This is a genomic window from Pseudomonas sp. R9.37 (assembly GCF_963878885.1).
GTDB lineage: Bacteria > Pseudomonadota > Gammaproteobacteria > Pseudomonadales > Pseudomonadaceae > Aquipseudomonas.
Map to the genome: position 1 here is coordinate 171,433 of NZ_CAWNZA010000003.1, position 57,671 is coordinate 229,103.

The 57,671-nt window shown below is 60.9% G+C and carries 38 protein-coding genes (2 of these 38 only partly in view); 18 read left to right on the forward strand and 20 right to left on the reverse strand.

Going from position 1 to position 57,671, the window contains the following annotated elements:
* Nucleotides 1–11,573: the 3' portion of a non-ribosomal peptide synthetase gene (locus AACU78_RS02850; RefSeq protein ID WP_106579723.1), read on the forward strand. 280 nt of this gene lie to the left of the window's left edge; 11,573 of the gene's 11,853 nt are visible here — the last part of the coding sequence; its start codon lies beyond the left edge, outside the window; the stop codon is at nt 11,571–11,573.
* A gap of 269 nt (nt 11,574–11,842) precedes the next feature.
* Here the strand turns inward: AACU78_RS02850 and AACU78_RS02855 are convergent, their stop codons facing one another.
* Together AACU78_RS02855 and AACU78_RS02860 are read right to left on the reverse strand one after the other, a co-directional pair.
* The gene (locus tag AACU78_RS02855; protein WP_106579724.1) at nt 11,843–14,284 is read right to left on the reverse strand and encodes a TonB-dependent siderophore receptor; all 2,442 of its coding nucleotides are present in this window, start codon (nt 14,282–14,284) and stop codon (nt 11,843–11,845) included.
* A gap of 109 nt (nt 14,285–14,393) precedes the next feature.
* The gene (locus AACU78_RS02860; RefSeq protein ID WP_106579725.1) at nt 14,394–16,046 is read right to left on the reverse strand and encodes a cyclic peptide export ABC transporter; all 1,653 of its coding nucleotides are present in this window, start codon (nt 16,044–16,046) and stop codon (nt 14,394–14,396) included.
* Between the two features lie 199 nt (nt 16,047–16,245).
* Between AACU78_RS02860 and AACU78_RS02865 the strand changes: the two genes are divergently transcribed.
* Nucleotides 16,246–17,073, forward strand: coding sequence for a N(5)-hydroxyornithine transformylase PvdF (locus tag AACU78_RS02865; RefSeq protein ID WP_106579726.1), 828 nt, complete (start codon nt 16,246–16,248; stop codon nt 17,071–17,073).
* A gap of 1,423 nt (nt 17,074–18,496) precedes the next feature.
* Here the strand turns inward: AACU78_RS02865 and pvdO are convergent.
* The 3 genes from pvdO to pvdM are packed head-to-tail and all read right to left on the reverse strand — an operon-like array spanning nt 18,497 to nt 22,047.
* Entirely contained in the window at nt 18,497–19,369 is an 873-nt protein-coding gene (gene pvdO, locus AACU78_RS02870) for a dihydropyoverdine dehydrogenase (protein WP_106579727.1), read from the reverse strand.
* A 29-nt stretch (nt 19,370–19,398) separates the two neighbouring features.
* Complete coding sequence (gene pvdN, locus AACU78_RS02875) at nt 19,399–20,679, reverse strand: pyoverdine-tailoring periplasmic protein PvdN (RefSeq protein WP_106579728.1); 1,281 nt, start codon at nt 20,677–20,679, stop codon at nt 19,399–19,401.
* 18 nt (nt 20,680–20,697) lie between these two features.
* The gene (gene pvdM, locus AACU78_RS02880) at nt 20,698–22,047 is read right to left on the reverse strand and encodes a pyoverdine-tailoring dipeptidase-like protein PvdM (protein WP_106579729.1); all 1,350 of its coding nucleotides are present in this window, start codon (nt 22,045–22,047) and stop codon (nt 20,698–20,700) included.
* 142 nt (nt 22,048–22,189) lie between these two features.
* Between pvdM and pvdP the strand changes: the two genes are divergently transcribed.
* Nucleotides 22,190–23,809: a pyoverdine maturation tyrosinase PvdP gene (pvdP, locus tag AACU78_RS02885; RefSeq protein WP_106579730.1), complete on the forward strand. Its 1,620-nt coding sequence runs from the start codon at nt 22,190–22,192 to the stop codon at nt 23,807–23,809.
* Here the strand turns inward: pvdP and AACU78_RS02890 are convergent.
* Nucleotides 23,802–24,749: a DUF1853 family protein gene (locus tag AACU78_RS02890; protein WP_106579731.1), complete on the reverse strand. Its 948-nt coding sequence runs from the start codon at nt 24,747–24,749 to the stop codon at nt 23,802–23,804. The genes pvdP and AACU78_RS02890 overlap by 8 nt on opposite strands.
* Before the next feature lie 144 nt (nt 24,750–24,893).
* Between AACU78_RS02890 and AACU78_RS02895 the strand changes: the two genes are divergently transcribed.
* The 6 genes from AACU78_RS02895 to pepN are packed head-to-tail and all read left to right on the forward strand — an operon-like array spanning nt 24,894 to nt 31,394.
* Complete coding sequence (locus AACU78_RS02895) at nt 24,894–25,784, forward strand: NAD(+) kinase (protein ID WP_010210870.1); 891 nt, start codon at nt 24,894–24,896, stop codon at nt 25,782–25,784.
* Nucleotides 25,781–26,755, forward strand: a complete 975-nt coding sequence (locus AACU78_RS02900; protein ID WP_177410125.1) for a metallophosphoesterase — start codon at nt 25,781–25,783, stop codon at nt 26,753–26,755. Before AACU78_RS02895 ends, AACU78_RS02900 begins: the two co-directional genes overlap by 4 nt.
* Nucleotides 26,752–27,621: a rhomboid family intramembrane serine protease gene (locus AACU78_RS02905; RefSeq protein WP_106579733.1), complete on the forward strand. Its 870-nt coding sequence runs from the start codon at nt 26,752–26,754 to the stop codon at nt 27,619–27,621. The genes AACU78_RS02900 and AACU78_RS02905 overlap by 4 nt, the downstream gene beginning before the upstream one ends.
* Before the next feature lie 14 nt (nt 27,622–27,635).
* Nucleotides 27,636–27,896 carry a YeaC family protein gene (locus AACU78_RS02910; protein ID WP_017138108.1) on the forward strand — a complete coding sequence of 87 codons (261 nt, stop codon included), beginning with the start codon at nt 27,636–27,638 and terminating at the stop codon, nt 27,894–27,896.
* The gene (locus AACU78_RS02915) at nt 27,893–28,723 is read left to right on the forward strand and encodes a DUF2797 domain-containing protein (protein WP_106579734.1); all 831 of its coding nucleotides are present in this window, start codon (nt 27,893–27,895) and stop codon (nt 28,721–28,723) included. Before AACU78_RS02910 ends, AACU78_RS02915 begins: the two co-directional genes overlap by 4 nt.
* Nucleotides 28,724–28,736: 13 nt before the next feature.
* Entirely contained in the window at nt 28,737–31,394 is a 2,658-nt protein-coding gene (gene pepN, locus AACU78_RS02920) for an aminopeptidase N (protein WP_106579735.1), read from the forward strand.
* Between the two features lie 46 nt (nt 31,395–31,440).
* Here the strand turns inward: pepN and AACU78_RS02925 are convergent, their stop codons facing one another.
* Complete coding sequence (locus tag AACU78_RS02925) at nt 31,441–32,487, reverse strand: aldo/keto reductase (RefSeq protein ID WP_106579736.1); 1,047 nt, start codon at nt 32,485–32,487, stop codon at nt 31,441–31,443.
* Nucleotides 32,488–32,646: 159 nt separating this feature from the next.
* Here AACU78_RS02925 and AACU78_RS02930 point away from each other — a divergent pair, with 159 nt between their 5' ends.
* From AACU78_RS02930 to zapE, 3 genes are read left to right on the forward strand one after another with little or no spacing between them, the layout of a single operon-like run.
* The gene (locus tag AACU78_RS02930) at nt 32,647–33,363 is read left to right on the forward strand and encodes a helix-turn-helix transcriptional regulator (RefSeq protein WP_106579737.1); all 717 of its coding nucleotides are present in this window, start codon (nt 32,647–32,649) and stop codon (nt 33,361–33,363) included.
* 51 nt (nt 33,364–33,414) lie between these two features.
* A complete protein-coding gene (locus tag AACU78_RS02935) occupies nt 33,415–33,750 on the forward strand; it encodes a nuclear transport factor 2 family protein (protein ID WP_106579738.1) in 336 nt (111 codons plus the stop codon).
* Between the two features lie 15 nt (nt 33,751–33,765).
* Nucleotides 33,766–34,872, forward strand: a complete 1,107-nt coding sequence (gene zapE / locus AACU78_RS02940; RefSeq protein ID WP_106579739.1) for a cell division protein ZapE — start codon at nt 33,766–33,768, stop codon at nt 34,870–34,872.
* A 172-nt stretch (nt 34,873–35,044) separates the two neighbouring features.
* Here zapE and AACU78_RS02945 read toward each other — a convergent pair whose 3' ends face one another.
* The 4 genes from AACU78_RS02945 to AACU78_RS02960 form a co-directional block, all read right to left on the reverse strand.
* The gene (locus AACU78_RS02945; RefSeq protein WP_106579740.1) at nt 35,045–35,266 is read right to left on the reverse strand and encodes a hypothetical protein; all 222 of its coding nucleotides are present in this window, start codon (nt 35,264–35,266) and stop codon (nt 35,045–35,047) included.
* 143 nt (nt 35,267–35,409) lie between these two features.
* Nucleotides 35,410–37,647 (reverse strand): TonB-dependent siderophore receptor, encoded by a 2,238-nt coding sequence (locus AACU78_RS02950; RefSeq protein ID WP_106579741.1) that lies wholly within the window; start codon nt 37,645–37,647, stop codon nt 35,410–35,412.
* A gap of 127 nt (nt 37,648–37,774) precedes the next feature.
* A complete protein-coding gene (locus tag AACU78_RS02955; RefSeq protein WP_106579742.1) occupies nt 37,775–39,517 on the reverse strand; it encodes a phosphoethanolamine transferase CptA in 1,743 nt (580 codons plus the stop codon).
* Nucleotides 39,518–39,668: 151 nt separating this feature from the next.
* Nucleotides 39,669–39,845: a DUF6026 family protein gene (locus tag AACU78_RS02960; protein WP_164487944.1), complete on the reverse strand. Its 177-nt coding sequence runs from the start codon at nt 39,843–39,845 to the stop codon at nt 39,669–39,671.
* A gap of 269 nt (nt 39,846–40,114) precedes the next feature.
* Between AACU78_RS02960 and gnd the strand changes: the two genes are divergently transcribed.
* From gnd to AACU78_RS02975, 3 genes are read left to right on the forward strand one after another with little or no spacing between them, the layout of a single operon-like run.
* Nucleotides 40,115–41,098 carry a phosphogluconate dehydrogenase (NAD(+)-dependent, decarboxylating) gene (gnd, locus tag AACU78_RS02965; protein ID WP_106579743.1) on the forward strand — a complete coding sequence of 328 codons (984 nt, stop codon included), beginning with the start codon at nt 40,115–40,117 and terminating at the stop codon, nt 41,096–41,098.
* Nucleotides 41,095–42,618: a glucose-6-phosphate dehydrogenase gene (zwf, locus tag AACU78_RS02970; protein ID WP_106579744.1), complete on the forward strand. Its 1,524-nt coding sequence runs from the start codon at nt 41,095–41,097 to the stop codon at nt 42,616–42,618. The genes gnd and zwf overlap by 4 nt, the downstream gene beginning before the upstream one ends.
* Nucleotides 42,615–43,439, forward strand: a complete 825-nt coding sequence (locus tag AACU78_RS02975) for an HAD family hydrolase (protein WP_106579745.1) — start codon at nt 42,615–42,617, stop codon at nt 43,437–43,439. The genes zwf and AACU78_RS02975 overlap by 4 nt, the downstream gene beginning before the upstream one ends.
* 84 nt (nt 43,440–43,523) lie before the next feature.
* Here the strand turns inward: AACU78_RS02975 and AACU78_RS02980 are convergent, their stop codons facing one another.
* Nucleotides 43,524–43,784, reverse strand: a complete 261-nt coding sequence (locus tag AACU78_RS02980; protein WP_106579746.1) for a hypothetical protein — start codon at nt 43,782–43,784, stop codon at nt 43,524–43,526.
* 343 nt (nt 43,785–44,127) lie between these two features.
* Between AACU78_RS02980 and AACU78_RS02985 the strand changes: the two genes are divergently transcribed.
* Entirely contained in the window at nt 44,128–45,453 is a 1,326-nt protein-coding gene (locus tag AACU78_RS02985; protein ID WP_106579747.1) for a sigma-54 dependent transcriptional regulator, read from the forward strand.
* Nucleotides 45,454–45,514: 61 nt separating this feature from the next.
* Here AACU78_RS02985 and AACU78_RS02990 read toward each other — a convergent pair whose 3' ends face one another.
* From AACU78_RS02990 to AACU78_RS03020, 7 genes are all read right to left on the reverse strand, one after another.
* Complete coding sequence (locus AACU78_RS02990; RefSeq protein WP_106579748.1) at nt 45,515–46,825, reverse strand: transporter; 1,311 nt, start codon at nt 46,823–46,825, stop codon at nt 45,515–45,517.
* Between the two features lie 49 nt (nt 46,826–46,874).
* Nucleotides 46,875–47,624 (reverse strand): hypothetical protein, encoded by a 750-nt coding sequence (locus AACU78_RS02995; RefSeq protein WP_106579749.1) that lies wholly within the window; start codon nt 47,622–47,624, stop codon nt 46,875–46,877.
* A 37-nt stretch (nt 47,625–47,661) separates the two neighbouring features.
* Complete coding sequence (locus tag AACU78_RS03000) at nt 47,662–48,339, reverse strand: C39 family peptidase (protein WP_106579750.1); 678 nt, start codon at nt 48,337–48,339, stop codon at nt 47,662–47,664.
* A 62-nt stretch (nt 48,340–48,401) separates the two neighbouring features.
* Nucleotides 48,402–49,097, reverse strand: coding sequence for a heme utilization protein (locus tag AACU78_RS03005; RefSeq protein ID WP_106579751.1), 696 nt, complete (start codon nt 49,095–49,097; stop codon nt 48,402–48,404).
* 66 nt (nt 49,098–49,163) lie between these two features.
* Nucleotides 49,164–49,727 (reverse strand): adhesin, encoded by a 564-nt coding sequence (locus tag AACU78_RS03010; RefSeq protein ID WP_106579752.1) that lies wholly within the window; start codon nt 49,725–49,727, stop codon nt 49,164–49,166.
* Entirely contained in the window at nt 49,724–50,176 is a 453-nt protein-coding gene (locus tag AACU78_RS03015) for a hypothetical protein (protein ID WP_106579753.1), read from the reverse strand. Before AACU78_RS03015 ends, AACU78_RS03010 begins: the two co-directional genes overlap by 4 nt.
* Nucleotides 50,177–50,491: 315 nt before the next feature.
* Nucleotides 50,492–51,487 carry a FecR family protein gene (locus AACU78_RS03020; protein WP_106579754.1) on the reverse strand — a complete coding sequence of 332 codons (996 nt, stop codon included), beginning with the start codon at nt 51,485–51,487 and terminating at the stop codon, nt 50,492–50,494.
* Nucleotides 51,488–51,641: 154 nt separating this feature from the next.
* Between AACU78_RS03020 and AACU78_RS03025 the strand changes: the two genes are divergently transcribed.
* The gene (locus tag AACU78_RS03025; RefSeq protein ID WP_106579755.1) at nt 51,642–51,911 is read left to right on the forward strand and encodes a PepSY domain-containing protein; all 270 of its coding nucleotides are present in this window, start codon (nt 51,642–51,644) and stop codon (nt 51,909–51,911) included.
* Between the two features lie 19 nt (nt 51,912–51,930).
* Here AACU78_RS03025 and AACU78_RS03030 read toward each other — a convergent pair whose 3' ends face one another.
* Nucleotides 51,931–57,087 carry a dermonecrotic toxin domain-containing protein gene (locus AACU78_RS03030; RefSeq protein ID WP_106579756.1) on the reverse strand — a complete coding sequence of 1,719 codons (5,157 nt, stop codon included), beginning with the start codon at nt 57,085–57,087 and terminating at the stop codon, nt 51,931–51,933.
* A gap of 169 nt (nt 57,088–57,256) precedes the next feature.
* Between AACU78_RS03030 and AACU78_RS03035 the strand changes: the two genes are divergently transcribed.
* Nucleotides 57,257–57,671, forward strand: the 5' end (the start) of a protein-coding gene (locus tag AACU78_RS03035) for an Ldh family oxidoreductase (protein ID WP_106579757.1). It continues 623 nt past the right edge of the window; only the first 415 of its 1,038 coding nucleotides appear in the window; the start codon lies at nt 57,257–57,259; its stop codon lies beyond the right edge, outside the window.

Here is a 57,671-nt window from a genome sequence, read left to right on the forward strand (position 1 = left end):
ACCGTTTGGTGGCGCGCCACGAAAGCCTGCGTACCCGCTTGGTGCAGGACGGTGAGCAGTTGTTGCAGGCCGTGATGCCTGAGGCTCGCGTTGAAATCGTGCAGGTGCGTACAGACGAACAGCACGTGATGGCGCAGGTGGAAGCTGAGGTCGCGCGTCCTTTCGATCTGCTCCAGGCACCGTTGTTGCGCGTGACGCTGCTGCAACTGGCCGACGATGAGCATGTGCTGGTGATGGTGCAGCACCACATCATTTCCGATGGCTGGTCGATGCAGGTCATGGTCGATGAGCTCGTGCAGCTCTATGCCGCCTGCAGCCAGGGCCTAACCCTGAAATTGCCGGACCTGCCGATCCAGTATGCTGACTACGCCCTGTGGCAGCGCGGCTGGATGGAAGCGGGGGAGAAAGCCCGTCAATTGGCTTACTGGCAGGCACTGCTGGGCGGCGAGCAACCCGTGCTGGAATTGCCCCTCGACCACCCGCGACCGGCGCAACAAAGCCATCGCGGCGCCAGCTTGCAGGTAGATTTGCCACCGGCATTGGTCAGCGGTATCAAGCGCCTTGCGCAGCAAGAGGGCGCGACCCCGTTCATGTTGTTGCTGGCTGCGTTCCAGACCTTGCTCTATCGCTACAGCGGGCAGTCGGATATCCGCGTCGGCGTGCCGATTGCCAACCGCAACCGTGTCGAGACCGAGCGGCTGATCGGCTTTTTCGTCAACACCCAGGTGCTCAAAGCCGACCTTGACGGGCAGATGAGTTTCGTCGAACTGCTGCAACAGACCAAGCGTCGCTCGCTGGAAGCCCAGGCGCATCAGGACCTGCCTTTCGAACAACTGGTGGTGGCGTTGCAGCCCGAGCGCAGCCTGAGCCACAACCCATTGTTCCAGGTGATGTTCAACCACCAGACCGACGCCCAGGGCGGTCGCGAGGGCCGGCAATTATCCGGTCTGCGCGTCTCGGAATTGGACTGGGACAGCCAGACCACGCACTTCGATCTGAGCCTGGACACCCACGAATCCGCAGAAGGCATTTGGGCGGCACTGACCTACGCCACCGACCTGTTCAACGCTGCAACGATAGAGCGTCTGGCTCAGCACTGGCAGAACCTGCTGAGCGCGGTGGTGAGTGCACCTCACAGCCGCCTCAGTGATGTCGTGATGCTCGGCGCGGCCGAACACGCGGTGGTCCTTGAGGATTGGAACGCGCCGGCTACCGGTATCGAACTGCACGCGGTGCATCAGTTGTTTGAGGCTCAGGCCCAGCAGAATCCTGAGCGTCAGGCGTTGGCGCTGGATGAGCAGGCCATCAGCTATGGCCAATTGAACCGTCAGGCCAACCGCCTGGCCCACTACTTGATCGCCCAGGGCGTCGGGCCGGACGTGCTGGTGGGCATTGCTGTGGAGCGCTCGTTTGCCATGGTGGTGAGCCTGCTGGCGGTGCTCAAGGCAGGCGGCGCCTACGTGCCTCTCGACCCTCAATACCCGCGTGAGCGCCTGGCACAGATGCTCGAAGACAGCGGCGTACGCCTGGTGTTGACCCAGTCGTCACTGCGTGAACGCCTGCCGTTGCCTGAGCAGCTGTTGGCCCTGGACATCGATTTGGCTGATCCGCAACTGGCGCAGTGCGCCGAGTACAACCCGGGGCTCGACTTCGAGTCGCGCAGCCTGGCGTACGTTATTTACACCTCGGGCTCTACCGGTAAACCCAAAGGCGTGGCCATCGACCATGGCGCCTTGAGTGAGTTCGCGCGCATGGCCGCCGACTACTCGTGCCTGACCCCGGATGACCGGGTATTGCAGTTCGCGACCCTGAACTTCGACGGTTTCGTCGAGCAGTTGTACCCGGCGCTGACCCTCGGAGCCACCGTGGTTTTGCGTGGCCCGCAGCTGTGGGACGGCGCCGAGCTGTACCGGCAGATTATCGCTCAGGGCATCACCCTGGCCGACTTGCCCACGGCCTACTGGAAACTGTTCTTGCAGGATTGCCTGGTGGCCGGCTCGCGCGCTTACGGCGCGTTGCGCCAGGTGCATATCGGCGGCGAAGCCATGCCGTTGGACGGCCCGGCGCTGTGGCGTCACGCGGGGCTTGGGCATGTACGCCTGCTCAATACTTACGGGCCTACCGAGGCGACCGTAGTGTCCAGTGTGTTGGACTGCAGCGACGCCACCACCGTGATCGGTGCCAGCGCCAGCCCTATCGGCCACGCGCTGGCGGGGCGTGGTCTGTATGTGCTCGATCGCGATTTGAACCTGCTGCCGGCCGGTGCCGTGGGTGAGCTGTATATCGCCAGTGAAAGCGGCCTGGCGCGTGCTTATCTGCAGCAACCTGCGCTGACCGCAGAACGTTTTGTGGCCGACCCATTCGGCCGCTCGGGCCAGCGTCTGTACCGCACCGGTGACCTGGCACGCTGTCGCGCCGATGGGGTGATCGAGTACGTGGGGCGGGTTGACCATCAAGTAAAAATCCGTGGTTTCCGTATCGAGCTGGGTGAGATCGAGGCGTTGCTGCTGGCCCAGGCAGGCGTGCGCGAAACGCTGTTGCTGGCGGCTGACAATCAGCTGCTGGCCTATGTGGTGCCGACGCAACCGCTGGCCGAGCAAGAACAGTTGGCTGCCGGTGAGCAACTCAAGGCCAGCCTGCGCGAGCAATTGCCGGATTACATGGTGCCGGCGCACCTGATCTTCCTCGCGCGCATGCCGTTGAACCCCAATGGCAAGCTGGACCGCCAGGCCTTGCCCAAACCCGATGCCACGTCGGCGCAAGCCGATTGGCAAGCGCCGGTTACCGCCCTGCAACAGCAGGTTGCGGCGATCTGGGCCGACATCCTCGGCACCGAGCGGGTCGGGCTGACTCAGCACTTCTTCGAGCTGGGCGGGCATTCGTTACTGGCGATGCAGGTGGTCTCGCGCCTTCGGCAGGCGCTGAACCTGGAAGTGCCGCTCAAGGCTCTGTTCGAGCAGCCGCGCCTGGACGGTTTTGTCGCCGCTATTGAAGCCCATTCCCCGAACGCGCCAAAGGCGCCGGCGTTGGTGCCGGTGGGGCGTGATCAGCCGCTGCCTTTATCGTATGCCCAGGAGCGTCAGTGGTTCCTCTGGCAGCTGGAGCCGCAAAGCGCTGCGTATCACGTGCCCAGCGCTTTGCGCTTGAAAGGGCAGTTGGACACGGCGGCGCTGCAGCGCAGTTTCGACACGTTGCTGGCACGGCATGAAAGCCTGCGCACGCATGTGCGCCAGACCCACGACGGCGCAGTGCAGGTGATTGACCCGCTGGCGTCGGTGCAGATCGTGTGCGGCGACGTCGAGGAAGCTCAACTCAAGGCGCGCGTAGAAGCTGAAATCGCCCAGCCGTTCGACCTGCAGCAGGGGCCGTTGCTGCGCGTGACGCTGCTGCGTCTGGCTGCTGACGAACATGTGCTGGTGCTGGTTCAGCATCACATCGTGTCCGATGGTTGGTCGATGCAGCGGGTGGTGGAGGAACTGGTACAACTTTACGCCGCATACAGCCAAGGGCAGGGCGTGCAATTGCCGGCGTTGCCGATTCAGTACGCTGACTACGCCGTGTGGCAACGCAACTGGATGGACGCGGGGGAGAAAGCGCGCCAACTGGCGTACTGGCGCGAGGTACTGGGCGGTGAGCAGAGTGTGCTGGAGTTGCCCTTCGACCACCCACGCCCGGCCGTGCAGAGCCATCGTGGCGCACGCCTGCCTATCGAGCTGGCGCCGACACTGGCCCATGACCTCAAGGCATTGGCCCAGCAGCAAGGTGTGACGCTGTTCATGCTGTTGCTGGCGTCGTTCCAGACCTTGCTGCACCGCTACAGTGGCCAGGAAGAAATCCGCGTCGGCGTGCCGATTGCCAACCGCAATCGCAGCGAGACCGAGCGCCTGATTGGCTTCTTTGTTAACACGCAAGTGCTCAAGGCCGACCTGCATGGCCAGATGAGCGTCGAGCAGTTATTGCAGCACACGCGCCAGCGCGCGCTGGATGCCCAGGCGCATCAGGACCTGCCGTTCGAGCAACTGGTCGAAGCCTTGCAACCGGAGCGCAGCCTGAGCCACAACCCGTTGTTCCAGGTGATGTTCAACCACCAGACCGATGTTGGCCAGGCCCAGGTCCAGCACCAACTGCCGCAGTTGCGGGTAGAAGGACTGGACTGGGAGAGCAAGACCGCGCACTTCGATCTGGACCTGGATATTCAGGAATCCAACGAGGGTATCTGGGCCACACTGGGGTATGCCCAGGATTTGTTTGAGGCCGGCACCGTGCAACGTATGGCTCGCCATTGGCAGAACCTGTTGCAGGGCATGGTCGCCAACCCGCAGCAAAGCCTCAGCCAATTGCCGCTGTTGGACAGTGCCGAGCAGCGACAGATTCTGCACCTGTGGAACTGCGCCGATTCGGGCTTCTCGGCCAAACGCCTGGTACACGAATTGGTCGCCGACCGTGCGCGGGAAAACCCGAATGCCGTGGCCGTGAAATTCGATTTGCAGACCCTGACGTATGGTGAACTCGATGGCCAGGCCAATCGCCTGGCGCATGCGTTGATCGCCCGAGGTGTGGGGCCGGAAGTGCGCGTGGCCATCGCCATGCCGCGCAGTGCCGAGATCATGGTGGCGTTTCTGGCGGTGATGAAATCCGGTGGCGTCTACGTACCGTTGGACGTGGAATACCCGCGCGATCGCCTGTTGTACATGATGCAAGACAGCCGCGCCAAACTGTTGCTGACGCATTCGGCGGTGCAGCAGCGATTGCCGATTCCCGAAGGCCTGGAAGCACTTGCCGTTGATCAGACCGAAGCCTGGGCCGACGCTGACGACAGCGCTCCACAGGTTGTACTGGACGGCGACAATCTGGCCTACGTGATTTATACCTCCGGTTCCACCGGCATGCCGAAGGGCGTGGCGGTGTCCCACGGTCCGTTGGTGGCGCATATCATTGCGACCGGCGAGCGCTACGAAACCAGCCCGGCGGATTGCGAACTGCACTTCATGTCGTTTGCCTTCGATGGCTCCCACGAAGGCTGGATGCACCCGCTGATCAACGGCGCCAGCGTACTGATTCGCGACGACAGCCTGTGGCTGCCGGAATACACCTACGCCCAAATGCATCGCCACAACGTGACGATGGCCGTGTTCCCGCCCGTTTATCTGCAGCAACTGGCCGAGCACGCCGAGCGCGACGGCAACCCACCCGCAGTGCGCGTCTATTGCTTTGGCGGTGACGCGGTGGCGCAGGCCAGCTATGACCTGGCCTGGCGTGCACTGAAACCCACCTACTTGTTCAATGGCTACGGCCCGACCGAAACCGTGGTGACGCCGCTGCTGTGGAAGGCCCGCAGGGGTGACCCTTGCGGCGCCGTCTACGCACCGATTGGTACGTTGTTGGGCAACCGCAGCGGTTATGTATTGGACGCGCAGCTCAACCTGCAACCCATCGGCGTCGCGGGTGAGCTGTACCTCGGCGGCGAAGGCGTCGCCCGAGGTTACCTGGAGCGCCCGGCACTGACCGCCGAGCGTTTCGTACCGGACCCGTTCGGCAAACCCGGCAGCCGTGTGTACCGCAGCGGCGACTTGACCCGTGGTCGCCCGGATGGCGTGGTGGACTACCTGGGCCGTGTCGACCATCAGGTGAAGATCCGTGGTTTCCGTATCGAATTGGGTGAAATTGAAGCCCGTCTGCGCGAGCAGGACAGTGTCGGTGAAACCGTGGTGGTGGCTCAGGAGGGCCCATCCGGCAAGCAATTGGTTGCCTATGTGGTGTCGTCGGACCCGGCGCTGATCGACGACGCCGTGGCGCAATCGAATGGCCGCGAAGCGCTGCGCCGCGCCTTGAAAGCCCGCCTGCCGGATTACATGGTGCCCACGCACCTGATGTTCCTGCCACGCATGCCGCTGACCCCCAATGGCAAGCTGGACCGCAAAGGCTTGCCGTTGCCGGACGTGAGCCAGATGCAGCAAGTGTATGTCGCGCCACAGAGTGACCTGGAGCAGAAAATCGCTGCGATCTGGTCCGACGTGCTGCGCCTGCCGCGCGTGGGCTTGCATGACAACTTCTTCGAACTGGGCGGCGACTCGATCATTTCGATCCAGGTGGTCAGCCGCGCCCGCCAAGCGGGTGTGCGCTTCACGCCCAAGGACCTGTTCCAGCACCAGACGGTGCAGAGCCTGGCGGCCGTCGCCCGGGAGGGTGAGGGCGCAGTGGTGCTGGATCAGTCGGCGCTGACCGGCGAGTTATTGTTGCTGCCGATCCAGCACGCGTTTTTTGCCGATGACATCCCGCAGCGCGAGCACTGGAACCAGTCGGTGGTGCTGCAGCCGCACCAACGGTTGGAGGTGCCTTTGCTGTTGGCAGCACTTGAGGCGTTGATCGTGCATCACGACGCCCTGCGCACCAGGTTTGTCCAAGGTGCAGACGGCTGGCATGCGGTGTATCGAACTGCACAGCAGCATCAGGCCGAACAGGTGCTGTGGCAGACCACGCTGAACACCGCTGAGGAGCTTGAGGCCCTGGGCGAAGAAGCCCAGCGCAGCCTAGACCTGAGCCAAGGCCCGTTGCTGCGCGCAGTGCTGGTGGGCATGGCCGACGGCTCGCAACGCTTATTGTTGGTGATCCATCACTTGGTGGTGGACGGTGTGTCCTGGCGCATCCTGTTGGAAGACCTGCAAACCGCTTACCGCCAACTGATCGAAGGCGTCAGCGTGGTGCTGCCGGGCAAGACCAGTTCCACCCGCGCGTGGGCCGAGCGTTTGCAAGCGTACGCCGGCACTGCGGCGCTGGCCGAGGAGTTGGCGTGGTGGCAGTCGCAGTTGCAGGGCAGCCGCACTGGTTTGCCGGGCGCTGACCCGCAGGCCAGTGTCAGTAACCGGCATGCCCTGAGCGTGACGACGCACTTGGATCAAGGGTTTACCCGGCGCTTGTTGCAAGACGCTCCAAGTGCCTACCGGACCCAGATCAATGACGTGCTGCTGACCGCGTTGGCGCGCGTTATTGTGCGCTGGACCGGTGATGCGTCGATGCTGATCCGCCTGGAAGGCCACGGCCGTGAGGACCTGTTCGACGAGATCGACCTGACTCGCACCGTCGGGTGGTTTACCAGCCTTTATCCATTGCAATTGGCACCGACCGACTCCCTGGCGGGTTCGCTCAAGCAGATCAAGGAACAGCTGCGCGCGGTACCGGACAAAGGCCTGGGCTTTGGCGCCTTGCGTTACCTGGGCAGTGCCGAGGCGCAACAGGCATTGGCGGGTTTGCCGCGCCCGCGTATCACGTTCAATTACCTGGGACAGTTCGACGCCAGCTTCGAGAGCGGCGAACAGGAGGGCCTGTTCGCACCTTCCGGTGACGCCAGTGGCGCCGAACAAAGCCTTGATGCGCCGCTGGGCAACTGGTTGGAAATCAATGGCCAGGTGTACGGCGGCGAGCTGAAGTTGAACTGGAGTTTCAGCCAGGCCATGTTCGCCCAAGCAACCGTGCAACAGCTGGCTGATGAGTACGCGTTGGAACTCAAAGCCTTGATCGAACACTGCTGTGCTGCGGCCAATCAGGGCGTGACGCCGTCGGACTTCCCGCTGGCGCGCCTGTCGCAAGTTCAACTGGATGCGTTGCCGCTTGCCGTATCTGAGGTTGAAGACCTGTACCCATTGTCGCCGATGCAGCAAGGTATGTTGTTCCAGTCGTTGTATGGCGAAGGGTCGGGCGATTACATCAACCAGATGCGCATCGATGTGGACGGTTTGGATGTACCGCGCTTCCGCCAGGCCTGGCAGGCGGCAGTTGACCGGCATGAAATCCTGCGCAGCGGCTTCCTCTGGCAGACCGATGTGGAGCAACCGTTGCAGGTGGTCTACAAGCAGCGACGAATGCCGCTTGAGGTGCTTGATTGGCAGGACCGCGCCGATTGCCCTACGGCACTCGACAACCTGGCCGAATCGGCACGCGCCCAGGGATTTGTAGTGGAGCAGGCGCCGCTGTTGAGCCTGTCGGTGATACGCACGGGTGCGTCGAGTTACCACTTGATCTACACCAATCACCACATCCTGATGGATGGCTGGAGTGGTTCGCAGCTGTTTGGTGAGGTGTTGCAACACTATGCCGGCGAGCCGCTGTCTGCACCGACCGGGCGTTACCGCGACTACATTGCCTGGTTGCAGGCGCAGGACAAGGCCGTCAGTGAAGCCTTCTGGAAAGCTCAACTGGTTAATCTGCAGGCGCCTACGCGTCTGGCACCTGGGCTGTCGAGCGATGAGCCTGCTGCAGTGGCGGCCAATGGTGAACATCGCCTGAGCTTTGACGCCGCTCACACCGAACGCCTCAAAGCGTTCGCGCAAAGCAACAAGGTTACCCTCAATACCTTGGTGCAAGCTGCCTGGTTATTGCTGCTGCAACATCACACAGGGCAGGCGACCGTGGCCTTCGGCGCCACCGTGGCGGGTCGCCCGGCCGAACTGCGCGGTATCGAGCAGCAAGTCGGTTTGTTCATCAACACGCTGCCCGTGGTGGCCACACCTGAAGCGCAGCTGTCGGTCAGCCAGTGGCTGCAACAGATCCAGGCGCAGAACGTGCGCTTGCGCGAGCAGGAACACACGCCGCTGTTCGAGATCCAGCGCTGGGCCGGGTTGGGTGGCGAGGCGCTGTTCGACAGCATCCTGGTATTCGAGAACTACCCGGTTTCCGAGGCGTTGGAGCAAGGCGCGCCGTCGGGCCTGCGCTTTGGTGCGGTGCACAGCCTGGAGCAGACGCACTATCCGTTGACCGTGCTGCTGGGCATGGGCGACAGCCTCGGGCTTGAGTTCAACTATGACCGTCAGGCCTTCAGCGCCGCACATATCCAGCGCTTGGCCGAGCACTTTCAGCAGTTATTGAACGCCTTGATCGTCGATGCCGACCAACGCCTGGCCGCACTGCCGTCCGTGACCCAGGCCGAGCGTGAGACGTTGCTGGCCTGGAACGCCACGGCTCAGACTTACCCGCTGCATCAGGGCGTGCATCAGTTGATTGAGGCCCAGGTGCTACGTACGCCGCACGCCCCGGCCCTGGCCTTTGCCGGGCAGCAGTTGAGCTACGCCGAACTTAACCGTCGTGCCAACCGCCTGGCGCATCGCTTGATGGCGGCAGGTGTCGGGCCGGACGTGCTGGTGGGGCTGGCGGTGGAGCGGTCAATCGAGATGGTTGTCGGCCTGTTGGCCGTGCTCAAGGCCGGTGGCGCCTATGTGCCGCTGGACCCGGAATACCCGCGTGACCGACTCAGCTACATGCTGCAAGACAGCGGCGTGAATCTGCTGCTGACCCAGGCACATTTGTTGGCGCAACTGCCGCTCCCGACAGGCGTGCAAAGCCTGGTGCTGGAGACCGGCGAAGCATGGCTTGAAGGTTACAGCGAGCACAATCCTGATGTCGCAGTGGATGGCGAGAACCTGGCGTATGTGATCTACACCTCGGGCTCGACCGGGCAGCCCAAGGGCGCTGGCAATCGGCATTCGGCACTGACCAATCGACTCTGCTGGATGCAGCAGGCATACAGCCTGGATGGCGGCGATACGGTGCTGCAGAAAACCCCGTTCAGTTTTGACGTGTCGGTGTGGGAGTTCTTCTGGCCACTGATGACCGGCGCGCGCCTGGTGGTGGCGGCACCGGGGGATCATCGCGATCCGGCCCGGTTGGTCAGCTTGATCAACGACGAGCAGGTCACCACGCTGCACTTTGTGCCGTCCATGCTGCAAGCCTTCTTGCAGGACACGGCGGTCGGCTCTTGCCAGAGCCTGCAACGCATTGTGTGCAGCGGCGAAGCATTGCCGGTCGATGCGCAACAACAGGTTTTTGCCAAGCTGCCCGCTGCCCGGTTGTACAACCTGTACGGGCCGACGGAAGCCGCGATTGATGTGACCCACTGGACCTGTGTCGAGGAAGGCAGTGATGCCGTGCCGATTGGCCGGCCCATCGCCAACCTGGGCTGCTACGTGCTGGACAGCAACCTGGAGCCGGCGCCGGTGGGCGTGTTGGGCGAGTTGTACCTGGGCGGTATTGGCCTGGCGCGGGGTTATCACCGTCGGCCGGCGTTGACCGCTGAACGTTTTGTGACTGACCCCTTCGGCAGTGGAGAGCGGCTGTACCGCACTGGCGACCTGGCGCGCTATCGCGACGACGGTGTGATCGAGTACGCGGGCCGCATCGACCATCAGGTCAAACTGCGTGGGCTGCGCATCGAGTTGGGTGAAATCGAGGCGCGTCTGCTGGAGCATGAGTGCGTGCGTGAAGCGGCCGTGCTGGCCGTGGACGGCACGCATTTGGTGGGTTACGTGGTATTGCAGGCGCCGAGTGAGGATTGGAAAACCGTGGTCGGCACGCACTTGTCTGCGCACTTGCCGGACTACATGGTACCCGCGCAGTGGGTCGTGCTTGAGCAGATGCCGCTGAGCCCGAATGGCAAACTGGATCGCAAGGCGCTGCCCAAGCCTGAAGCCAACGGCGCAGAGCAATACCAGGCGCCGCACAGCGAGATTGAGCAACAGGTAGCAGCGATCTGGAGCGAGGTGCTGGGTGTTGAGCGGGTGGGGTTGAATGACAACTTCTTCGAGTTGGGCGGCCACTCCTTGCGCGTGCTGTTGCTCAAGGAACGCATCCGGCAGGTCAGCGGGGTCAACCTGTCTGTCAGCCAATTGATGCTCAACCCAACTGTGCGCGGGCAGGTTAATTTCCTGCAGGGCGATGCGCGCAGCGAGTTGATCGTCAAGCTCAACAGCCAGACCCAGGGTACGCCGCTGTTCATGTTCCACCCAAGTTTTGGTTCAGTGCATTGCTACACCGCGATTGCCCTGGCGCTGCGCGAGCAACGCCCGGTGTACGGGGTGATCTGCCGTGCGCTGGTGGAAGAGGGTGCGTCGGTGCCTGAGTGGCAGGCGATGGTTGACGATTACGCCGCGCAATTATTGGCAGCACAGCCACAGGGTGCCTATCGCCTGGCCGGTTGGTCGCTGGGCGGCAACCTGGCGATGGAAGTCGCCTACGCGCTGGAGCAAGCAGGGCGTGAGGTGGAGTTTGTCGGCTGGATCGATTCGGCGCCGCCGCAGTGGCTCAAGCCGTATTGGGACGCGGTGATCATCGAGGAGGGGCGCGAGGCATCCGCCAATGAACGCCGTGCGGCGTTGCTTGGGGTCATGTTTCCGGCGTTTGCCGAGCAGATTGAGGGTGCGTGGCAGGAGTGCCTGCGTCAGGCAGCGGATGAAGACGGGCAATGGCATGCGTTCGTGACTTGGGCAGAGCAACATTTGGGTGAAGGGTTTACCAGCATCAAGGAAGAGTTGCTGCGTGGCAACGAGGCGCAGATTTCCTGGGAGGTTGACCGTGCGTTGAGCGAACGCCTGGAAGCGGCGGACTTCAAGCCGATCCAGGCGCCGGTCAGTTGCTGGTGGGCCTCGTTGAGCCGCGCGGGGCAGTTCAAAAACCTGATCGAACAGAACATGGCGAAGGTGATTGGGCAGGGGCGCATCGAGCGTTCGGTGATGATCGACACCGATCATGACGGCATTATCGACAGCGCCGCGTTCATCAACAGCCTGGTGGCCGCCATGGAGTAAGGAGGGCAACGTACGAATCAACCCGGATGATTGATCCGGGTTTTTTTGTGCTGGATTTCAGGTCGGGCAGGCATGCCTTTCTGTGGGAGCTGGCTTGCCTGCGATGCATGCACCTCGGAGTATCAGGCACCCAGTTGATGCCATCGCAGGCAAGTCAGCTCTCACAGTTGACCGAGCATGGCCTTAATACACAGGCATAAAAAAGCCCGATGAGAGCGGCGCTTTCATCGGGCGTTGGGTTGATCGCCTGGGGCGATCAGTGCATTTAATCAGAAGTCCCAGCGAGTGCTGAACATCACGTTACGCGGTTCGCCATAGGCTGCCGAGTTATAAAAGCCCACGTTAGTGTAGTAGGTGGTGTCGAAGACGTTGTTGAGGTTGACGGTTGCCGAGAGGTTCTTGGTGACCTGGTAGCGGGTCATCAGGTCGACCACTGTATAGGACGACTGGGTGATGTCCTGGTTTTTATTGAGCGGCTGGTTCCAGATCTCATTCCAGGCCTTGGTTTGCCAGCGTACACCGCCACCGACGGTGAACTTGTCCAGAGCGCCCTTGAGTTTGTAGGTGGTGTTCAGGTTGACCTGATGCTCTGGCTCGAAGGTGGAGATTTTCTTGCCGTCTTCGTCGCGTACGATTTTGTGGGTGTAACCGCCCTGCAGTTGCCAGCCTGGGCTCAACTCACCGGAGATCTCTGCTTCGTAGCCTTTGGTGACGGCCTTGGAGCCCTTGAACGCATAGTTTTCCGGGGAAGGCGATTGGTTGTTGTAGGCATCGTCCGGAATAGCGCGATTGGTCTCATGCACCTCGAAATACGCAAGGCTGGTGTTCAAACGGCCTTCAAAGAACTCGCCTTTTAACCCTATCTCGTAGTTCTGCCCTTCGTCCGGCTCCAGCAGCGTTTTGTTGCGATCTTTATAGGTGCTTTCCTGAGGCTGGAAAATATCGGTATAGCTGGTGTACACCGAGAAATTGTCGTTCAGGTCATAGATCACACCCGCGTACGGGATGAACCGTCCGGTTTCCTTGTAGGACGGGTTGTTGCCGGTGACGTGGTAGTTGGCAACGCGGCCACCGAGGATCACGTTCAGGTCATCCATCACGTTCAAGCGTGTGGTCACGTAGTAGCCGGTTTGACGAATGGTGTCGTCGGTGTACTGTTGGACCGGGCCGTAGATTGGCTTGGCGAGCTTGCCATTCCAGTTGTAGAAATCCACTTTGTTGCCGCCTGGCCAGTCCGGCGACCAATAGCCTTTGCCCTGCCAGCGCGAGGTGCCGATCGAGCCACCTACGACCAGTTCATGGTCACGACCGAACAGACTGAATGGCCCGGTGGCATACAGATCGGCCGAGGTGCTTTTGGTTTCTCCGGTGTATTTCTGCCCGTTGATCGACGCTGTGCCATCGGCTTGTGGTTCAACGAACTGGATCGAACCGAGGTCGGCGTGGTAGCTGTTGATCTTATGGTCGAGTTGGAACTTGGTGACCCAGCCGTCGCCCAGGTCATGCTCGAGCATGGCAAAGGCGGTGCGGGTGTTTTGCTCCCATGAGCTCCAGGTGGTGCCGTTGTTGTAGGAGCGCGGCATCTTGTTGATGCTGCCGTCGTATTTCACCAACGGGAAGGAACCCGACCAACTGGTGCCTTGTGGAATGCTGTCCTGATAGTCGAAGCCCACGGTCAGCATGGTGTCGGGGGACAGGTCGAATTCGGTGATGCCGTAGTAGGTTTCGGTCTTGCGTGAGTAGTGGTCCATGAAGGAATTCTTGTCCTGGTACGCCGCCACTGCGCGACCACGGACATTCCCGCTGTCGGTCAACGGGCCGCTGACGTCCACTTCGCTGCGGTAGTTGTCCCAGGAACCTGCGCCCAGTTGCACGTGGCCTTTGAATTCCGAGGTGGGCTTCTTGCGAATCAGGTTGATGGTCGCGCCCAGGGAGCCGGCACCGTTGAGCAGGCCGGTGGCGCCCTTGAGAATTTCGACGCGGTCGTAGATCGCCATGTCGCTCAGGGTGTTACCTGCCGAATAGCCAACGTTGCGCACGGTGGACGGAATGCCGTCGTACTGGAAGCTGTTGACCGAAAAACCACGGGAATAGTAGTTGGTGCGGTCGCTGTCGTAGGCTGACACGGTGATGCCCGGCGTGTGACGCATCACGTCGTCGACGTTATTGAGGCCGAAGTCTTCGATGTGCTGGCGGGTGATCACCGTGATTGACTGCGGGGTTTGCCGTGGCGTCAGGGTCAAGCGGGTTGCCGTGGCAATGGTGCCCGGCGTATAGGAACCGGAATCCTCGGTGATGTTGCCCAAGGTATTGCCGGTTACCTCGGTCGGGCTCAATTCCAGCGTTGCGGATGTACCGGCAGCGGTCACGGTCAGCGAGTTGCCGTTGAAGCTGTGAGTGGTCTGAGTCCCGCCCAGCAACGTATCAATGGCCCGCTGCGGCTCCATCTTGCCCTTGACCGCACGGCTGCTTTTGCCCTGCACATCGCTTGGGCTGTACAGCACTTGCACATTGCTCTGGCGGCCAAATTCCTGCAAGGCGCTCCCCAGCGACTGTGCGGGAATATCCAGCTCGATCTCCTGTGCCTGTGCATAACCTGCAACCGGCAGCGATATCGCCAGGGCCAAGGCGCTCGGAAGAAGATTGATGTTCAGGGCCCGGCGCATGGATAGCGCTTTGCTCAGGGGGCTGAGACCGAGTCTTGCTGGCATGGATGCTTTCTCTTCTATGTTTAAGTGGGCAAGTTATAGGTATCTATTGAGTATTATTCTCATTACCACTAGTGAGACGTTCCTACTTGGAAAAACCGGAAAATAAATTTCAGGCCGGTTCCATTTCGTGCAGCACCTGGCCGGCGCGCAGTCGCACCAATTGGTCGGCGATGTCGAAATAGCGGTCGTCGTGGCTGATGACAATGATGGTTTTGCCCAGGCGCTTGAGGTCCGGCAGCAGCTCGGTGTAGAAAATCCGGCGGAAAGCCGGGTCCTGGTCGGCGGCCCATTCGTCGAACACCAGCACCGGGCGTTCTTCGAGCCAGGCGTTGACCAGTGCCAGGCGCTTGCGCTGGCCGGTGGAAAGATCGGTGGTGCTGAATACGCCGTCTTTCACGCTGACCTTGTGCGCGATTTCCAGGCGTTCCAGGTATTTGGCGGCGCTGTCCAGTGACTGGGTGGCGCTGCCCTGCACCAGGTCGTCGAAGAGGTAGTAGTCGGAGAAGATCGTCGTGAAGAGTTGGCGATAGTCATCGCGCTCGGGGTCGGTGACGGCCTCGCCGTTCAGGCGAATCTCGCCCGCCTGGGGCGGATACAAGCCCAGCAGCAATTTGATCAGGGTGGTCTTGCCGCTGCCGTTCTCGCCGACGATAAACACGATATCGCCTTGCTTGATGCTCAGGTTGATCGGCCCCAGGTGGAACGGTTCGCTGCCTTCAATCGCCGGTGGGCTGTAGCTCACGCCGCGCAGTTCCAGGCTGTTGACTACCGGTTTTGGCGCTTCGCTGTCATCCATCAGCAGGTGCGGTTCGGGGGAGGAGAAGCGCTCCGACAGCTCGCTGATCCGGCCAAAGGCGATCTTGGCCTTGCCCACCACCGGCAAGTAGCCCAGCAGGTGTTCCAGCGGGCCCTTCATGTAGAGCAGCACCAGCACGAAGCCGGTGATCACGGTCGGGTCAGGGTTCGGATTGTAGGCCTGCATCGCCAGGGCCAGGCCGATTACCACGAAGAACAGCATCGAGCCGAACGTCTTGGCGAGGATATAAATGTTGACCGAACGCACTTGGATATCGCTGATGCGGTCGGCGGTTTCCTGGATGCGATGGGTATTCATGCGATAGCGCCGTGGGCGGTGCATGCGCAGTTCCTTGGCGCCGGAAGCGATCGCGTTGTAGTAGCGCTGCAATTCATCTTCATGGCTGCGCGCCAGGTCAAAGCCCTGGATGCCTTTGCCACCGGCAATGAATTGCACGGCGCTGCCGATGATGATCGCCACCACCATCATCAGGAACATCGGCACCGACAGGTAGGCTAAGTAGCCCAGGCAACCGAGGGTCACCGTGGCGGCGATGGCCAGTGGCGTGAAGGCGAAAGAAAAATCGCTGATGGTGTCGACGTCATGGGTCAGCACCGGGATCAGCCGGTGCGAGCGGTAGCGCTCGATCTGGCCGATGGGTGCCGACAGCACTTTCTCGCCCAGATCCTTGCGCAGGGCAGCAATGATGCGTTGCCCGACATAGTTGGTGCCGATGTCGGAAATAATCGAGCTGATCAGCGCCAGTACGCACAGCGCCGCAAAGGTCAGGACCACGCCTTGGGTCATGCCGTTGACCGAATGCAGCGCGTTATTGATGGTGGCCAGCAGCAAGGTAATGGCCAGGCCGCCCACCATGCCGAGTGCGACGGAGATCGTCACGATGGTACGAAAGGGCCTGAGCAAGGCGAGCAGACCCTTGAAGGCGCTGCGTTTGGGGTCGGTCATAAGTACTTCCCGGAGAGTGAAAAGAGGGGCTGGGCACACAGACCCTTACCCATGACAAACGAAGCGCCGGCGCGAGTATTTAGCTCGGCGTGCCCTTTGCGGGTGGCGCGGCATAAATTGCCGCGCAGCTGGTTCGTTCTTGTGCTGTAGGCGCACGTGCATCGACGCCGCGCGCAGTCCATTCAGCGAGAGCGAAACAATGACGAAAAAGAACCTGGTGTATGTGTGGTCCCTGCGGAATGCCGCCGCCGACAAGGCCGGGCAGCCGGTGGCCTACAAGGATCACGAGCGCTATATGAAGTCGGTGCTGGAGTTTCTGGTGGGTTCGCTGAACGACACGCCGTTGGGCGAGGCCTATAACCTGGTTGGCGTGGTGTATGACGATGACGAGCAGAACCCGCGCGACCAGCAACTGGTCAGCGATTACGGCTTTGCCTATAAACCAGGCCGCCAGTGGCTGTACCCGGCGGATCTTCAGGTGCAGGGACGGCTGGTCAACGACTTGTTATTGAGCGTGCCGTCCACCTACCGCCGTCTGCCACGCGGCAGTGCCGAGCACATTGCCGGCAAGCAGGATTTCGAGCGTCGCCTGCACGACACGCTGGTGGAATTGAAGGCCGATATCGTCGTGCTGGACGGTCTGCTGGTGATTCTGGATGAGCTGGTGCGCCCAGATGCGCCGTTTGCACGGCGCATCATGAACATTCACCCAGGCATTACCCGAATCGAATCGCCTTACGAACGCCGCGGTGCATACGCCACCTGGAATGCCTTGTACGGTGCGCGTGGGCAAACCGTGGTGGATTGGGCGACCAAGGCCACCACGCCGTCGGAACCGCTGTACCTCACCGGCGCTTCGTTCCACTACGTGGATAACGGCATCGATTCGGGTGAAGTGTTTCACGACGTGCTGAAAACCGAGATCTCGCCCGAGGACACCATCCTCGAGCTGCGCTGGAACAACTTCAACAACAGCCTGTTCCCGGCGTTGCACGAAGGCTTGGAGTTGTTGGCCAAGCAGGCCTGAACACAGCCCTATTGGTACATACAGCACCAAAATGTGAGCAGGCTTGCCCGCGAAGGCGGCGGCCCTGTTGATACAGGGGTGACTGACACACCGCTATCGCAGGCAAGCCAGCTCCCACATTTGAATGGTGGCGGTCTTGGTATTCATGCGCGGCCCTAAGCCCAGCCGCTCCCAGCCATTCCGCGAACCGTTACCTGACACACACAGGCCAAAATGTGGGAGCGGGCTTGCCCGCGAAGGTGGCAGCCCTGTCGATACAGGGGTGACTGACACACCGCTATCGCAGGCAAGCCAGCTCCCACATTTGAATGGTGGCGGTCTTGGTGTTTACGCACCACCCTAAGCCCAGCCGCCGCAACCATTGCCGCGAATTTTCACCTGATGTACGCGAGGCAAAATGTGGGAGCGGGCTTGCCCGCGAAGGTGGCGGCCCTGTCGATAAAGGGGTGACTGACACACCGCTATCGCAGGCAAGCCAGCTCCCACATTTGAATGGTGGCGGTCTTGGTATTCATGCACGCCCTAAGCCCATCCGCGCCCAGTCGTTGCCGCAATCGTTACCTGACATACACAGTCCAAAATGTGGGAGCGGGCTTGCCCGCGAAGGCGGCGGGCCTGTTGATACCGGGGTGACTGACAGACCGCTATCGCAGGCAAGCCAGCTCCCACATTTGAATGGTGGCGGTCTTGGTATTCATGCACGGCCCTAAGCCCATCCGCTCCCAGTCGTTGCCGCAATCGTTACCTGACATACACAGTCCAAAATGTGGGAGCGGGCTTGCCCGCGAAGGCGGTGGCCCTGTTGATACAGAGGTGACTGACACACCGCTATCGCAGGCAAGCCAGCTCCCACATCTGAATGGTGGCGGTCTTGGTATTCATGCACGGCCCTAAGCCCATCCGCTCCCAGCCATTCCGCGAACCGTTACCTGACATACACAGGCCAAAATGTGGGAGCGGGCTTGCCCGCGAAGGCGGTGGCCCTGTCGATACAGGGGTGACTGACACACCGCTATCGCAGGCAAGCCAGCTCCCACATTTGAGCGGTGGCGGTCTTGGTATTCATGCATGGCCCTAAGCCCATCCGCGCCCAGTCGTTGCCGCAATCGTTACGTGACATACACAGGCCAAAATGTGGGAGCGGGCTTGCCCGCGAAGGCGGCGGCCCTGTCGATACAGGGGTGACTGACACACCGCTATCGCAGGCAAGCCAGCTCCCACATTTGAATGGTGGCGGTCTTGGTGTTTGCGCACCACCCTAAGCGCAGCCGCCCCAACCATTGCCGCGAATTTTTACCTGATGGACGCAAGGCAAAATGTGGGAGCGGGCTTGCCCGCGAAGGCGGCCGCCCTGTCGATACAGGGATGTCTGATATACCGCTTTCGCAAGCAAGCCAGCTGCCACCTGTGAACGGTGCCGCGCCTAAAGCTCGCGCACTACCCGAAAGCCAATCCAGTCGCCGCGCGTTTGCGGGTAGATGTTGTTGCGGTTGCCCGAGCGCGAAAACACGGGCGCTTCGCCCCAGTCGTCGCCGCGAATCTGGTAGCTCTCGCAGTTAGGTTCCACCCAGGCGCTGCCGTCGGTGGGGGCGCCGATGTAGTTGGGGTGCTCGCAGTCGGCGACCCGCTCATAGACATTGCCATGCATGTCGTACATGCCAAACGCATTCGGCGGGTAGCTGCCGACCGGCGAAGAGTAGCTGTAGCCATCCGCCGGGCCGTAGGTGTTGGCATGTTCGGCGATGCTGTAACCCTTGCCCTCATCGAAAGGAAACGGAAACGGTCCGGCGGTGCCGGCACGCGCCGCATATTCGCGCTGCGCTTCGCTGACCATCTGGTACGTCTGCCCGGTCTTTTTCGACAGCCAGGCCACATAGTTCTTGATGTCGTCCATGTCCATGCACACCGCCGGCTGGCGCGGCCCTTGTGGGTAGCGTGGCTTGCTGGCGATGCATTCGCGCCCTGGGCGGGTGTCGCCGTCGGCGATCTTGACGCCGGTCTGGCGGATATAGCTGTCCCATTCACCGGCGGTGATATGGAAACGGCTCATGGCGAAGGGTTTGGCGAAGGTCACCTCATGCATCGGGCCTTCGTCGGGCTCGCGGCCGACTTCGTCTTCCGGGGTGCCCATGGTAAAGGTGCCGGCCGGCAGCACGACCATTTCCGGGCAGTCCTTGCAGTCTTTGAATACTTTGCCCGGTTGCGCGGTGGCGGCCTGGGCCAGGCCTGGCAACAGCGCGCCGAACAGGGCGGTCAGCGCCAGGGCAGTGAGGGGTTTGAGTCGGGATGGAGTCATGTGGGCATCTCGTTCAAAGGAAAAAGGGGTCACAGCCGTTGGCTCAGCAAGCTCATGAAACGCTGGATTTCATCCGAGCTGTTGAGCAGGCCAGGGGAGGTGCGAATCACGGGGCCGACATCACGGTCCACCGCATCGATCACCACGCGGTTTTTCATCATGTGGGCGACCACGGCCTCGCTGTCCTGGCCCTTGACGCGGAAGAAGGTAAAGCCGGCTGAGAGAGCAGGGCTGCGCGGCGTCACCAGCTCGATTTGCGGGTGGTCCAGCAAACGGCCCTTCAATTCGCTGTTGAGCGCGTGAATACGCGCCTGCACTTGGGGCTTGCCCAGCTGCAAATGCAACTTGAAGGCTTCGTCCACCGCCCAGCGATGCTCAAAAGCGTGGAAACCGCCGGGCGTCATGGTGGTGGCGAAATTGGTGTCTTCGGAGAAGGTCGGCACCATCGGCGTCACGTATTTGTTTTCGGCGTCGCGGGCGCACACCAGGCCGGTACCGCGCGGGCCGAACATCCATTTATGCGTGCCGGCGATAAAGAAGTCGCAGTGCATGTCGGGAAAGTCGAGGTTTTCCACGCCGAAGCCGTGCACGCCGTCCACCACGTAGAGAATGCGGTCGTTTTCATCGCGGTTACGGTTGAGTGCGTCCACCAGCCTGCCGATCTCGCCAATCGGTAGTTTCACGCCGCTGCCCGACTGCACCCAGGTCATGCCCAGCACGCGGGTGTTGGGGCGAATACTGCGCTGGATATTGCTGAGGATTTCATCGGCAGACACGCGACTGGCGTCTTCGAACAGCGTGAACCTGCGCACCTGCGTGCCTTGCTTGAGCACGCGAAAATCCAGCACGTTCTGGGTGGCGTAGTGCTCGTGCACGGTGGTGAGAATTTCCTGGTCGGGCCGCAGCTTTATCCCGCCGTAGATCATCGCCAGCCCTTCGGAGGTGCTGCCGGTGAGGGCAATTTGCGCCGGCTTGGCGTTCAAGTAGCGGCCGGCCCATTCCCGTACCTGGCCTTCGCGTTTCCAGGTTTCCTCAAGGCCCCAGTCCATCGCCAACCCTGGGTTGCGGTCGATCTGCTGGCGGTAGCGGTCGATCGCCTCGCGCACCGGCTTGGGGTGCGAGGCCACCAGGAAATTGGAGAAGTGCAGGTAGTTCGGGTCCTGGTTGAACAGCTGTTTCAATCCCGTCCATGGGGCGTTCGCAGCGGGTGCCGGGCTGTTGGCCAGTGCTTGAGGCATCAGCGCAGCGCCCAGCGGCAGGCTGGCGGCGAAGACACCGGCCTGTTTGAGAAATGTACGGCGATCAGTCATGGACGTGCTTCTAGGTGGTTAGCGGTTGGCCAAGGGCTTGGCGGCTTTTTGTACCTGGTCCCATACGCGCAGGAAGTTGCCTCCCCACAGCTTGGCGATATCGGCTTCGGAGTAGCCACGCTGGATCAGCTCGGCGGTGACGTTGCGCACCTCGCCGACGTTCTCCCAGCCCTGGATGCCGCCGCCGTCGTTGAAGTCCGACGAGATGCCGACGTGATCGATGCCGATCTTGCGCACGGTGTAGTCGATGGCGTCGCCCCAATCCTTGAGGGTGGCCTTGGGTTCTTCTTCGAGAATGCCGTACAGGCCTTGGGCGTACTGGCCGAACTTCTGCTCGGGCCAGGCGGCAATGATTGCGTCGCCGGGCATCAGGGCCATGGCCAGGTTGGGCAGCGGCGGCAAATCGAAACGCGCGCGCAGGGTGTTGAGCTTGTCCTGGGTCGGTTGGCTCAGCGGACGCAAATAGGCGGGAAAGCCCACCACTTGAACCACGCCGCCGCTGTTCTTGATCAGTTGCAGTTCTTTGTCGCTGAGGTTGCGCGGGATATCCACCGACGCCCGCGGCGCGGAGTGGGACGCCACCATCGGCGTGCGGCTCAGCTGTGCCACTTGCTCCAGCGCCTTGGTCGACATTTGCGACACATCGATGATCACGCCCAGGTCATTGAGGCGATGCACCGCCTGCTGGCCGATGGGCGACAGCCCTTCGAGGGCGTCGGTCGAATCGTTGAAAAACGGCAGTGGGCGCGACGAGTCGGACCAGGCGTTGTTGCCGATATAGCTGAAGCCGAACATGCGCATGCCGCGCGCCGCCCACAGGTCCAGTTGGTTCAGGTCATCGCCCAGCGGGTAGGCGTTGAGCATGCTGATAAACACCGCAAATTTGCCTTCACCGTGCAGGCGGCGGAAATCGTCCGGGGTGTAGGCGATGCCGACCTGATTGGGAAAGTCGCGCACCATGCCGGAGATGATCTTGTAGCGCACCTCTTGCTCGTGGCGGGCCTCCTCGACAAAACCGTCGGTGGGCTTATGCGGCGCGTTGGGGCCGTTCCAGATTTCCGGCCAGCCAAAAATCGTCAGGGCGGCGCCCGACAAGCGCCCGCGTGCTGCCTTGGCCAGGTCGAACTGGCCGCTGCCATCTTTGTCGGCCTCATTGCCGGCCGTGCCGAAATCCATCGGCACCGTGATGTGGCTGTCGAACGACAGCAAGCGGTCCTGCATTTCATTGGCTTGCTTGATCACCTCCAACGGGTAACCGGCATTGCCGTGAAACCAGTGGTCCCAGACCAGAAAGCCAGCCCCGGCGCCGATGGCCAATGCCAGCGGCAGGCCGATCAACAGCGCCTTTTTCGAACGTGGTTTTGTCATTGCCATCTCAGTCAGTTGAGGCCTTTGCTATCAGGGAAGAACGAGCCATGGCCGGGGAAATTTAGGCCCGCTTCGCGCGGCGGTAAATTTGCGAAGGCTGCAAACGTTCTAGCTCTGATTAAGCCGTTTCCTAAGGTAGACAATGACGATCTCTCGACGTGGGTTCATCGCAGGCCTGGCGCTGACGGGCGCTGCCGTGCCGGCAGCCTTTTATGCCCATCGCGAGCTGACGCGTGAAGAAGAATTCCCCATCACCCCGGGCGAGGCCACAGTGGATTTGGCCGACACCGATGGCCAGCACTTGGCGAACATTTTGCGCGGTGTGTGGAGCCTGCGCCTTGAAGGCCGCGACGCCGGGCTAAAGGGCTTGCCGCTGCAAGGCCTGGAACTGCTGCTGGACATCGCCCCGCGTGGCCGTGGCCTGCGCGGCTACCTGGACACTGCTGAAAACCTGCGCGCCGAAGGTGAACCGCGTTACCGCGTACTCGGTGACGTGCTGACAGGCGAGGGCGCCTTGCTTTACTGGCGCCTGATCGACCGCGAGGCGGCCGACGGCGCACCGGCCTATGAATTCAAGATGACACTCGATGAAGTGTGGGCCGACTTCGCTAACGCCGGCAGCAGCACCCTCAGCGGGCAGATCCTCAACCTCGACCGCCCCTTGGCATTGACCGAGCGTGACAACCGCTTTATCGCCCACAAACAGCTGTTTCCCGAAGCGCGCCAACGCATCGGCCTGAACCCGACGCTGCTGGCCTGGCTGATTTCGCCGGAGCACCGCCTGTTTCACCAACTCTGGCACGCCACCCGCGACCAGTGGCACAAGCTCTCGGAAGAAAAGCGCGACGCCTTGCGCGGCATCGGCTGGCAGCCCGGCCCGCGCGGCCAGGAACGCGACGCACGCGGCAAACGCAAAGATCGCAACGGCTCGGGCATCGACTTCTTTTTCATGCACCGGCATATGCTCGGCAATGCGCGTTCCATGCAAGATTTGCCGTCGTGGCCGCAATTCCCCGAGCCACAGCCGGCGCTGGAACGCGACCGTCTGGGCTTTGTGCGTTACTTCGATAACCACGACGGCTTCGCGCTGCCGCCCTGTTGGTCGGCACCGGATGACAGCGAATACACCCAATGGGTCAGCGATATCAAGGCGGCCCAGACGTACCACAGCAACTTTCAGGTCTGGGAGTCCCAATACCGCGACCCACGTTACCTGGCCAAGCTGAGCCTTGGGCAATTGGGTTCCGAGATGGAGTTAGGCCTGCACGACTGGCTGCACATGCGCTGGGCCTCGGTGCCGCGTGATCCGTCCAACGGCGCGCCGGTGCCGTTCGCCCGCGACCCGTCGGACTTTGCCGCGCGTTGGTATGCGCCGGAGAACGACTTCCTCGGTGATCCGTTTTCATCCCATGTAAACCCGGTGTTCTGGCATTTCCACGGCTGGATTGATGACCGCATCGAAGATTGGTTTCGCGCCCACGAGCGCTTCAACCCCGGTGAGGTCAGCCGGCTGCAAGTCAATGGCGTGAACTGGTTCGCGCAGGGGCGTTGGGTGGAAGTCGGCGATCCGTGGCTGGGGCCGGACACCCACGGCTGCAGCACCACGCCGGGGTTGCAGATGGGCAGGTCGATGGAGATGGACCCGGAGACCATGAAGCTGGCGCTGCGTATTACCTTTGCCGCTGAGGACGAAGGCTTGCAGGCATTGTTCAAGCGTGTGCCGAGGCGGCCCTGGTACGCACGGCACTTGAAGGTCAAGTAACGCCTGGGACGTTGGGCCAGAGATCGGCCACCAGGAACAGGCGTTCGGCTTCTTCCCAATCCTCGCCATTGCGCACAAGGCGCACCAACAACTGCGCGGGTGCCATCGGGTCCAGCGCTGCCAGCCAGCCGTGCATCTGCTGCTCACTCCAGACCTCAGCCTGCGTGTAGTGCGCCGGTGCCAGCCAGGCATGCCTGGGCAGCGGTTGCCAGCGCCCCGGCGGGCTGGCACTGACCAGCGCCGGCCAATCGCGCTGATGCAGCCAGCGCCCCCGCAGATGCTGCGGATGGGCGCCATGCGGTGGCTCGGCCTGGCCGGGCCACGGATAGAGCAAATACCCGCCAAGCCACAAATGCGCATCAAACTGCTGGATATCCAGCGCCGCCAGCGCCTCGCGGCTTTCCGCGCGTGCCGAAATCGGCAGTTGGTGCTGGGCCAGATGCGCCAGCTTGCGGTCCAGCCGGTCATGGCATCCTGGCCCCAGCCATTGCGCGGTATCCAGACCGTTGCCGTCCTGCGGCCCGAGATACAGTTTGATCGCCAGTTCCAGGTGGTGCACGCCATCGCGGTCACGCAGCAGCATGTCCAGTTCGCCCAAGGTATGCCCGGCGCGGCGGATCGGCAGGTTGGCGGCGAGCAATTCCACGCCCGGCGCATGCTGCACGGCAAATTGCCACAGGCGCTCGTAGTACAGGCCCAGGCGCCGCGTGCGGGCAAGGCTTAGCCAATGCTGCAAGGCGCTGCTGTCTTGATCAAGCGCGCGTAACCATTGCTCCAGCAGGTGCGGTGCCTGCACCCAGTCACTGCCGGCCAGCGGGTGGCGTTGCGGCCAGGGCGTTTGCGCGAGCATCGGCGGGGCAAGCATCACCCACGCCAGGTCGCGCACCTCGGGGTGCCGCAACTGGCGGGGCAGGTTGTGCAGATCCGGGAACACAGTCATGGTCCGAGCATAGCCGTTTAACGTCTGTTGGGGTGGCTGAGAACCATTGTCATCAAGGGTTCACGGCGACAAAGGATTTTGCCTGACGCGGCCTTTCGCCCATAATCGTTGTTTTTGCCACACCCCACATCCCGCAGGAGCCCCATGGAGCAATTTCGCAATATCGGCATTATCGGTCGCCTGGGCAGTACCCAGGTGCTGGACACCGTCCGCCGACTGAAAAAGTTTCTGCTCGAGCGCCACCTGCACGTGATCCTCGAAGACACCATCGCCGAAATCTTGCCGGGCCATGGCTTGCAAACCTCGTCGCGCAAAATGCTCGGTGAAGTCTGCGACATGGTGATTGTGGTCGGCGGCGACGGCAGCCTGCTCGGCGCAGCCCGGGCGTTGGCGCGGCATAACGTGCCGGTGCTGGGGATTAACCGCGGCAGCCTGGGCTTCCTGACCGATATCCGTCCCGATGACCTTGAAGTTGAAGTGGCCAAGGTGCTCGACGGCCATTACCTGGTCGAAAACCGCTTCCTGCTGCAGGCCGAAGTGCGCCGCCACGGCGAAGCCATCGGCCAGGGCGACGCGCTCAACGACGTGGTGCTGCACCCCGGCAAGTCGACGCGCATGATCGAGTTCGAGCTGTATATCGACGGCCAGTTCGTGTGCAGCCAGAAGGCCGACGGCCTGATTGTGGCCACGCCGACCGGTTCCACGGCGTACGCGCTGTCGGCCGGCGGGCCGATCATGCACCCCAAGCTGGATGCCATTGTGATCGTGCCGATGTACCCCCATATGTTGTCCAGCCGGCCAATTGTGGTCGATGGCAACAGTGAGCTGAAAATCGTGGTGTCCAAAGACATGCAGATCTACCCGCAAGTCTCCTGTGACGGGCAGAACCATTTCACTTGCGCCCCCGGTGACACCATCACCGTGAGCAAAAAGGCGCAGAAGTTGCGGTTGATCCACCCGCTGGACCACAACTACTACGAAGTGTGCCGCACCAAGTTGGGCTGGGGCAGCCGCTTGGGGGGTGGAGGCGACTGATGCTCGATCCCGCGCGTAGCTACGACCTGATTGGTGACGTGCACGGGTGCGCTCATACCCTTGAGCACTTGCTCGACCGGCTGGGCTACCACAAACAGGGCGGCACCTGGCGCCATCCGACGCGAATGGCGGTGTTCCTCGGCGATATCATCGACCGTGGCCCACGCATTCGCGAGGCGCTGCATATTGTCCACGACATGGCCGAGGCCGGCCAAGCGCTGTGCATCATGGGCAATCACGAATTCAACGCGCTGGGCTGGAGCACACCCGCGCCGCCGGGCAGTGGCAAGCAGTTTGTGCGCGAACACAACCCACGCCACGCGCGGTTGATCCACGAGACCCTGACCCAGTTCGAGCAACACCCGGCCGATTGGCACGACTTTCTCGGCTGGTTCTATGACATGCCGCTGTTTGTCGATGCCGGGCGTTTCCGTGTGGTGCACGCGTGTTGGGACGAGGGCTTTATCCAGCCGCTGCGCGCGACCTTTCCGGATGGCTGCATCGACCAGCACTTTTTGCAGGCCGCCGCCGTGCCGGGCAGTTTTGCCTGCAACGCCTTCGACCGCCTGCTGCGCGGCACCGACATGCGCCTGCCGGACGGCCTGACGCTGACCGGTGGCGATGGGCTGACGCGCTCGTTCTTTCGCACCAAATTCTGGGAAGACGACCCGAAAACCTACGGCGACATCGTGTTCCAGCCCGATGCGCTGCCGGAACCGGTAGCACGTACGCCGCTGTCGTCGACTGAAAAAAATTCCCTGCTGCGCTATGGCATCGACGAGCCGTTGCTGTTCGTCGGCCACTACTGGCGCAGCGGCAAACCCGCGCCGATCCGCCCGAACCTGGCCTGCCTGGATTACAGCGCCGTGCTGTACGGCAAGCTGGTGGCGTATCGGCTGGACCAGGAAACCCAGCTGGATCCGCGTAAATTTGTATGGGTCGACGTTGAGCGCCCTGAGGTTATTTCATGAGCACCGTAGCTGTTTTGCGCTTGCCGCTGAGTGTCGATCTGGCGGGTTTCGTCAAGTTGCTGCAACGCATGCAAGTTCCCCATCGTGTCAGCGAAGAGGCCGGCGAGCAGGTGTTGTGGGTGCCCGAAACCATCAGCGACGACGTGCGCGTGTTGTACCAACGCTTTCCCGCCGGTGACCCGGACCAGCAACTGGACATCCCCGAGCCGGCGCCCGTTACGCGCCCCAGTTTTGTTCAGCAGGTGCGCCACAGCCCGGTGACGGCGCTGGTACTGTTGGCGAGTATCATTGTCGGTGCGGTGACGTTGCTGGGTGAAAACCTGCAAACCATGAGCTGGCTGACGTTTTTGCCGTTCCATGTGACGGGCGAGTACCTTCAGTTCACGCCCTTTGCCGAGACCATGGCGTCAGGGCAATGGTGGCGGTTGGTCACGCCGATGCTGATCCACTTCGGCGTCCTGCATTTGGCCATGAACGGCATGTGGTACTGGGAACTCGGCCGGCGCATTGAGGTGCGCCAGGGCAGTATCAACCTGCTGGGCCTGACCCTGTTGTTCAGCCTGGTGTCCAATTACGCGCAATACGCCTATGGCGGCCCGAGCCTGTTTGGCGGCCTGTCCGGCGTGTTGTATGGCTTGCTGGGGCATTGCTGGATTTTCCAGTTGCTGTCGCCCAACCCGGCTTATCGCCTGCCTCGCGGGGTGCTGGCGATGATGCTGATATGGCTGGTGCTCTGCATGTCGGGGCTGATCTCGATGATCGGTTTCGGCGAAATCGCCAACGCGGCTCATCTGAGCGGCTTGGTCATCGGTTGCCTGACGGGTTTGCTGGGTGGGTTGTACAACCGCCGCAAAGCCTCCATTTGATAAGGAAGAGCCTAATGTCCTCTTTTGCTGAAATGATCGAAAACATCACCCCGGACATCTATGAGAGCCTCAAGCTCGCCGTGGAAATCGGCAAGTGGTCCGACGGCCGCAAGCTCACCGCCGAGCAGCGCGAGCTGTCGCTGCAAGCGGTGATCGCCTGGGAAATCCAGAACCTGCCCGAAGAGCAGCGCACCGGCTACATGGGCCCGCAGGAATGCGCGTCGAAATCGGCACCGGTGCCGAACATTCTGTTCAAGTCGGATGCGATCCATTGATTGAAATTGGTCGCGGTGCAGTCAGCAAAATGTCGGCGCAACTCGGTGAGCCGACCGTTCAATACTCGTTTCGCCTTGGCGATACCGAGGTGCCGGTCAACCCGTTGATCGGCACGCACGTGCGCCTGGAATACCTCGGCGCCATTCATTGCAGCCATTGCGGGCGCAAGACCAAAACCAGTTTCAGCCAGGGTTACTGCTACCCATGCATGACCAAACTGGCCCAGTGTGACCTGTGCATCATGAGCCCCGAGCGTTGCCACTACGACGCCGGCACTTGCCGTGATCCGGGCTGGGGCGAGCAATTCTGCATGACCGACCACGTGGTCTACCTGGCCAATTCGTCTGGCATCAAGGTCGGCATCACCCGCGCTACCCAGCTGCCGACACGTTGGCTGGACCAGGGCGCCAGCCAGGCGCTGCCGATCATGCGCGTGGCGACCCGCCAGCAATCCGGCTTCGTCGAAGACCTGTTTCGCAGTCAGGTGGCCGACAAGACCAACTGGCGCGCGCTGCTCAAGGGCGATGCGGTGGCGGTGAACCTGACCGAAGTGCGCGATGCGCTGTTTGCCTCGTGCGCCGAAGGCCTGCAGAGTTTGCAGGAACGCTTTGGCCTGCAGGCCATCCAAACGATTGCCGACATTGAACCGATCGAAATCCGCTACCCGGTCGAGCAGTATCCGACCAAGATCGTCAGCTTCAACCTGGACAAGAACCCGATTGCCGAAGGCACGCTGTTGGGGATCAAGGGCCAATACCTGATCTTCGACACCGGCGTTATCAACATTCGTAAGTACACGGCCTACCAGCTCGCCGTGCATCAGTAAAAGGATGCCACCCATGCGCACCGAACAACCGAAGATGATTTACCTGAAGGACTATCAGGCGCCGGACTACCTGATCGAAGAGACGCACCTGACCTTCGAGTTGTTCGAGGACCACAGCCTGGTCCACGCGCAGCTGGTGATGCGCCGCAACTCCGAGCGTGGGGCGGGCCTGCCGCCGCTGGTGCTCGATGGCCAGCAGCTTGAACTGCTGACCGTCAACCTGGGCGACCGTGAGCTGAGCGAAGCCGACTACCAGTTGACCGACAGCCACCTGACCCTGCACCCGACCAGCGAAACCTTCACGGTCGACACCAGCGTGCGCATCCACCCGGAAACCAACACCGCGCTGGAAGGCCTGTACAAATCCAGCGGCATGTTCTGCACCCAGTGCGAGGCCGAAGGTTTTCGCAAGATCACCTATTACCTCGACCGCCCGGACGTGATGAGCACCTTCACCACCACGGTGATCGCCGAGCAACACAGCTACCCGGTGCTGCTGTCCAACGGCAACCCGATTGCCAGCGGCCCGGGTGAAGACGGGCGCCACTGGGCGACCTGGGAAGACCCGTTCAAGAAACCGGCCTACCTGTTCGCGCTGGTGGCCGGCGATTTGTGGTGCGTCGAAGACACCTTCACCACCATGACCAGCCGTGAAGTGGCGCTGCGCATCTACGTCGAGCCGGAAAACATCGACAAATGCCAGCACGCCATGAACAGCCTGAAAAAATCCATGCGCTGGGACGAAGAGACCTACGGCCGCGAGTACGACCTCGACATCTTCATGATCGTGGCGGTCAACGACTTCAACATGGGCGCCATGGAGAATAAGGGCCTCAATATCTTCAACTCCAGCGCCGTGCTGGCGCGCGCAGAAACCGCCACTGACGCCGCGCACCAGCGCGTCGAGGCGATCGTCGCGCACGAATACTTCCACAACTGGTCGGGCAACCGCGTGACCTGCCGCGACTGGTTTCAGCTGTCGCTGAAGGAAGGCTTCACGGTGTTCCGTGATTCCGGCTTCTCCGCCGACATGAACTCGGCCACGGTCAAGCGCATCCAGGACGTGGCGTACCTGCGTACTCACCAGTTCGCTGAAGACGCAGGCCCGATGGCGCACGCCGTGCGCCCGGACAGCTTCATCGAAATCTCCAACTTCTACACCTTGACCGTGTACGAAAAGGGCTCGGAAGTGGTCGGCATGATCCACACCTTGCTCGGCGCTGAAGGCTTCCGTAAGGGCAGTGATCTCTATTTCGAGCGCCATGACGGCCAGGCCGTGACGTGCGACGACTTCATCAAGGCCATGGAAGACGCCAACGGCGCGGACCTGACCCAGTTCAAACGCTGGTACAGCCAGGCCGGTACACCGCGTCTGGCGGTGAGCGAGTCCTACGACGCCGCTGCCAAGACCTACAGCCTGACCTTTCGTCAAAGCTGCCCGCAAACCCCGGACAAAGTTGAAAAGCTGCCGTTCGTGATCCCGGTGGCGCTGGGCCTGCTGGACGCCAACGGCGCCGGGATTGCCTTGCGCCTGGCCGGTGAGGCCAGCGCTGGCGCCACGTCCCGAGTGATTTCGGTGACCGATGCCGAGCAGACCTTCACGTTCGTCGATATCGCCGAACAACCGCTGCCGTCGTTGCTGCGCGGCTTCTCGGCGCCGGTGAAACTGAGCTTCCCGTACAACCGCGACCAGCTGATGTTCCTGATGCAACACGACAGCGACGGGTTCAATCGCTGGGATGCCGGCCAGCAACTGTCGGTGCAAGTGCTGCAGGAGTTGATTGGTCAGCATCAAGCGGGTCAGCCGCTGAAGCTGGATCAACGCCTGATCGACGCGCTGCGCACGGTGTTGAGCGATGAAAGCCTGGACCAGGCGATGGTTGCCGAGATGCTCTCGCTGCCAAGCGAGGCCTACCTGACTGAAATCAGTGAAGTGGCGGACGTCGAGGCCATCCACGCCGCCCGTGAGTATGCGCGCCAGCAACTGGCCGACAACCTCTACGAATCGCTGTGGCTGCGCTACCAGGCGAACCGCGAGCTGTCCAAGCAGACACCTTACGTGGCGGCGGCCGAGCATTTTGCCCGTCGCGCCCTGCAGAACATTGCGCTGTCGTACCTGATGCTCAGCGGCAAGCAGGAAGTGCTGGCGGCAACGCTGGACCAGTTCGACACCAGCGACAACATGACGGAGCGCCTGACGGCGCTGGCCGTGTTGGTCAACTCGCCGTTCGAGGCGGAAAAGGCGCAGGCGTTGGCGGTGTTTGCCGAGAACTTCAAGGACAACCCGCTGGTCATGGACCAGTGGTTCAGCGTGCAGGCCGGCAGCACCTTGCCGGGCGGCTTGGCGCGCGTCAGGGCGTTGATGGAGCACCCGGCGTTCACCCTCAAGAACCCGAACAAGGTGCGTGCGCTGGTCGGCGCGTTTGCCGGGCAGAACCTGATCAACTTCCACGCCGCCGATGGCTCGGGCTATCGTTTCCTGGCCGATCTGGTGATCCAGTTGAACGGGTTCAACCCGCAGATCGCTTCGCGCCAATTGGCGCCGTTGACCCGCTGGCGCAAATACGATGGCGCGCGCCAGGCGCTGATGAAGGCGGAGCTGGAGCGCATTCGTGCCTCCGGTGAGCTGTCCAGCGACGTATTCGAGGTGGTCAGCAAGAGCCTTGCGTAAAGTCTGCGATTAAAAAAACGGCCTGCTCAGGCCGTTTTTTTTTGCCTTAGATAACCGGTGGGCGAGGGGCATCCAAGCCGGTGTCGATTGGGAAACGCTCGGCAATGATGGTGTGCGGAACGCCCAGCGGCTGGGCACTGGCGCCATCCAGGCGGGTCACGTGTTCGGCCGACAATTGCACGTTCAGCGCACCCAGGGTTGCATCGAGCTGCGCGCGGGTGCGTGAGCCGAGGATCGGGATCAGCGCGGTGGTCGAGCGCCGGGCTTTTTCGCGCAGCCAGGCAATGGCGACGTGGGTTGGGCTGGCGTCGAGTTCGGCGGCGACTGCCAGCAGGGTGTCGAGTACTGCGGTTTCGCGGGCGCTCTTTTCCGAGTGGATCAGCATGCCCAGTTTGTTCGCGCGGTTGTCGTCCTGCGTTTCACGGTATTTGCCGGTGAGGAAACCACCGCCCAACGGCGACCACAGCGTGGCGCCCAGGCCCAACGCTTCGGCCATCGGCAGCAACTCGCGGTCGGCGCTGCGCTCGGCCAGGCTGTATTCCACCTGGACGCCGATGATCGGCGCGAAGCTGCGCACTTCGGCCAACAGATCCGCGCGGGCAATGCGCCAGGCCGGAAAGTTGGACAGGCCGGCGTAGTGGATTTTGCCGGCACGCACCAAATCATCGAAGCCGCGCAGGATCTCTTCCATCGGCGTGACGTTGTCGCTCATGTGCGCCCAGAGCAGGTCGATGCGGTCGGTGTTCAAGCGCTTGAGACTCTCTTCGACGGCACGCACCACGTTTTTGCGGTTGTTACCGAGCTTGAGCGTGCCTTCATCGGATGGCTGGGTGCGCAGGCTGTATTTGGTGGCGACCACCAGGTTGTCGCGCTCGGCGGCGATAAATTCCCCCAGCAGTTTTTCGGCCTGGCCGAACTGGTAACCGTTGGCGGTATCCAGGAAGTTGCCTCCTGCTTCGAGATAGCCATCGAAGATCTGCCTGGCTTCGTCGCGCTCGGCGCCATGTCCCCAACCTGTGCCGAAATTACCGGTGCCCAGGGCCAGTTCCGATACCTGCAGGCCGCTGCGGCGACCAAAGACTTTATTGCGCATACAAAGACTCCTGTGGGGTGATTTTTTACATGTCTTGAAACATGTATTTAATATGATCCGCGTAATTTATTCGGTCAAGAGGCTTTTTTACTGCTGACGTTTTCTGACAGGGGGCTCTGTTAAGCTGCGGCACTTTTTTCCTTTCTCGGCGGGTTTGACGTGTCGCGTACCACACGGTTGCTGACGTTGTTGCAGGCCCTGCGGGGCAAGAAACGCCCGGTGACTGCCGCCGTATTGGCGGCGCAACTGGAGGTGTCCGAGCGCACGCTGTATCGCGATATCGCTGAATTGACAGCGCTGGGGGCACCGATTTTTGGCGAGGCCGGGGTAGGGTATGTGCTGCGTAGCGGGCTGTTTCTGCCGCCATTAATGCTGAACGCCGAGGAAACCGAAGCGATCGTGCTGGGCCTGCGTTATGTCGATCAACGTGGCGACGATGTGCTGAGCCGCGTCGCGGCCAATGCGTTGGCGAAAATCGCCGATGTGCTCGATCCCGCCGCCCAGGAAGCGTTGCGCAACCCCACGCTGTTACCCGGCCCTCCGGGGTTCGGCTACCCGGAAAATCGCGTGCCGCTGAATGTGTTTCGCGAGGCGATCCGCAATCAGGCCAAGCTGCACATCGATTACGCCGACGCCAGCCAAACCCAGAGCCAGCGCCTGATCTGGCCGCTGGCCCTGGGGTTTCTCAATGAAGTGCGCGTGATTGTGGCGTGGTGCGAGTTGCGCGGCGCTTATCGCACCTTTCGCACTGACCGAGTGGCCGCAGCCGACGCTCAGGGTGATCGATACCCTGGCCGACGCAGCGACCTGTTGCGAGCCTGGCGCAAGCTGATGGAGCAGAACGAGTCCGGGCCGTTTACTCCTGACAAAAACTGACATAACCCTGGCTTAGCATGGCGTCATACATCATTAAAAAGGAGCTGCGCCATGTCCCTTCCTGAATTGGCCCCCGCGATTGTGGCCTACATCGCCGCGACCAATACTCGCAACACTTCAACCATTGACCAGTGTTTTGCCGCCGATGCCAATGTGTTTGATGAGGGTGAGCATCAAGTCGGCACCGCCGCGATTGCGCGCTGGATGGAGGACACCGGGCGTCGTTATCAGCCCCGGGTTGAAGTGCTGAACGTGCAGCATCGCACCGGCAAAGTGTTGGTCAGCAATGTGGTTTCCGGTAATTTCCCCGGCAGCCCGCTGGCGCTGCGCTATACCTTTCGACTGAACGAGCACGGCAAGATTTCGCGGCTGGATATCTCTGTGTAAGTCATACTGGCGCGCATGACGTTCGACTCGCCACTCGCCGCTTATCAACACGCCACCACCCAGCAAGGTTTCGTGCCAGACGAGGCCCAGCGCCGTGCGGTTGAAGCCCTGCAACTCTGCCACGAAGCCCTGCACCAGGGCCGTTCGCCCGTGACCGGTGTTTACCTGTGGGGGCCGGTGGGACGGGGCAAGACCTGGTTGATGGACCAGTTTTATCAAAGCCTGCGGGTGCCAGCACGCCGTCAGCATTTTCATCATTTCATGGGGTGGGTGCATCAGCGTCTGTTTCAACTCACGGGTATCCAGGACCCGCTGCAGGCATTGGCCCGCGAGCTGAGCCAGGAAGTCCGCGTGCTGTGTTTTGACGAATTGTTCGTCAATGACATTGGCGATGCGATCATTCTCGGCCGTTTGTTCCAGGTCATGTTTGATCAGGGCGTGGTGATGGTCAGCACGTCCAATCAACCGCCAGATCAGCTCTACGCCGACGGCTTCAACCGCGAGCGCTTTGTGCCAGGCATCGAGGCGATCAAACAGCATATGCAGGTGGTGGCGGTAGACGGTGGCGAAGATCATCGTTTGCATCCCGGCGTGGGGCTGCAGCGCTACTGGGTGAGCCAGCCAGATGCGCTCGCTACGTTGTTCAAGCAATTGAGCGCAGGGCAGGCGGTGCGCAGCGGGCCAGTCAGCGTCGGCTTGCGCTCGATTGTGGCGGTGCAATGGTGCGACACGGTGCTCTGGTGTCGTTACGCGCAGCTGTGCGAGCAACCGTTGGCCGCCATGGACTTCATGCTGCTGTGCGATCGGTTCACGGCCATCCTGTTGGGAGACGTCCCCTGCTTGAGCGCGCAACAACGCCCGGCAAGGATTGCCCGCGGCACCGAAGACGCGGCCCAACGCGTGGTGGCCGGTGACCGCGAGCTGCCGCAGCTGTCGGTGCACGATGACAGCGTGAGACGTTTTATCGCGCTGGTGGACGAGTGCTATGACCGCAAGGTGCCCTTGTACATCGAGGCCCAGGTGCCGCTTGAAAGCCTCTACACCGAAGGCTATCTGGAGTTTCCGTTCCGCCGCACGCTCAGCCGCTTGCAGGAGATGCAACTGCAGCGCTTCGGCACCTAGGAGTTTTTTTTGCAGGGCGCGTGTTGTTCCGGCATGGGGGCGCATCTCGTCCAGGAACACAGCGCTTTGATAAATAAAAGTGCAAAAAAAAGGCGCCATCGAATGGCGCCAAGTTAACCTTTGCCAACGGAGCGGGATGGCACAGGGTAATGCGGATTAACTAAGTATTAAATCAGCTGTTGGGTTGCGGTTCTTCACTGGATTGTTCAGCCGTGCGGGTCTTTACATTCTTGCCATCGGCAATCGCTGTTTGGTCAGTGGTGCCATGAGTCTTTTGTTGCATGAAGGTGAAGTTGTTATAGAACTCCTTCGAACGCTCTGAACCGCCTTCTGCAAAGGCGGCTACGGAAGTCAGGGTCATCAGGCTGGCAAGCATCAAGGTCGAAAGTTTCATGTGAGGTGTCCCCATTAAGTGTGATCGGTATCCGCCTCGTCCGTGATCAGATTCATGGGGCGATTGTGGGGCGATCTTATTAAGTGGGAATTAACGGGTTGGCGCCCCAAAGTTAACGATTTTGTTAACTTCGGGGCCGCGATTTAAAGCCTCCAGTCCAGCGCAAGTGTGAGGGAGCGCGGGTCGCCCCAATACACGCCATTATAAAAGCCGACACGCTCGTAATACTTTTTATCAAATAGATTGTTGATGTTAAGCGACGCTGAAACATGTTCGTCGAATTGGTAACGCGACATCAGGTTGACCACCGTGTAGGCCTGTTGGGTGATTCTGGTGCTCTCGGTGTTCAGGTCGCCTTCCGCGTTGCGGCCGCCTGTCGGTCGGTTAGCGAAAGCGTAAAAATCGCTCTGCCAATTAACCGCACCGCCCACCGTCAACCCGCGCCACTCACCCGGCAGGCGATAGGCCGTCGAGATTTTCAGCAGGTTGAGCGGCAGGTTGGTGTTGTTGCGCTGCTTGTCGCCGTTCGCCGAGTGGGTATAGGTATAGCCTGCCGACAGATTCCAGTCCGGCATGACCTCGCCCGAGACCTCGACTTCAAAGCCCTGCACCTTGTTGCCTTGGCCGCTGGCGGTGTAGAACTGCTCGCGGCTGACCGGGTCCGGCGCGGCGTTGTTGTCCAGTTCGGCCACGTTATCCTGAGTGCTCCAGAAATACGCCGTCGCCAGATTCAGGCGTTCGTTCAACAGGCTGCCCTTGAGGCCTATTTCGTAGTTGCTGCCCACCACCGGTTCCAAATACTTCTTGCTGGAATCACGCGCGGTTTGCGGGTTGAAAATATCGGTGTAGCTGGCGTACACGGTGTATTCGGGTGTGAGGTCGTAAAGCAGGCCAGCGTAAGGCGTCCACATGTCGTTGTGGGTCTGGCGGGTTTTAGTGGATTGGGTCAGTTGGTTATCGGTGTTGTATTCAGGTGAGACGCTTTCGATTTCCCAACTGCCATAGCGGCTGCCCAATACGGCATGCAGCCGGTCGGTCAGGCTCAGGCGTGTGGCGAGGTAACCCGCCTTCTGTTTTCGGCTGCTGTGTTCACCCTTGAGGCCAGTGGTGCGGTCCGGGAACTTGGCGATGCCACTCATGTGTCGCCAATCTTCGATGTCCGTGTAGCCCTCGGGAATATTGATGCGCTGAAAGGGCGCCGTATCGCGCTGTTCGGATTCGCCGTACCCGACCATCAATTCATGCTCGCGCCCCAGCAGCGAATAAGAGCCGGCGATATTCAAATCCACCACGTCCATTTTCGATGTGCCGACCATCTGGTTGGTCCAGGCCGTCATGCCGCTGCCATCCGGATTGGGAAAGCCGGCGCCGCCGTAATACACCTTGCCGTCCGTGTCGCTTTGGCGATGGGTGTAGGCAGCTTTCAGGCGCCAGTCTGCGGACAGTCTGTGATCGATGGAGGCAAAGGTGGTTGTGTCTTTGAGTGGCCAGGAGCTCCAATCGGTGGCCAGGTTGGCGGAGCGGGACAGCCGAGCCTTGCTGCCATCGCTGTTCCAATAGGGCAGGGTGCCCCAGGAGCTGCCCTGCACATGCTTGTTCTGGTAGTCCACGCCCACGGCAACAACGGTGTTGTCCGTCAGATCGGCTTCGAGGATGCCGTAGCCCACTTCCCGCTGCATCGCATAGCTGTCCCGAAAGGATTGGCTGTCACGGTACGCCAGCACTGTGCGGCCACGCAGGCGTCCGTCAAACGCCAGTGGGCCGCCTACATCGATGTAGCTGTAGTAATTGTCATGGCTGGCACCGCTGACGCCGGTCTTGGCTTGCCACTCTGTGGTGGGGCGCTTGCGGATCATGTTGACGGTGGCAGAAGGGTCGCCCGCCCCGGTCGTCAGGCCGGTGGCGCCGCGCACAACCTCGATGCGGTCGTAGATGATGGTGTCGGCGTCGGACTTCATGCGGCCAAAGGTATTGAGCATGCCGTCGATCTGGAAGTTACTGATCGGGTAGCCGCGGGAAGAGTAACTCGCCCGGTCCGAATCCAGGTGCTGCACCGTAACGCCGGTGGTCTGGCGTAAGGCATCGGTGAGGGTATTGAGATTGAAGTCATCCATCTGCTGGCGGCTGATCACCGAAATGGATTGCGGGGTTTCCTTGATGGACAGGTTCAGCTTGGTGGCGGTGCTCATCGATCCGGTCGTGTAAGCCCCGGTGTGCTCGGTGGTGGTGCCCAGGCCTTCGGCGGTGATGCTGGTCGCACCCAGTTCATAGGCTCTGATCGGCGAGTGTTCGGGGTCTGTTTCAGCCATCAGGTCCGGGCTGGCAACGGCGCCGAACAGGCCAAAGGTGAGGGTCATGGAACGGGTAAAAGGTGCGAACATCGCAGCGGACTCCTTGTCGTCTTTGATGCCACCCCGGAAGGGAAGGCATGGCTCAAAGACGAAAGGAGCGAGGGAACTTTAGGCTTAAACGAGAATGATTGTTATCTTTGCGTTGCAGTGCCGGTGATTATTTGACCACCACTTCGGCGGCATCGACCTTTTTCGGCTTGATCAAGCTGAAATCAATAAGACCTTTTTTCTGGCCTATATATGGGTCGCCAATCATCCGCGGGCGCGCCTTGAAGCTGTCGTTGACCAGGCTTTTGCTGCGGTCCCATTCATCAAAGCTCAGCCCGGCCATGTCCGCCCAGGTGTGAATCAGTTGCGAGCTGCTGTAAGGGCGTTGCAGGTCACTGGCGAAACTCCAGTCGTGGGTTTCGCGCCACTTGGGCGAGGCGTACGCCATGAACGGAATGGTGTACATCGGTGCCGTCGGCTTGCCTTCGTTGCGCCCCAGCGTGCCATGGCCGGCGGAGTCGAATACATCTTCGCCATGGTCCGACAGGTACAGCAGGAACCCGTTGGGGTCGGTCTTGGCGTAGTCCTTGATCAGGCTTGATACCACGAAGTCGTTGTAAAGCACCGCGTTGTCGTAGCTGTTGTAGGTCGGCAGCTGCTGGTCGCTGATGCCTGGCGGTACGCCCTGACGATCGGTGAATTTGTCAAAGGTCGGCGGATAACGGTACTGGTAGCTCATGTGGGTGCCCAGCAAGTGCACCACGATGAACTTGCGCTCGGTGGGGTCGGCCAGGGCCTTGGCGAACGGCGCCAGCACGTCGCCGTCGTACTGACGGGCGTTCTGGTTGCGGTTGTTATTGAGGTACACCTGTTCGTCGGCCTGTTCGGAAAAGGTCGTGAGCATGGTGTTGCGCTTGGTCATCGTCTGCTGGTTGGTGATCCAGTAGGTTTTGTAGCCAGCCTGTTTCATCACGCTGACAATCGACGGTGTCTTGAGGTACAGGTCAGGGTTTTCTTCGTCGGCGAAGGTCAGCACCTGCTGCAGCGCTTCAATCGTGTAGGGGCGCGGGGTGATGACGTTATCGAACACCGCCAGTTGGTCGCGCAGCTTGTCCAGTTCCGGTGTGGTATTGCGCGGGTAGCCGTAAAGGCTCATGCGCTGGCGGTTGGTGGACTCACCGATTACCAGTACCAGGGTCGACGGCTGGCCGGCCATGCTGTCCTTGAGGTTCTTCAGGGGCGGGATCTGACTGGCGCTCGTGAGCATGCCTTGCATGCTGTTCAACTGTTCGGTGTAGCGGCGATAGGCGACGATCATCTGCCAAGGCACGGCAGGCTCTACCCGCGACTCGAAGCCATCGATGGCCAGTTCCATGGTGGGGTTGGTTGCAATCTGTTTCACCAACGGATAACCGACCACCGCCAGGACAATCGCCGTGGCCGCCAGGATCGACTGACCACGCGGCAGGTAAACCGGACGCAGGCGAGTCCACAGGAAAATCGCCAGGGCGGTGTGGGCAATGAACCCCAGCACGATCCACCAGGCAAAGTATTGAGTGGCGTATTCGCCAGCTTCAGAGATGTTCGACTCGAACATGATGAAGATGACGCTTTGGGAAAATTCCTGCTGGTAAATGAAGAAATAACCCAGGCTGGCCATGGAGCAGGCCCACAGCACAACGCCGATCAAGGCGGCGAGCAGGCGCGTACGGCGCGGGAACAGCAGCATCGGCGCAAGCCAGAACGCACTCAGGAAAAAGGCTTGGCGAAATCCGCTGAAGCCGGAAGTGCCGGTCAGCTGGATCAGCAGTTGGGTAATGCCCGAGAAATACCAGAAAAACAGAAACAACCAGCCGAGGCCGGCCCAATCAAAGCCTTTCGCAGACTTCGTGCTGCGTTTGAACATCGCCATCCAGCGCTCCAACCCGATAATTGCCAGTTGCCGCGCAGGAATACGCGCAGCAGAGGGCTACCGCATGTGGGTGGCCCTATTCGGCGGGAGTATCGGGAGGAGGATGTGAAAACTTCGTGAGTTATTCCTGAACGGTTCGTTCAGCCCACGTTCAGCAAAGTGCGGGCTGGGGCCCGGACGTTTGGTTGATTTGCGCTTGAAGGTGTGAGCGCAGGCGCAGGACTTCCTGCTGCAGCTGATCGCGCTCGTCTTTCAACTGGCGCAGTTCGTCGCGACGGACGGTGACATAGAGGGTCTGTGGCGGGCGGATCGTCTGTGCTGTGCTCATTGCTTACCTCGCAAATGGCCGGTAGATCGCGGTGCCGGAACGCTTAATCGAGGTCCTCGGCAACAGTCGCAGCGATTCTGAATTCTTTTTTGAATCAATGGAACTTTTTTATTTTTGATGGTCGTTGTGACTTTTGCGGCCGTGATGCTGAAACGATGGCCATTTTTTTGTCATGAAACTACAAGGATCCGCTCTGGACTAACCCTCATTAGCCTCATTGCGCTATAAACTATGTCACACATTTATTTGGCAGTTAGGAGCATCAGCACATGCAACTGGGGATTATCGGACTAGGCCGCATGGGCGGTAACATTGCGCGGCGCCTGATGCTCAATGGGCATACCACCGTTGTATACGACCGTAACGAAGCCTTCGTCAAAGGCTTGAGCGAGGAGGGCGCCACAGGCGTTGCCGACTTGAAGGCCTTGGTCGCAGGGCTGCAAAAGCCTCGCGCCATCTGGGTCATGCTGCCTGCAGGCGACCCGACCGAAAACACCATCAATGAACTCAGTGAGCTGCTTGAAGACGGTGACGTGATCATCGACGGCGGCAACACCAACTATAAAGACGACGTACGTCGTGCTAAAGCCCTGTCGGAAAAAGGCCTGCACTACGTCGACGTCGGCACCTCCGGCGGCGTCTGGGGCCTGGAGCGTGGCTACTGCATGATGATCGGTGGCGACGCCGAGACCGTGCAGCGCCTCGATCCGATCTTCGCCAGCCTGGCCCCGGGCCTGGGTAATATCCCTCGCACCAAGGACCGTTCCGCCTCGGCTGACAGCCGCGCCGAGCATGGCTATATCCATGCGGGTCCAGCGGGCTCCGGGCACTTTGTGAAGATGATTCACAACGGCATCGAGTACGGGATGATGCAGGCCTTTGCCGAAGGCTTCGACATCCTCAAGACTAAAAATTCGGAAAACCTGCCGGAAGATCAGCGCTTTGATCTCAACGTTGCTGACATCGCCGAAGTCTGGCGCCGTGGCAGCGTGGTCTCGTCCTGGTTGCTGGACCTGACCGCCGACGCGCTGGCCACCGATCCCAAGCTTGACGGCTACTCAGGTTCCGTGGCCGACAGTGGCGAAGGCCGTTGGACCATCGAAGCGGCCATGGAGCAAGCGGTGCCGGTACCGGTGCTGTCCACCTCGTTGTTCGCTCGCTTCCGTTCCCGTCGGCAGAGCACCTACGGTGACAAAATGCTGTCTGCCATGCGCTTCGGCTTTGGCGGCCATGTGGAGACTTCCAAAAAATGACCGCTAACGGCAAGAAACCCAAGGCCGAACCCGCTCCGCCCACCACGCTGTTTCTGTTTGGCGCCCATGGCGACCTGGTCAAGCGCCTGCTCATGCCGGCGCTGTACAACCTGAGTCGTGACGGGCTGCTGGGCGAAGGCCTGCGCATTGTGGGCGTTGATCACAACGCCATCAGCGATGCCGACTTCGCCAAGAAACTCGAGGACTTCATCCGCACCGAGGCCGCAAGCAAGGTCAAGGGCAATGGCGAAAACGCCCTCGACCCAGAGTTGTGGGCTCAGTTGGCCAAGGGCATCAGCTACGTCGAGGGCGATTTCCTCGACGACAGCACCTACGCCGACATCGGCAAGAAGATCGCTGACAGCGGCACCGGTAATGCGGTGTTCTACCTGGCGACTGCGCCGCGCTTCTTCAGTGAAGTGGTGCAGCGCCTGGGCAGCGCCGGCTTGCTCAACGAAACCGACGATGGCTTCCGTCGTGTTGTGATCGAGAAACCGTTTGGTTCCGACCTCGCCACCGCCGAAGCGCTGAACGCATGCCTGCTCAAGGTGATGAGCGAGAAGCAGATCTACCGCATCGACCATTACCTGGGTAAGGAAACGGTGCAGAACATTCTGATCAGCCGTTTCTCCAACGTGCTCTTTGAAGCGTTCTGGAACAATCATTACATCGACCACGTGCAAATCACCGCGGCCGAGACCGTCGGCGTGGAAACCCGCGGAAACTTCTTTGAAAAAACCGGCACCCTGCGCGACATGGTGCCCAATCACCTGTTCCAGTTGCTCGCAATGGTAGCCATGGAGCCGCCGGCAGCGTTTGGTGCCGATGCGGTGCGTGGTGAAAAGGCCAAGGTCGTCGGCGCTATCCGGCCGTGGTCGTTGGAAGATGCGCGGGCCAACTCGGTACGCGGCCAGTACACCGCTGGCGAGATCGCCGGCAAGGCGCTTCCCGGCTACCGCGAAGAAGCCAACGTCGCGCCCGACAGCAGCACCGAGACGTTCGTCGCCCTCAAGGTGATGATCGACAACTGGCGCTGGGTCGGCGTGCCGTTCTACTTGCGCACCGGCAAGCGCATGAGCATTCGCGACACCGAAATCGTGATCTGCTTCAAGCACGCGCCTTACGCGCAGTTCCGCGATACCGAAGTGGATGAGCTCAAGCCCACCTACCTTAAAATCCAGATCCAGCCCAATGAAGGCATGTGGTTCGACCTGCTGGCCAAAAAGCCTGGGCCCACCCTGGAGATGGCCAATATCGAATTGGGTTTTGACTACAAGGACTTTTTCGAGATGCAACCGTCGACGGGTTACGAAACCCTGATCTACGACTGCATGACCGGTGACCAGACCCTGTTCCAGCGCGCTGACAACATCGAAAACGGCTGGCGTGCGGTGCAGCCGTTCCTTGACGCCTGGAAAGAGGACGGTGGCATCCAGGCCTATAAGGCCGGTGAAGATGGCCCGGCAGCGGCCGATGCCTTGCTGGCCCGCGATGGCCGTACCTGGCATAGCCTGGGATGAATGATGCCGCGATCCATCCCATCCGATTTGTCCTGAGCGATATGGACGGGACGCTGCTGCGTCCCGACCACACGCCCAGTCAGCGCACCATTGATACGGTGCGCGCCATGCGCGACGCCGGCGTGTTCTTCAGCCTGGCCAGCGGGCGGCCGCCCAAGGCCATGATGCAGATGATCGAAACGTTCGGCATCGACGTGCCGGTGGCAGGCTTTAACGGCGGCACGTTGATCAATCCCGATGGCAGCGTGCTGCTGGCCCATCACCTGCCGGCGGAGGCGGCGCTGGTCACATTGGCGCTGTTCTCCGGGCAACCGGGCGTGGAAGTCTGGCTGTTTGCCGACGGCGAATGGCTGCGGCGTGACCCGCCTGGGCCCATGGTGGCGGTTGAAGCTGCTGGCCTGGGGTATGGGCCACTGGTCGTGGAGAGTTTTGAGCCGTACCTGGATCGGGTCGACAAAATTGTCGCGGCCAGTCGCAACGCTGAGTTGCTGGTCGAGCTTGAAGCGCAGTTGCAGCCCAAGGTTCAGGGGCTGGCCCATGTGTCGCGTTCGCAACCAATTTACCTGGACGTGACGGCGATGCAGGCCAACAAGGGTGATGCCTTGAAAGCCCTGGCTGCGCACCTGGGTGTACCGCTGGAGCAGACGGCCGCCATTGGCGACGGCGGCAACGACCCGGCGATGTTTCACGTGGCCGGTTTGTCGATTGCCATGGGCCAGGCAGAAGAGGCCGTCAAACGTCAGGCCAGCGTCGTCACCGGCAGCAATGTCGAGGATGGTGCTGCACAAGCGTTAGAACGGTTTATTCTGGCGGCGCGATAAGCGCCGTCACGCGCAATGCGTATGCACTGAACTTCCGATCATTGTTTTTACTCCAGGGCAATGATCGGAAGTTGCTGTGTTGTCTTACTTGGGCATTGCCCAGGACTGCAACTTATAGCCATCTTTGTCGAGTTCGGCGCGGGCCTGCAACAACAGATCTTCCAACTGAGCCGGGTCGGTGTAGGCACTCGAGGACAGCTGTTTGCTGCCAATACGCGTGTTGGTGCGGTCGATGACGCTCAGGCTGAGGGCGCCATTGCCATCGTGCCAGGCCACGCACTGGAAGGGTTGGAAAGCACGGTCTGCGATCAAAAGAGCTTCGTTGATGCGGAGCGGGGCGTTCATGTGGGTCTTCTCTCTAATGCCCATTCAAGTGAGTGCCGTCGGTTGGGCGAGCCAGACGGCGAGTTACTTGTACTGATGCTCGATGGCGGGGTACGGGTCACATGCTAGAGCAAGAAATTTCAACTTTCCGTGATCAACGTCATGTAAGCGGCTGTTTTGAAAGCTGAATAACCGTTGCGGTGCACGGCACTCTTTTACCCGCAAACTTTCAGCGCTGGCTTTGTGCCAACACTTATAGCGAAATGGTACAAGGCGCGCGTCAATACCTTGCTAGTGTTAGCGCCAGACCTCACAAACCTTTGTTTCTAAATAACTTTAATAATATTGGCGCCAAGGAATAGTCATGGTTGTTACACCTGTCCAGCGTCGTCTGCTTGTGGTCGATCCGTGTGATGACTGTCACGGATTGCTGCCCGGTTTGCGCACCGCCGGATGGGAAGTCGACAGCTGTGCCCTTGGCACCGTCGGCGATCGGTCCTGCGATGTTGGCCTGCTGCGCTTGCAGCCCTATCACCTTGAGCGCCCGGAAGCGGTCAAGGAGTTGATCAGCCGCAGTGGCACCGAGTGGATCGCGGTGCTCAGCCAGGACGTTTTGCGCCTGCAAAATGTCGGAGATTTCGTCTGCGAGTGGTTTTTCGACTTCCACACCTTGCCGTTTGACGTGGCGCGCGTGCAGGTCACGCTGGGGCGTGCGTTCGGCATGGCCCGTTTGCGTGGCAAAGGCCATACGCTGATCGATGAGCCCGAGCATGAATTGCTGGGTGACAGCCGGCCGATTCGTGAATTGCGCAAGCTTTTGGCCAAGTTGGCACCGACGGAATCGCCCGTGTTGATTCGCGGTGACAGCGGCACCGGTAAAGAGCTGGTGGCCAAGACCCTGCACCGCAAGTCCCAGCGCCACGCCAAGCCATTTGTGGCCATCAACTGCGGTGCAATTCCCGAACACCTGATTCAGTCCGAACTGTTCGGCCATGAAAAAGGTGCGTTTACCGGCGCACACCAGCGCAAGGTCGGACGCATCGAGGCGGCTCACGGAGGCACGCTGTTTCTGGATGAAATCGGTGATTTGCCGATGGAGCTGCAAGCCAACCTCTTGCGCTTTTTGCAAGAGAAGCAAATCGAACGTGTCGGCGGCAGCCAACCCATCCCTGTGGATGTGCGGGTATTGGCGGCAACCCACGTCGACCTGGAAACCGCGGTTGAGAAGGGCACCTTTCGTGAAGACCTGTATTACCGCCTGAATGTGCTGCAGGTGGTCACCGCGCCCTTGCGTGAGCGCCACGGCGATGTAGCCATGCTGGCCAACCACTTTTCACGCTTCTACAGTCAGGAAACCGGGCGCCGCCCGCGCAGCTTCAGCGAGGATGCGCTGGTAGCCATGGGGCAGCACCCTTGGCCGGGCAACGTGCGCGAGTTGGCCAATCGCGTGCGCCGCGGCCTGGTGCTGGCCGAAGGGCGGCAGATCGAAGCGGCGGACCTGGGTTTGCTGGGCGAGCAGGCAATTGCGCCACCGATGGCTACACTGGAAGATTACAAGCACCGTGCCGAACGCCAGGCGCTGTGCGATGTGCTCAATCGGCACAGCGACAACCTGAGTGTCGCAGCCCGTGTGCTGGGGGTTTCCCGGCCGACGTTCTACCGATTGCTGCACAAGCACCAGATCCGCTAGGGCGGGTAAAACGAAAGCCCCGCAACGACCCTCATCGTTGCGGGGCTTTTCCTTGCGCGGCTTAAAAGTAGTACGGGAATTTCAAGCTGAACGTAAAGTCCGGCGCATCGTCCGTCATGCCGATCGACAGGTTCGGCACGATGGTCAGGTTTTCCGACGCGGCGATGGTCATGCCCACGTTGAAGTAACCGGCGTTGGCATCGCTGGACACCACCGACTGCCAGTCCTGGCCGTTTTGCTTGATCTTGCTTTTGCGCTGCACCAGGTCCGACACGGAAAACGACATGCTCATTTTTTCGTTGAGGGCGAAGGCGACCCCCAGGCCAAGTTGGAAGCTGTCGCCCAGGCTGATTTTGCCGGGGATTTTCTGGTTGACGTTAGGGCTGATATCGCCGAATGACTCCTCGAAGTTATGCGTATACGACAGCGAGCCGAACAGCACCGCTGGATCGAAGGTTTTCACCAGGGAGATGCCTGGCGTTACCGACCACACACCGTTACCCGTCGGCAGGCTTTCCGGCACGGCCAGGTTATTGTTATTGACTTGCTCGATCAGCTTGATGCCGTAGGGCTCCTGGCCGGTCGGGGCTTTGACGCGCACTGACACCACGGCATCCGGCAGGTTGGCGCTTTCATCCAGAAACTTGTAAGCAATGCCGAAGTTGACATCGCCGATGGTTGGGTCTCGGGTCACCGACGCTTCGGACGTGGCGTTGGAGTCGCCGTTGGCGCCGCCCGACTGATAGGTCGACTCGCGGTACACCACCGGCACGTTCAAGTCGAACTGCCAGCGGTTGTCCAGGTTGTAGCGCCCGGTCAGGTCCAGGGTCCAACTGTCGGATTTGATTCGGTCCAGGTTAATGTTGCCGAGGAAGATCGAGTCCAGGGCCAAAAAGCCGTTGAGGGAAAGCTGGCGGGCATCGTAGCGGGCATAGGTAAGGCCGGTTTCGAAGCTGAACTTGCCATTACCGAAGAAGCCGCTGGCTTCGTTGTACAGGTTGCTCACGCTTTGTGCCGGGGCCGAATCGTCCTTGAGACTTTGCCCGTAGGAACTGCCGCCGCCGGCGCCACCCGAGGCAGCCGCCGCACCTGTGCCAGGCGTATGACCGGCCACGGTGGTGCCACCTTTCTGGAAGTCGGCGGGGGATTTGGCCAAGCGTTTGGGGGCGGGAGTTGCGGGTTGGTCTTCTACTTGTCGTACGCGTTGTTCCAGTACGGCCAGTGCTTTTTGCTGCACTTCATAGCGTTGTTTGAGTTCCAGCAGTTCCTGTTTCAAACCCTCAATGTCGGCATCGGGTGCGGCGTATAGCATTGATGCGGGCAAGAGCGTACTCAAGCAAACCACGGCACGTAACGATAGCGATCGATGCATGAAATAAGCCGTCCCTTTCTAATGCGTAAGTGTCGTGGCTCAGCGTAGTTCAATAACCGGAGGGGCGTAGGCCTTTGAGTTGATCAAGATTAAGGTTCTGCGTGAGGTTGTTCAGACCGTTGTTGCCCAGCACCACATTCAGTTGGGTCATGTTGTTCACAAAGTTGCTGTTGCCTTGAATGACCGTGCCCTGCAGGACGTTGCCGCCACCAATTTGCTGCACCACATTGCCCTGATTGTTACTGGCCTGAAGCGCCATTTGCAGCCCGCCGTTATTGGCCGTGACCGTCACCTGGCCAGCAGCGGTGCCGCCGGTGATCGGCTGGCCAGCCATCAGCGCTTGCCCTGATTGCACGTAGTTGGCAGGCGCCAGGCCGTTTCGGCTGACGTTGATGTCCACGCCGTTGCTGGCGGTGTTGCCGTCGCCCGCCGCGCGCACGCTTTGCGTCACGCCCTGGCCCGTGCCCAGGCCTGCGCCGCCGATGACCGTGCCGGTGCCTTGGGGTTGCTTGGCGATGCCGGTGCCATCATTGCCGGTCACCTGCACATAAAACTGAGGGGTCACGGTGGCTGAGCTGACCTGCATATTGGCCGTGCCAGTGACGGTTGCACCGGCGGCATTGGTCCAGGTGCTGCTCATCACGATCCCGAAGCTGATAATCCGCCCCGGCATGACATAACGGCCACGCAGCTCGGCCATTTCCGAGTCCTTGAGTTCGATCGGCTTGAACGCCGAGGAAGCATAAGCAGGTACTGAGGCTGCCAGGCACATGACCGTCAGCCAGCGTCGAGTGTTCATCGTGTGCTCCTGGAGCGTCCTGCTCCTTATTGCGCTTCTAGAAGAAGTCGCTCTGGATAAAACCGAAGTCCATCAATTCACTGTCACGTACGGGGCTGAATTCGTTCAGCTGGCTCTTGGCGGTCAGTGGGTTGGGCGGCGTGAGCAGGGCGTTGGCCTTGTCGTAGCCCTCGCCGATAACCGCGAACACAATGCCGTTCCAGCCTTTGACGAAATCGTCTTTGGCATAACGCTTGTTACCCAGCACGGGGTCGCCGATGTACACCCAGTCCTTGTCGGCCCGCTGCAACACCACGAAGTGCTTGTAGCCACGAATATCCAGCAACACCACCACCGGCACTTTTACGGTGATCAGTACTTGCGGGGTGATCCGGTAGCCCTTGGCGCGCATGTGGATGCTTTCCAGGTAGCGCTTCATGTCCAGCATCGAGAAGCCCTGGGTGCGTACGAGGTTCTGGTCGGCGTTGACCAGCATGCCCTTGATGACGTGGTCTTCATCCACGTCCATCCAATAGGCTTGGCGCAGGATGGTCGCCAGTGCGGCCGCGCCGCAGCTGAAATCGGTTTTCTGTTCCACCAGGTTGGCGAACTTGCGCTCGCGGATGCTCTCGACCTTCTTGTAGACCACCGCGCCGTTAGGCATGACCACTGCCATTTGCGCCGCCCAGGTCGGGCCGGTGAGTGCCAGCAGCAGAAGGAGGGCTCCGAAGCGCATGATCGTAGGACCTGTTGGACACTGGAAATAAAAAGGGCCTTGTTGCCAAGGCCCTGTCTGCATCAGAAGCGAGTGATTGCGACGTTGTTCTGACCTTGGTTGTTGCTGCCCGACAGAACGTTGGAGTTCGACACCCCGGAGCTGAAGTTCATCGAGTTGTTCACGCTGGCGTTGTTGACCACCGGTTTGCTGCTCCAGCCGTGGCCGCTGCTCAGGTTCTGCGTCAGGTTACCCGACACGTCCTGCACGCCGGCGACGGTTGCGGCGCCGCTGTCGCCGTTACCCGAGGCGATTGCCACGCTGCTGCTGCCCTGGTTGGAGGCGCCCGATGCGGCGTTCAATTGAATCACGCCCGAAGCGTGGTTACCGCTGTCGTTGAGGGACGCGTTGTTTTTGGTGCCGCTGTTGACCACCAGGTTGCCGGTGTTCGACTGTGCGGTGCCGGTGCTGGCGAATACGAAGTCGGCGTCGCCGGATACGATGGCGACATCGTTTTTGCCTTGGTTGTTGTCGCCGCTCAGCACGTTGCCGTTGGCCACGCCGCTGATGTTGTTGTACGAGTCATTCGCCGAAGCGTTGTTCTTGGTTTTGTCATTGAGCACCACGTTGCCGTGGTTGCTTTGACCGTCTTGGGTGGTCGCCGCTGCGGTCGTTGGCGCAGGCTGTGGATGATGGTTGGGTTGACCCGCTTGAGCAGCAACAGCCATGAGCGCAGCGAGAGCGAAAGCCAGTGGTTTGAGGGCCATTGTAGTTTTCATGGTGTATCTCCTTGCTTCTATTAGTTGGTTAAGTGTTGGTACGTTCCAGCTACCGACTCAGCTCCATCAGTTGAGTCGTAAGTTCAGGGTGTTAGCCACTCGGTTCCCCACCCCGGCGCTCTGGTTGACCTGTACCACTCCACGGCTGCCGGTGAAGGCCTGGTCGCTGGTCACGACCTGGCGGCTGCCAGTGGTAGAGGTCAATCCTGAGTCGGTTGCAAGCGCAACGTTCTGTTGCGACATGACGCTGTCGTCGATGCTCTGCGGGCCAGCGCTGACGCTGATTCGCACGGCATTGATCATCTGGTTCTGGGCCCCGGCCGACTGATTGACACTCAGTGCACCGTTGCCATTGCTGAAAGCGTTGCCCTGGATCGTCGTCCTGGCGTTCAGCGCGCGGTCGGCCGCGGCGCCGCTGATTTTTTGCGTGACGGTCACCGTTGCCTGGGCGTTGTGGCCTACAGCGATCGCGACGTTGTTGCTCAACTGTTGCTGATCGCCTGCGGCCTGGTTGATCGAGACCACGCCGTTGTACTGCGTACCCGAGTTATCAATGCTGGCGTTGTTGTTGCTGTCGGCCATCGCCGCTGTGCAACCGAGCGCCGCCAGTAGCATCCAGGTGCGATTCATTTCATCGCCCCCCCGACCATGCCGCCGATGTTGTTCAGCGGTGCGAGGCCGCTGGATATCGCGCCGTTGACCGTGCCCGAAATGCCGCCGCCACTGTGGCCGGCCGCGCTGCTGGCGCCCAGGCCTGGACCGTTGCCGATCGTGTTCAAACCAGTGATGTCGCCATTGGGCATGATGCTGCGAGTAATGCTTGAGCCGCTGCTGATGCGCCCAATGTCGTTGTCGCTGAGTTCATTGGTGGAGGCGCGCAGCACTTGTGCCGACGGGTTGGCATTGACGGTGTTGGGGTAGGGGTCGACGCCGCGTGAGCGACCGATGACATACGGTTGAACCTGGCGCTCGATCACGATCACGCCGTCACCTGCCGCGAGCACTGGAAGGCTTGTGCCGGCACTCAATACGCAGCTGATCAGCAGGAGGCTCAGTGAGCCTGGAGTGTGTGTGTCCACGGCAGTGTTCCTTATTCTTCGCGCTGACCCTAAACAGCGCTGTAAGGGAGAGAGCAGAACGCGTGCCGCTTTTTATTTGTTTTTCAAATTCAGAGGGTTGGGGTTAAAGCCGGGCGAAGTGATGGCCGTGCTGTATCAGCGTTGAGACAGTGGCCCTGTGGCCGGGCATGTACGGCCCCGCCTCAAGCTTGTCTCATGGCTGTAACAGTCGGTGTGACAGAACGGTGAATCCGCTCAGCACGGGCGGTTCAGGGCAGGGAAGTGTTTCAAAAATGGACACTCAGGGCGCAAGCGAGCCCGTTCGTGCAAAGCGCATCAGCCTTTGGGGGCTTTACGGGGTATCGAATTGAGCACGGGGTTGCCGTCCTGGTTTTGGGTCAGGTAGACCGGCAAAACCCTGGGCAGGGAGGGGACGAGGTTGTTGACCTCGTTGATGTTGTAAATGCCGCCGATGCGAATGGTCCCGGTGGTGGTGTCTGCCAGCATCACGGGCTTATTCAGGTAGCGGTTGATCAGCGGCAATGCATCGGCCAGCGCCAGGTTGTCGAGCACCAGTTTGCCCTGGCGCCAGGCAAGCGCGGAGTCATTGGCGCTGATCGCGGCGATTTGCGGCGTGGCATCGCCTGTGTGGTAACTCGCCTGCATGCCCGGAGTCAGCGGCACGCTGCCATGCACGGCGTCGCTGGCGATCTGTACCGAGCCTTCAAGCAGCGTTACCCGCACCAGGTCTTCGTATTTCCAGACGTTGAATTGCGTGCCCGTGACCCGCACCTGGCCGTCGCCAGCGCGCACGATGAAGGGATGATGGCTGTCGTGAGCGACCTTGAAAAACGCCTCGCCCTTTTTCAAGGTGGCCCGGCGTTCGTCCTTGTAATGGCTGTAGACCAGCTCGGTGCCCAGGTTCAGCTCCACCTGGCTGCCATCGCCGAGGGTGACCTTGCGCAAGCCCTGGGTGGCTTCGAAGTGTTCATACGAGCTGGGCAACCAGCCCGCTTCCCAGCCCGTGAGGGCGGCCAGCGGCAAGGCCGCCAGGCACACGGCGGCCGCAACGGCGTAGGCGCGCAGCCGTCTGCGCGGCTTGAACGCCAGCACCGCTGGCGCCGGCTCGCTGCGTGGCAGGTGATCGGCCACATCCCAGATTTCTAGCATGGCTGCGTATTCGAAGGCGTGCAGGGGATGGGCGTCGTGCCAATCTGCAAAAGCCTGACGCTCGCCTGCCGTGCAGTCATCGGCATGCAAGCGCATGCACCAATGCGCGGCGGCGTCGGTGATGGCGTCATATTCGGCTTCTGAAAGGGACTTTTCGCTCATTAACTCATCCTGATTTCGCACATTCTAACCTCCCGAGGCGGATGGCGAGAACAGCCATCATGGCGATTGCACATCAATTGGAACTTATTCTCGTTTGGGAACATCAGAAAAACAGAGGACATGAGTCCGTCATTCCCCCCAATGGAGTACGAAAATGCTGAAGAAAACCTTAGTCGCCCTGTGTGCAACCACCGCGCTGCTCAGCGCTGGCGCAGCCCTGGCGGATAAACCGGGTGCGGGCTGGATCACCATCGAGAAAGCCATTGAAACCGCCAAGGCCAAGGCCGGGTATGTCGAAGTCTACAGCGCCGAAGCCGATGACAAAGGCTACTGGGAAGTCAAAGGGCGCAAGTCCGATGGCGTCGTCTATGAAGCGCGCATTGATGGCGCTTCGGGCAATATCCTGCGTGACCAGAAAGACTGACGTCCCGCCGGGAGCCTGCTCAGGCTCCCGCATCCAGCGCTCGGCCCAATTGGCAGATCAAGTAAGTCACCGAGTCGGCATTGGCCAGAATGGTATCGATGCGTTTGTCCGGGTCGCTCATGAAGATCGCCCGGGCATCGTTGAGCGTGCGCGCACCGGTGGTGTTCAACACTTTATTCTTCAAGGCTCGGGTCGAGGCACGGTCACCGAAATCCTCCCATTGCTCGCTGAACACATCCCAGGTCTTGAACAGCATCGTCGCCGGCGTCAAGGTTGACAGCGCTGTGTCGCGCAGGTGAGCAAGGTCCATCAACATCACCGGCGCGCCGCTGACCTGCACATTGATCAGGTCTGTGAACGGTCGCATGGTGTCCAGGTAGGCCAGATCTTCGGTCGCGGAGATCAGGTGCGTTATCTCGTGAATCAACGTCGTCGCGCGTGCGTGCGCCGAAATGTCGAACGGCGCGATCAAGCGGTTTTGATAGATGTCCATGCGCGGGTCGAAGAACCGGTCCAGCAGGTAGATCTTCTTGTCGGCATCGTTGGGCAAGACGAACGCGAAGGTGTCGTGCGGGCTGTACCGGTGGATGCCGCTGACAAAGCGCGTCGAATCGGGGGCGGTCAGGGTGGGGTTGACCAGTTCACCGAGCACTTCGTCGACTCGCCGTTCAACCCTGTGCACCTGTTCAGCGGTCAGTGTGATGACGCCGAACAACTCACTTAAAAAACGTCCGACCCGACTGTTCGGGACTCTTTGCACGGCAAAGTTGACGATGTTGCGCTTGCAGGTGACCGCATAGTAGGTCGCGACATTGAGCGCTTCATCGATACAGCGCGCCTTCCAGCTGGACAGCGCGGCGATTTCCCGCAACCCCACGGCCTCGATATTGATGGCTTCCCGCTCGGCTGCACGGGTGGAAAGCCTGCCTGCGTAGCGGCTCAAGGTTTTACCAAAGCGTGGGTGATGCCGGTCGAGGTCCAGCACCCACTCGCCCAGCGCGTTGCGCTGCAAATATGGGCCGTGCTGTACACCGTTGCTGATGCGCCAGTGCTCACCGGCTTTTTTCACCGGGTAGACTTTGCCGGCCAGCGGCACCAGGCTGAGAGCGCCGAGGTCATCGTGGTACACGTGGCTGTAGGCGCTTTTTGTCAGGTCGGCCAGGGCCATGTCGTGGTGTTCGAAGGTTTGCAGTTGCGTACGCAGCGGCGCTGTCAGGTCTTGCTCCGCCAGGCTGGTCGCGGTGGGGGCAGGAGCCTTGAGCCAATGCTCCAGCGTCGGTTGCTCCGCGGGTGTTGGCACATCGGGCAAAACCCTGTCCAGGCTTGTGCGCAAGGTGGCCATTTCGGCCACGCCTAATGCAAAGGTTTTCAAGGCGTGCGCCCAGCGCTGTTGCTGCAAGTCTTCGGCCGACAGTTTGAACAGTTTGTAGCTGCGCCACACCACCAGCGGGTACGTGAGTTTGCCCGCCATCAGTTGCAGGGTTTTGGGGATTTTGCTGGTCAGCAGGCTGATGATCGCCTCCCACTGTGTTTTGCCCGAGGGCGTGAACTGGCAGCTCAGCATTCGGTTCAGCATCTCGCTGTTGTCCGCAAACAGACGGTTGAGCAGGTGACCGCGGATGGGCGATGAGCCCAGGCGAATCTCCGCGTTCTGCTGACGCCCTTGTGGCTGCAGCAGATGGCGGTAAGTCGCCTGATGGGCCGTTTCCAGCTGTCCCACGATCCACTCCTGCAAGGCGCCGGGCGTACTGAACTCAGTGAGCAGGGCGGCTTCGTTCGCGTATTCCCTCAATACATGGTGGGGGCTGTAGGGCGCGTACAGCACCACAGGGCCGGAAGCCTTGCCGTGCGGGCCGATCAGGTAGCAACCCAAAGCCTTGACCAGGGCTGCACCCTCGGTGGCCATCAGTTCCAGCGGGCGAATGGTTGCCGTCACACCGCGCACGGTGGCGCGAGCCACGGCGTCGGGCATATCCAACACTTGGCGGATAAAGCTCCAGGCCGAGCCGGACAGCCGCCCATCCAGTTTTTGTTCATGGGCGTATTGCAGCAGTTGCCAGGGCAACTGCTGACAGAACAGGTGACGGCGCTGGCGCGTGTCTTCGGTTTGACCGCCCAGGTGAGTGGTCAGCAATGGTTGGTAGAGGCTTTTCAAGTCCAGCTGCCGAACCAGTTGCACCACGGCATGACCATCCAGCGTGGACGGCAGCGCGGTGGCAGTGCGTGAGGTCGGGCGGATCTGCTCGGCGCGCAACGCGGGCAGGTGCCGCAGGGCGAAATCCGTCAGCGTTTGAATGCTGCCTTCGCGTTCGATACGCGCAGGAATCAGGATGTTGTCCGGGTTGACCACCTGCCCGGGAAAGCGCGCATTGAGCAGGGTTGAAAGCGTGCTCATGACCTGTTCGCGCAGGGGCGTGATGCTGTGCAGATAGTCACGCTCGTCCGGCGCACTGAGGCGATATTGTTCCAGCAGTTCGGCGTGCAGGATCTGCTCTGACGGCTGCGCCATGCCCAGCCATACCGGCAGCGCCTGCTGGTTGACCAGGGCGCGGGTAAGCGTGACAGCCCTTTCCAGGTTGGACGGCGGCGCCCGCCGAATCAGCGCGTCCATGCAGTCCTGAAAGCGTTGTACGCCCACTGTCATCGACAGCAGGTGATCCACCTCGCCCGACAGGAACTGGCTGTAGGACTGTTGACGGTTGTTGAGCAAATGATCGTCGATGCGTTGCATCGGGCCCAATTGAAGACGTTGATGAGGCACACGCCTGGAGGCCGGCAAGTTTTCGACAAGGGGCAGGCGCGCCCGCTCATCCTGCAAGCGTTGCCCCACTGCGTCGCGCAAGGCCTTGATCGAATCAAACGCCTCATAGCCGCGACTCACCGTCCAGAGCAGCGCCGCACCGGAATGAAGAACGTCCAGGCCGCCGCGTTCCGACAGCACAAAACAATTGGCCAGAGGCTGCAGCGCGTTCTGCGTGCCGACCTTCAAGGTCAAGCCATAGGCATCCGGTATAAAGCCGTTCAGGCCGTGGCGCGTCAGCCTGTCCATGCTGTCGGCATTGAGCACGCTGCCCAGCAGCCCGAGATGAGCCGGCGGCAGGGTCTTGGACAAGCGCCTCAGCTCAGCTTCGCCACTGAGGCCTTGAAACATCGCCTGGCTAAGATGCGTAGGGTGAGTGTCCGGCAGCAGGTGCGGCAGCGCGCGCAAGCCTTGCGTAAACGTGCTCAGCACCCGCTCGATGACCGCGTTGAACGTGGCCACGGTCAAACTGGGCACTTGGTGGGCGATGCCTTTGCGCCGCTGGTAAAACCCGCTCCGGCTGGAGCCGGTCAAGGCACTGGCCTGCCGGGCGAGGCGCGCGATGAAGTGTTCAACCATGTTCAACGAGGCCTGCGGTGGCCGCTCTTCGCGCTCCAGTGCCGTGGTGGCGTAGGTGTTGATCTCAATAGCGTCGCCACTCAGCGGCAGGTGCCTGCTGGCCAACTCTGCCTCCAGGGCGTGGGCTGCCAGCGCGCGAAGGGGCCTGTATTGACTGCGTTCAAGCACCAGCGCGGCATCGACCGCCTGCAGCCGCTGCAAGTGCGCCCTGGCCTTTTCCGCGATGACCGTGCTGGGCTGTCCACTGCCCGTGGTGATGGGGTGAACGCTCCAGCGGCCGTCGGTTTCCTGCTCCATCAGCCGGCTGTCGAGCAGGGTGCGTACGTCCAGCGCACTGTCGAGCAGAGCGGCCAGGTCGATACTGCCCGCGCCTTGCCGATAGAGGCCCAGCGCATGCTCCAGGTTGTTGAACTGTTTGGCCGCGATATCCTCGATCATCTCCTCGAAGACGTTGCCGACCACGCGATGGCCCGTGACGTGCAACGGGTCCAGACCGACAAACAGATTGCGCTCATCCAGGGAGACGACGTTAAGCAGCTCATCTTCATGCCCGGCGGTCCTGAGCATGACCCGCAGCGTGTCGTTAAAGTCATTCAAGTCCTTGAGCACCTGCAGACCGCGCGACTGGGTGTAGAGATAGGCGTGGGTATAGCTGATCAGCAAGGTGCTGGCCAGTTCCACCGTCTGATGATAGGGCGCTTGAATACGCACTTTTTCCACGCTCAGGGTGCTGGCGTAGGCGGTGCGGGCGGCCTGGTCCGAGAGAAACAGGGCGCGCAGCGCCTGGCTTTCTTCAGTGCTCAGGATCGTATTCTGGTGTTTGAACAACAGGTCGGCGCGAAACTTGTCACTCATCACCCGGGCAAAAAACCGCAGGCGTGATTGCCCACCGTCGAAGTCTTCGTTCCAGTAGGTCTGGAGCAGGCTGTGCAACAGCTTTGAAAGGAGACCGCTGGTTTGTTCGACGAGGCTGTCCCAGCGTTGTTGGTCTTCGGCCAATTGCGCCTCGGTAAACGCGCGGGTGTCATGGCTGATGTTGAAGAACGTGTGTGTCTGCCCCGAGGGCCAGGCTTGCTTGACGTAAAACTGCAGCAGCGCATCGCGCAGTGGCATCGAGTCGACCCAGCGACGGTCCGCTGCCGCCGAGGCCTGGCTGAAAAAATTAACCCGCGTATCGCTCTGCGTGAGGCCGGGAAAGCAGGAGCGGGCCATGATGGCGAGCAATGTGTCGAGCATCCAACCCAAGCTGGGGAGCTTGCGTAACTGGTCGAGCATCGCGGTCACATTTTTTTGTTGGCCGACCAGGATGGCCTGCTCCTGGTCTTCCATGACCGCGCCCGGGATGGCGGCGGTGCTCACCGTCATGTACAGATTGACCGGCAGTGCATCACGCTCGCCGATGGATACAAACTGCATCAGCTCTTCGCGCTTGGCCGGATGCGCCAGGCGTTCCTGCACCTCAATGAGCAGGTCGGCGCGGCTGTCGAACAGCTCAAGGCCGCCATAGGGGCTGTAGAGCACGGCCTTACTGGCATCGGGTGTGGGGCTCATCATAAACGCCCCGGCCAGCACAACGGCGGGCTTGCCCCCAGCGTTGGCCAACAGCCTTTCCACCTTCATCGGGTAGCCGTGCACCGCCTCATTCTGGCGCGCTGCATCGGTGGCGTAGTAGAGCGTGTGCAGCCAATCAAGGTCCTTGACCGAAAACCCCAGCGCGCGCTCTCGCGCTGACGGGGTTTTGCGTTTGACGGTCTGTAGGAACTCATCGAAAAAGTACGGTGGTGTCACTTGCGTCATGGGGCGCTCTCCTTTCACGCGGCGGTCATCAAGCGCCAAAGTAGGAGGTCGCGCAGCACGCTGGGCGGTAGATAACGCAAGCGCCCGTTGACAGCAGGCACAGGAGGCGTTGTTTAATCGGCGGTCTGGATTCTTGTTGTCTCTTCCAATTATAAAATCGGAGCTACAGATGTCTGCCCAGTCCCCGCTCGTTGACAGTCCTGCAGCATTCATCGGTTTCGATGACCTGGTGGGATTGCTGCACGCGATATTCGTCAAGCACGGCACCTCACCGCAGGTTGCCTCGATCCTGGCGCGCAATTGCGCCAGCGCCGAGCGCGACGGTGCGCACAGCCACGGCATTTTCCGTATCCCCGGTTACCTCAGCACGCTGGCCAGCGGGTGGGTCGACGGCAAGGCCACGCCCGTGGTCACGGATGTGGCGTCCGGCTTCGTGCGGGTGGACGCCGGCAACGGGTTCGCCCAGCCGGCCCTTGAAGCGGCGCGCGCGCTGTTGGTAGACAAAGCTCGCAGCGCCGGCATCGCACTGCTGGCGATTCATAACTCTCATCACTTTGCCGCGCTGTGGCCGGATGTCGAGCCCT

What these genes read in the sequence shown, in the direction of transcription:
- AACU78_RS02980 (WP_106579746.1), bottom strand. Translation starts at nt 43,784, where the DNA reads ATGAACGCCCCGCTCCGCATCAACGAAGCTCTTTTGATCGCAGACCGT.
- AACU78_RS03010 (WP_106579752.1), bottom strand. Translation starts at nt 49,727, where the DNA reads ATGAATCGCACCTGGATGCTACTGGCGGCGCTCGGTTGCACAGCGGCG.
- pvdO (WP_106579727.1), bottom strand. Translation starts at nt 19,369, where the DNA reads ATGACTCCATCCCGACTCAAACCCCTCACTGCCCTGGCGCTGACCGCC.
- AACU78_RS02865 (WP_106579726.1), top strand. Translation starts at nt 16,246, where the DNA reads ATGACGAAAAAGAACCTGGTGTATGTGTGGTCCCTGCGGAATGCCGCC.
- AACU78_RS02985 (WP_106579747.1), top strand. Translation starts at nt 44,128, where the DNA reads ATGGTTGTTACACCTGTCCAGCGTCGTCTGCTTGTGGTCGATCCGTGT.
- AACU78_RS03030 (WP_106579756.1), bottom strand. Translation starts at nt 57,087, where the DNA reads ATGACGCAAGTGACACCACCGTACTTTTTCGATGAGTTCCTACAGACC.
- AACU78_RS02995 (WP_106579749.1), bottom strand. Translation starts at nt 47,624, where the DNA reads ATGAACACTCGACGCTGGCTGACGGTCATGTGCCTGGCAGCCTCAGTA.
- pvdP (WP_106579730.1), top strand. Translation starts at nt 22,190, where the DNA reads ATGACGATCTCTCGACGTGGGTTCATCGCAGGCCTGGCGCTGACGGGC.
- pvdM (WP_106579729.1), bottom strand. Translation starts at nt 22,047, where the DNA reads ATGACAAAACCACGTTCGAAAAAGGCGCTGTTGATCGGCCTGCCGCTG.
- AACU78_RS03000 (WP_106579750.1), bottom strand. Translation starts at nt 48,339, where the DNA reads ATGCGCTTCGGAGCCCTCCTTCTGCTGCTGGCACTCACCGGCCCGACC.
- AACU78_RS02905 (WP_106579733.1), top strand. Translation starts at nt 26,752, where the DNA reads ATGAGCACCGTAGCTGTTTTGCGCTTGCCGCTGAGTGTCGATCTGGCG.
- AACU78_RS02925 (WP_106579736.1), bottom strand. Translation starts at nt 32,487, where the DNA reads ATGCGCAATAAAGTCTTTGGTCGCCGCAGCGGCCTGCAGGTATCGGAA.
- zapE (WP_106579739.1), top strand. Translation starts at nt 33,766, where the DNA reads ATGACGTTCGACTCGCCACTCGCCGCTTATCAACACGCCACCACCCAG.
- pvdN (WP_106579728.1), bottom strand. Translation starts at nt 20,679, where the DNA reads ATGACTGATCGCCGTACATTTCTCAAACAGGCCGGTGTCTTCGCCGCC.
- AACU78_RS02910 (WP_017138108.1), top strand. Translation starts at nt 27,636, where the DNA reads ATGTCCTCTTTTGCTGAAATGATCGAAAACATCACCCCGGACATCTAT.
- AACU78_RS02860 (WP_106579725.1), bottom strand. Translation starts at nt 16,046, where the DNA reads ATGACCGACCCCAAACGCAGCGCCTTCAAGGGTCTGCTCGCCTTGCTC.
- AACU78_RS03025 (WP_106579755.1), top strand. Translation starts at nt 51,642, where the DNA reads ATGCTGAAGAAAACCTTAGTCGCCCTGTGTGCAACCACCGCGCTGCTC.
- AACU78_RS03005 (WP_106579751.1), bottom strand. Translation starts at nt 49,097, where the DNA reads ATGAAAACTACAATGGCCCTCAAACCACTGGCTTTCGCTCTCGCTGCG.
- gnd (WP_106579743.1), top strand. Translation starts at nt 40,115, where the DNA reads ATGCAACTGGGGATTATCGGACTAGGCCGCATGGGCGGTAACATTGCG.
- AACU78_RS03020 (WP_106579754.1), bottom strand. Translation starts at nt 51,487, where the DNA reads ATGAGCGAAAAGTCCCTTTCAGAAGCCGAATATGACGCCATCACCGAC.
- AACU78_RS02955 (WP_106579742.1), bottom strand. Translation starts at nt 39,517, where the DNA reads ATGGCGATGTTCAAACGCAGCACGAAGTCTGCGAAAGGCTTTGATTGG.
- AACU78_RS02945 (WP_106579740.1), bottom strand. Translation starts at nt 35,266, where the DNA reads ATGAAACTTTCGACCTTGATGCTTGCCAGCCTGATGACCCTGACTTCC.
- AACU78_RS02960 (WP_164487944.1), bottom strand. Translation starts at nt 39,845, where the DNA reads ATGAGCACAGCACAGACGATCCGCCCGCCACAGACCCTCTATGTCACC.
- AACU78_RS02975 (WP_106579745.1), top strand. Translation starts at nt 42,615, where the DNA reads ATGAATGATGCCGCGATCCATCCCATCCGATTTGTCCTGAGCGATATG.
- zwf (WP_106579744.1), top strand. Translation starts at nt 41,095, where the DNA reads ATGACCGCTAACGGCAAGAAACCCAAGGCCGAACCCGCTCCGCCCACC.
- AACU78_RS02855 (WP_106579724.1), bottom strand. Translation starts at nt 14,284, where the DNA reads ATGCCAGCAAGACTCGGTCTCAGCCCCCTGAGCAAAGCGCTATCCATG.
- AACU78_RS02890 (WP_106579731.1), bottom strand. Translation starts at nt 24,749, where the DNA reads ATGACTGTGTTCCCGGATCTGCACAACCTGCCCCGCCAGTTGCGGCAC.
- pepN (WP_106579735.1), top strand. Translation starts at nt 28,737, where the DNA reads ATGCGCACCGAACAACCGAAGATGATTTACCTGAAGGACTATCAGGCG.
- AACU78_RS02950 (WP_106579741.1), bottom strand. Translation starts at nt 37,647, where the DNA reads ATGTTCGCACCTTTTACCCGTTCCATGACCCTCACCTTTGGCCTGTTC.
- AACU78_RS02895 (WP_010210870.1), top strand. Translation starts at nt 24,894, where the DNA reads ATGGAGCAATTTCGCAATATCGGCATTATCGGTCGCCTGGGCAGTACC.
- AACU78_RS02990 (WP_106579748.1), bottom strand. Translation starts at nt 46,825, where the DNA reads ATGCATCGATCGCTATCGTTACGTGCCGTGGTTTGCTTGAGTACGCTC.
- AACU78_RS02935 (WP_106579738.1), top strand. Translation starts at nt 33,415, where the DNA reads ATGTCCCTTCCTGAATTGGCCCCCGCGATTGTGGCCTACATCGCCGCG.